This window comes from Flavobacterium sedimenticola, assembly GCF_030053345.1.
GTDB lineage: Bacteria > Bacteroidota > Bacteroidia > Flavobacteriales > Flavobacteriaceae > Flavobacterium > Flavobacterium sedimenticola.
The window spans coordinates 1-57,671 of record NZ_JASGBP010000007.1 but is presented as its reverse complement, the minus strand read 5'-3'; the positions used below and the strand labels follow the sequence as shown (position 1 = coordinate 57,671).

The following is a 57,671-nucleotide window of genomic DNA, read 5'->3' as shown; positions in this document are numbered from 1 at the left end:
AGAATTAATAACAAGTCAAAATCCATATTCAAATGAAGCGTTTAACAAACTATACCTTGAAGCCTTAAAAGAATTAGAAGAAAAAGGAACTTTAAAAACCAATCATTAAATGAAACTAACAAGCAATACAACTCTTATTTTTAGTAGTTTATCTGGCAGTGGTTTGGCTCTTCTAAAAAATCTGCTAACCGGTAAAAACATATCAAAAGCCATTACTTGATTTTCTTTACTTTAAGTTTAGTTTTCACTCAAAAAATTTATCTTAGCCAAGCATATGCTGACTATTGTTCCGCTAGGAAAATGAAAAGCAAAAAGAATGGGTAACAAGTGTAAAAGAGAACAGAAAAAATAAAACGATGAAAAATATACTATTTGACTTTATATCGAAATACGTTTCCCTTTCTGAAGAGGAGAAGAATGTACTACTTTCGTTAGACCTGTTCCACACTGTAAAGAAAGGAACAATTTTACTCGAAGAAGGTCAGAAATCAAATGACAGCTATTTTGTATTAAAGGGCTGTATCCGCACGTATTACATAATAGACGGAGATGAAAAAACCACTGCTTTTTACACTGAATTGGATGCCTATACGCCTCATTGTGTTATAAATAAAGCACCTTCTGAATATTTTATTAGTTGTGTTGAAGACGGTATTATTCTGATTGCTGATGAAAACATGTCAGCAGATGTAAACAGTAAATTTCCTAAGTTTGAAATAATGTGCCGAAAGTTGTCTGAAGAATTGTTAGCCAAAAAGCAAACAGACTTTGACGAGTTCAAGACTTCTTCACCTGAACAACGCTACCTGAATCTAATTCAGAAAAGACCTGACCTCGTTCAGCGTGTGCCACAACACCAATTAGCAAGTTATTTGGGTATCAAGCCTCAATCCCTAAGCCGACTAAGAGCAAGAATTATTGAAAAAAAGAACTAAAAAGTATTTCTTAACTTAAGTGAACAAATCTTTTTAGCTTGATAACTCACTTTTGCAATATCGTTTTATATCAAAAAGAAAAGAAATGCAAAAGAGAATTTTATGGATTGGACTTGCAATAGTGTTGGCAAACAGTTTGCAGGTAAATGCACAATATGATAATCAAGACCTTAGTAATAAGAGGTGGTTCGTAGGTAGTACTTTATTTTTATTGGGTAATTTTGATGAAGTAAACCCTCCAGGCTTTGTTCAACTGAATTTAGGGTATCGTATCACTGGAAAAGATGTTATTTCTCTTGAACTAATAACTTGGAAGCATGCATGGCCACTTGGCATTAACCCATTTTATAATGATGCATACGGAGAGCCCCAAGAGAAATTTCCAGGATATATTAGAGAATATGGAATTGGTTTAGCGTATCAAAGGTTTTTTTGGAAAGGTCTTTACGCAGCATCACATGTAATGCCCATGTGGCAAACTTATAAGAATGAAAACGGTGATATGGTGGGTAATGGTTTCATTATTTTCAATACTTATAGAATTGGCTATCACTTTAAACTCTTTAGGCATAAGTTTTTTATAGAACCATCTATTGGTATTGCTGGTCGTCCATACTACACTGAAATGCCTGATGGATTTAAAGAAAAAGATGATAAGTGGCCAAAATGGACACCTGAACCAGGGTTACATTTCGGATTTAATTTTTAGTTGATAATTCATGAATACACAAAATGAACTAAAAGACCTGAAAGTCAATTTGAAGCTCAAGCTTGCTACGCTGTGGACAAGTTTAATGTTTCTCTATATCTATGTAGATTATTTCCACTTATACATGCCAAGTAAAATAGAAGATATTCAGAGCGGAATCGTATATAAATTTGATATTACACAAGAATTTCTTTTGACTGCACTTGTCTCACTGACAATTCCGGCACTCATGATTTTCCTTTCTGTTACCCTGCCGGCAAAAATAAATCGCTTTACAAATATTATTATTGCCTCAGTGTATATTCCCTTTACATTATTCAACTTGGCTGGCGAGGTCTGGATGCAGATGTTGTTCGGTGCTGCTGTAGAAGTCACACTTCTCTGTCTGATTATACGTTATGCTTGGAAATGGCCACGTATTGAACCATAAAAACCCACAAATAGAAATCATGAGTAGACCATTTTCAATGTTTTGAAAAAATTAGGCTTAAACGACAAATTGTTTAACAAAATAATCAAAAGATTGCTCTAAACAAATTAATGGATAAATAACTATTCTATAAAAAAGTAAAAGGAAAATACATCTTATTAATCGAAAAACAATATCAATTAACTCTTAAGGTTTAAAATGAGTTAAGAATTTAAAAGATCTCAACAAATTCGTTTGAAATTATTCGTAATAATACCGAGTAATCTATCTATATTTCTATTCGAAAAATATCTGCAGTTAATAATTTTTAGTTGGTTATAAAAAGACAAAATCTATCTCTGTTAAGAAGATATACCATAATGAAAAGTCCAAATTAAAAAGGCAATTTCAAATTCAACTTAAATTTTCCTTCATTCATCACTTTTTTTCCTTTGGTAATTATTTTACCCATGAACCTGAAAGCTTTTCAGTTTAGTTTCGCTTCATATTTAATGTTTAATCCTAATAAAATTATTTATGAATCGAGAATTAGTTTTTTTAAGAACATTTGCAGTGGCTACCGTACTAGGGATTGTTTTTGTAACAAATGCTGCATTCAATAAAAATGGAAACCAAAAGTTTAGTGAGATTGATGTCGAAAGAATCAATATAGTCGAGAAAGATGGTACCGTTAAAATGATTATTACCAATGTTGATAAATTTCCAAACGGTAAAACCAAAATAAACGGTAGACCAACCAACGAAGAAAGAAAAAAACGTTCAGGAATGCTTTTCTTTAACGAAGATGGTATAGAGTGCGGTGGATTTATATATGATGGGCAAAAAAGCGCTAACGGACACAGCTCGGGATTATCGCTAACGTTTGACCAATATGATGGTGACCAGGTAATGCAGTTACTAACTCAAGATTATAAAGAAGGAGATTACAGAAGAGTAACAAGCGGTTTGATGTTTAGTGATCGTCCAACAAAAGAGTCCCAAATTAAAACCGGACTAATCATGAAGGAACTCGAGGAACTCGGCAAGAAAGACCCGAAAGCAGCAGATGAAAAATACAAAACATATGTTGAGCAAGGACTATTGGGTGGAGCCCCAAGAATGATGCTCGGAAAATCAGGCAGTGAAAGTAACGGAGTATTTCTTTTTGACAATAAAGGTATGCCTAAGGCAATGTTTTATGTAGACAAGGAAAATAACGCAAAACTTGATTTTTTTGACGATAAAGGGAATACAATTGCATCATTTCCAGAAAAAAAATAGTAGATTCTTAAGAAACTATTTGCCCATATTGATACTGCTTTAGTCATAATCAATAAATGAATAGCATTCAATTACTGTAAAATTGCAAAGAAAATATACAGAATGGGTATATACTTATTCAAAGAATTCCCAAGAACAATCCATTTTTGTGTCCTAATAATTGTTTATTTGAAACAAGAGAACAAAATGAAACAATCCGAAATATAAAACTTTACAACATGTTCTCCATTGAAATAACAAATTTAAATTTTTCGTATAACGTTAAATCACCTATCCTTAAAAATTTAAATCTTCAAGTTCCAAAAGGAAGTATTTATGGCTTTATAGGTCATAATGGTGCGGGTAAGTCAACTACTATGCGCCTAATAGCAGGATTATATCCTGATGATTTCAAAAAAGTAAAAGTTTTTGACAAATATATTTCTGATCAACTACCAAATATTTTCAATCGTATCGGTGCATTAATAGAAAGTCCAACATTATACCAGCACTTATCCGGTGAAGATAACCTTAAATATATTGCTACAATAAGAAAAGTTGATTTTGATAAGATAGATGATATCCTCAATACTGTTGATTTATTACAAGCAAAAAAAAAATTAGTAAAAAATTATTCTCTTGGAATGAAACAACGTTTGGCTATTGCTATGGCAATGATTCATGATCCCGAATTATTACTATTAGATGAACCGATAAATGGTCTCGACCCTACTGGAATTATCGAGATGAGAGAATTGTTGTTGAAGATTAACCAAGAAAAAGGAACAACAATATTCATTTCCAGTCACTTACTTGGTGAAATTGAAAAAACCTGCACACATGTGGGGATAATTGCTCGAGGTGAAATAAAATTTGAAGGAACAATAAAAGAGTTAGAAAATACTTTTTCAACATTTCTAATAGAAATCGAAACCAATTTAAATGTCGATACTAGCAATTGGATTCTAAACAATATACAATCTGCTCAGATTCTTTCAAAACAATTAGTGGCATTTTCAATTATTCAAAAAGAAGACATCCCGCAATTAATAAAAAAACTAACTGAGCAAAACATTCCCATATATAGTTTAAAAAATAAACGAGGATTAGAAGAATGGTTTCTTGAAATAACCAATAATTAATGTAATGATATCAAGTTTTTTTCAAAATATTACTGTATTTCTCAAAGGAGAATTTATCAAAAAGAAAAAGAGTGGATTTTATTGGATCGCTGCTATTCTTGGATTGTTATTTCCAGTATCAATTTTCATTTCCAATGTAATCGAACCTACTGTATTCAAGCCAAGTGTTGACTTCAACATTTATGAGATGTTTTTTACTGAAAGTGCTAGAGCTATAGCTTTCTTTTCGCTTACTATTTCAATTATACACAACTCAAGTAAGATTGCTCAACTAGACCACAAAAGTGGTGGCTGGCAATTAATGGAACTATTGCCTTTACAGAAAAGTTCGATTTACTTTGGTAAATTTTTAATATTGATTTCTTCATCTGCGCTTCTAATCATTACTTACATATTTTCTGGTCTATTATTTACGTATTCATACTTTTTGTTTAATGACCTCCCTGCAAATGCAATCACAGAAATACCGTGGAGCTTCATCGGCAAAGCATTTCTAAAAATTATATTGGCCTCATGGTTTTTAACTGCCATTCAATATACCCTCTCTGTACTTATCTCAAGTTACATTTGGTCACTATCAATTGGTTTTCTGGCATTTATCATTTCAAGTATACTTGAATACAACGGAAAATTTCACCCATCAAATCCGTTCCAGGTTTTGAGCCATACGGGACAAAATATACAAGGTGGTGATTTGGATAATTATATAATATATACCGAATACTTTAGTCTGTTTGCTGGTACAGTCATACTAATTTTTGGTTTTTTGTGGTATAAAAATAAAGGCTTTATAAGAGCCTTTTGGAAAAGTAACTATTATAGAATCAGAAGTATAATTGGTATGCTTCTGATTCTATTATTGTCCATTAGTTATTTAGCACCCAAAAAACAATTTGAACACAACCGCACCATTATAATGGGGGACATTACAAGTGACTTACCAATCAGTATGGCTTATTTAATTCATCCTACCATCAAAGATACAGTAGCAAAAATTGAAGTTTCTAATGGCCAATTCAAACATATTTTTAAAGATTCTTTACCGTTATCAAATTATATTTTAATTTTTCAAAATTATGGATCTGCTAAAGTCGTAATGGGAACTAACGATAGTATTGTAGCGTCGGTAAAATTTCAAAATGGCCGTTTTGACTACAAAATTAAAGGAAATAGAATTGCGGAAAACAATTTCAAAAGTAAAATTGACGAATGGCCTTATGTTAAGTATCAAATAAAAGAAGGATTTGATTTACATCAATACCAAAACTTGCAAAATGATTTACTTAACATTGCCCAAAATGATTTAAAAAATATAAAAGAATATAGAAGTAAAGACAACTTGACATATCGTGATGATTTAAAAGAGATTATAGAAAAAGAAATAATATTAGATAACTTACTTTATAAAGAAATGTTATCAAAGAAAGTTGGTGCCTTGTATCCGGAAAAAAGAATAAATTGGAACATCGGATGGGAAGAATTAGAAAACAGATTAAGTCTTAACGATTTACAAATGTTGGACAAAGAAAAGTATCTCGAATATTTAGAACTTAGAATTCTGAAGAATGATACCAGTGAATTGGCAGGAGATATTAAGCTTCTTCAGGCATTTCAGAAATTACCAAAAGGTGAGTTTAAAGATAAAATAATGTATAGTAAATTATCAACTCTTTTAGAAAATAGTAATACAAATTCAGAAAGGGATGAACTGTATAAATACAGTAAAAACATAACTTCACAGAAATTTAGAAATAATTTAAAGTTTTTACATCAAAACTTACAGAAATTAGGAAGAGGAAAATTAGCTTTTAATTTTAGTGCTAGTGATTTACAAAATAAAAATGTTAGATTATCTGACTTAAAAGGAAAATGGATAATTATTAATTTTTATCAATCTTGGTCAGAATTAAGCTCAAATGAAAACTCGTATTTTGAAAACATAGCCTTTAAATATCAAAAAAATAAAATAGCTTTTGTTTCTTTGAGTACAGACCAAAACAAATCCAAATGGGTTACAGAGGCTAAAAATAAGTCAAAAAAAGTGTTGCAATGGTATGCAAATAATAGCAAACAAGTAAACTTTAATTACCAGATAACAAGTATACCGCGATTTGTAATGATTGATCCCGAAGGAAAAATTTATCAATCAAAAATGGCTCGCCCATCAGAAGCTTCTTTTGAAATGATCTTACGAAAAGCTTTAGATTTAAGAGATTTGGAATAACACTTAATCTTAAACTGATAATCAAATTTCTTTCACCATAAACAAAATCGTTTAAAACCTGTAACCATTGCTATCAAAATATTGAAAAAAATAAAGCATAAATTTGGGATAAAATATCAAATGAAACGTATCAATTTCGAAATGAAAAAATTTATTGATAAAATATATGTTCACCGATATTTTATTTTATTCATTATGCTGTATTCATATGTGCAGTCTATTTACAGTAGAATATCAGTAATTGACGAAATTAACCTATACACTTTCACGCCCGAAGCTTTTTTTTTCACACCAATTTCTACAGGTATCCTATTCTTGATTATAATGTCATTTATAAAATTATGGCAAAAATCAGAAATGCTATATTCAAAAGAAATACTGAAAATTTTTGTTGCATCAATGGTTATGTATCCGCTCACGATGCAACTTTTAGGCTTAATCATTGCCTATTCATTTGATAATATCGAACAAAACTTTAATCAAAACGTTTTTTTGAAAACAACATTTAGGTTTTTTTTAGACGGATTTGTTTATGGTAGTTTCATCCTTACATATTACTACTTCAACAAAAACAAAAACTATCAAAAGCAATTGTCTAATTCTCTACAGGCACTCTCTGAGAGTAAAATACATCAGTTAAAAACCCAACTCAATCCTCACTTTCTATTTAATAATCTTAATGTTTTAGACCAATTAATTGAAGAAGATAAAAATAAAGCCTCTGATTTTTTAAATGAATTTGCAGATATTTACAGATATGTTCTACATGTATCTGACAAGAAATTAGTGTCTTTGAGTGATGAGCTGTCTTTTGCAAGGCAATATTTCAAATTAATAGAACACAAATACGGCCTAGCGTATCAGCTTCAAATTAAAGGAACTGCTAATGGCTTTATTGTTCCTTTAACACTACAACTGCTCATTGAGAATGCAATTCAGCATAACTTAGGTACTTTAAAGAATCCGGTTTGTATAGTATTAGAGGTCAATGAAACCATTAGCGTAAAAAATAACTTTATTTCCAAAACAAGCACGAAACAAACATCTGGCCGTAGTCTTCAAAATATTAAAGAGCAATATCATTTACTTACCAACAATCCCATAGAAATTAATAAAAATGATACCCATTTTTCAGTAATCATTCCCATAATTCAATCGCATGATAAAAATACTAATTATTGAAGATGAAATACCGGCGCAAAAAAAATTGAAGAGATTTATTGCAGAACTTAAAGATGAGACAGAATTGGCGGCTGTAATAAATAACGTGAATGCTGCCATACATTTCCTGAAGGAGAGAACGGTAGATTTAATTATCTCTGACATTGAATTACTGGATGGTAATGCCTTTGAAATCTTTAAAAAGGTTGATGTAAAATGTCCTATTATTTTCACAACGGCTTATGATCATTTTTGGATGGATGCTTTTGAAAGTAATGGAATATCTTATCTGTTAAAACCTTTTTCCAAGGAACGTTTTACGGGAGCTTGGGAAAAATTTATGCTTTTGAGGAACTCGTCATTTAATAAAAATGAACAACTCTCCAATCTTTCGCAACTCATTGAAGAAAATTTCTCTAAAAAGACGTTTAAAAAAAGATTTACAGTATATCAAAAGCAAAGCCTTTATTTTATTGAAGTTGAAGATATTTTGATGTTTGAAGCTAATGAAGGAGTTGTCTTTGCATTAGATACTTCCGGCAAAAAACATTTAATCAACGAATTAACCCTTAAGGAAGTTGAAACTAAATTAAATCCTGATGACTTCTTCAGAATCAATCGTGGTGAACTAGTAAACAGAGCATTCATAGAGAAGGTTGAACGTTATTCAAAAAATACGTTGGCAGTCAAAATACGCGGACATAAAAAACTACTTTTAACCAGCCAAGGTAAAACAGCTCTTTTTAGAGAATGGGTAACCCAATAATTCATCTCCGGATTGTAATCAATTGTATTAAAATTATCTTAAAGAAGTGGTTTCCTGCCGATATGTTGGAAAATAAAATGTATTTTTAAAGTACCGTAAAACGTAACTCACGGTTATTAAAAAACATAAAAAAAGGGAACATGGAACAAGTCCGATCTTACTTCGAAAAGAACGTTAAAATAACCGAAAAAGATTGGCAAATTTTCTCTTCAAAACTCTCAAAACATACATTCCCAAAAAAACATATAATCTTAAATGCCGGACAAACGGAAAAATACCTTTCCTTTATCGAAAGTGGGGTTATCCGCTTTTTCATTCCTAGCAAATTACAAGATTTAACCTTTACTTTTGCTTTTGAAAACAACTTTGTGAGTGCTTATGACTCGTTTTTAACAAAGCAACCCGCAACATACAGCATAGAAACTTTAACTGAAACCACTATTTGGCGCTTATCGTTTGATGATTTGCAAATAGTTTATAATGAAACTCAAATTGGGAACACTATCGGACGAAAAGCAGCAGAAGAATTATTTTTAAAAAAATCCAAGCGAGAACTATCGTTCCTGACTCAAACGGCTGAGGAACGATACCTGAATTTATTTACCGAACAACCAAATTTGTTAAAACGCATCCCTCTTAAATATATTGCTTCCTATATCGGTATCACACCACAAGCATTAAGCAGAATAAGGAAAAGAATTTATTAACTTGGGTTCATTGTCTGAAGTTTTACTGCCCGCTAAATTTGCCTCAAAAAATCGAATATAAAATGAAAACAGACAAAAAAATTCTACTAACACTTATTTTTAGTTTTTTTAAAAGCACTTTATTTTTCGGACAAGAAGCAAAACAAATTGTAAAAATAGATAATCTCGAAAATAAAAAAGGCATCCTTTACATTGGTTGGTATAACCAGTCTTCTTCATTTAGAATAAACGATAAAGCCATTTACAAACAAAAAGTTTCGGTTAATAATCAAAAAGAATTGAGTGTAATTTTTAATGACATCCCCAAAGGTAAATATGCTGTAGCCGTTTTTTTAGATGAAAACAATAACTATAAACTCGATAAAAATTTTCTTGGTATACCCAAAGAAAAATATGGATTCTCAAACAATGTTTTACCATCGTTAAGACCGGCAACCTTTGATGAGTCTGCTTTTGAATTGAATGGAAAAGAAACAACAATTATTAACATTACATTAAAATAAAACACATGAAACCTTTATTTGTTTTATTAGCTGTGACTCTTGCCTCCCTTTTTATAGTAAAGTTTTTCACTCAAGAATATAATTTCCACCTGGCCGCAAAAATAGGCATGTCGGCAATGCTCTTTTTTACAGCGATGGGTCATTTTATCTACTCCAAAGGAATGGCAATGATGATACCTCCCGTAATACCCGGTAAAACTGAAATTGTATATGCAACCGGAGTGTTAGAAATAATATTGGGCATATTTCTCTTGATTCCCAAGTTTAGCGTTACAACCGGTTGGATAATTATCCTCTTCTTTATACTCATACTCCCCGCAAATGTGTACGCAGCTATGAGCCACATTAACTATCAAAGGGCTACTTTTGATGGCCAAGGAATAAACTATTTGTGGTTTAGGATTCCGCTGCAAATCTTGTTTATAGTATGGGTTTATATTTCAGCAATTAAAGTAAGCTATGAAACTATCTAATAACGTAATTCTAATAACTGGTGGAACATCGGGTATTGGTCTTGAAATGGTTCGAACGTTTTATTCACTAAACAATAAATTAATTGTTGCATCAAAAAGTGAATCAAAATTGGATGAGTTAAAAAAACAATTCCCTACAATAGAGATTATAACCTGTGACTTAGGAGATAATAACTCTGTTAAAAACTTAATAAACGAATGCCTCCTCAATTACAAGAAAATCAATATTATTATAAATAACGCCGGTATTCAATACAATTACTCTTGGATGACGGAAAAGTATGGTTATGATAAAATTGAAAATGAAATAAGAGTAAACTTAACCAGTCCGATGCAAATCATTTACGGGTTACTGCCGCTATTATTGGAAAAACAAAACGCTGCTATAATCAATATCTCTTCCGGTCTGGCATTTGCTCCTAAAAAATCAGCTCCTATTTATTGTGCCACAAAAGCAGCAATACACAATGCAACGAAATCAATTCGTTATCAGTTAGAACATACTACAATTAAGGTCTTTGAAATCATACCACCATTAGTTGATACACCTATGACAGAAGGCCGAGGAACAGATAAGATAAGCTCAAAAAAATTGGTGGAAGAGTTTTTAAAAAATTTTGAAAAAGGAAAACTAGAGAGCAATATAGGCAAAACGAAACTATTAAGATTTATTAATAGAATAGCACCTAAAATAGCTCAAAGTATATTGAAGAATGGTTGATTTTAAATATCTCTAGATTAATATTGAATAGGTTTTAAGCCTTTAATTAGACAGTTTACATTTACGATCAGGCTTATCTATGTCGTGTTTAAAAGGAATCTTAATCCAAAAGATTCCAAAATTTGATACCTCCGAGTAAATCAATCGAGACAAGTTGATTTTCTGTAGCATTTACTTTTATTTTATTTACGGTACCTTTATGTCCAATGAGATTATCAATTAAAGTACCGGTTTCCTTATCCCAAACTCTAATTGACTTATCAATACTGGCAGTATAAATTCTATTTTTAGCAAATTTGGCTGATGTCAAAGCCATTTGATAATGTGTGTCTTCAAAAAAACCATTCTTGACCAAAAAACCACTAGTTCTGGCTGCATCTTCACCTCCAATAGATTCTACTGGCCTAATCCAACTTGGGTGTTGCAACGAAAACAATGACTTCCCTTTGGCAACATCAAAAAAATCACAACTATTAAAATTTAAATTTAAATAGTTATTGAATAGATCAACATCCGCTATTCTTGAAGCGCTAATATTTATTTCTTTGATTAATTCACGTTTTAAAAAATTCCACAAAATAATTTTTTTACTCGTTATTAGTGTAATAACATTATTCTTAATAGAATAGATACTTCCTTTTGGCATAACCTCCGGCAACTTTATAGGATTGTAATTATCATCTACATCCCAAATAAATCTATTTCCTCGTTGATCATTGGCAAACAAAAACTTAGAATCATTTGAATAATCAATTCGCAGTGCCCAAGTCTGGATCAAGGAAAGTTTTTTGATGACCTTTCCATTTTGTTTATTAATAATTACAATTCCATTTTCAAGCGTACTAGCAGCTATATGCTTTCTTTTGAAATTATAAGTAATTGCATATATTTCGTCGTTAATTTTTGCCACCTTTTTACTCTTTGGACTCCCTTTAACTATTTGTTCAATTGTTCCATCATACTTTGAAACTAGAACGGTGTCTTTACTCCCTGTATAATAAACATCAGTATAGGAAACAGAATTAATACCGGTCATTTTTGATAAATACAAACCATCATTATCTTGTGCATTTACATTAATGAAAATCAACAAGAAAAATAAAAATAAATTATGGCAAATACTATTATTTTTCATCACTTTTTATTTGAATTAATTTTCCTTTCTCTATTATTTCTAAATTTGATGCCTCCTTTGTCACATTCAAGTGAATACTATTATCACCCCTGTCCCACATCTTAAAGGCTGCTCCCCCTTGTGGTTCTGCAATTAATAAAACTTGCTGATTTGTTTTTGAATCTAACGTTAAAAAAACATTGCCAAAACCATCATCAGTTACATACCCACCTCGCTCTTGACCTTCATGATCATATAACATCAAACCGGAGATAGAACCTCCTTTTCCTCTTGCCGCTATTCTATGTCCATTAGCAAAGTTGGGCTCGGGTATATGAGCGCCTAAAATAGCTCTTTCAATTCCCAAGGAATCAACTATAACGATGCCTCTAACTTTCAGAACTTTATCATTATAATTGATAACCGTTTCATCCTTTTTGGCGGTAAATGCGAAAAGATAAAAAGCAAAAAAAATCAGGTTTAAAAAAGATACAATACTTATAATTCTTGTTTTCATAAAAATTTATTTTTTACAAAAAAAAAAACAAAAATAACCATAAGCAATAGATATAATCAGGTAAAATAATATACCTGAACTCAGGTAGTGTGCGTTTTTAAAATGACAAAATTATAAAAGAACTCGATTTTGAAGTTAGACTTACTCAATTCTTGTTTATAAAACAAATAAAATTAGATTGGAAAAAGCTACTTTACTCTTCTTGTAATCTTCAATAGGCGATTTCCTCCTTTCTGAAATTCATAATCAACCTTATGAATATTGATTTCAAAATCTGATTCAAAATAGGCAATGATTTCCTTTAAGACCTCTGATTCATGACCATTTAAGTTAAGTAATGGAAATATTCTTATTTCTTTGCAAATACGTAACATTTCAGATATTGATTTTAGGTGAAAATCTAATCCAAGTCCTGCATATAAAATCAAAAAATGGGAACTCAATCCCAAATCAAATGACAAATCCTTAAATTCAGTTACCATAGGCAACTCATGACAAACATACCTTCCTTGAACTTTTCCGAGTTCAAAATCTTCAATGAATGCATTCATTGCCTCCATTCTTATGTGCTCTAAATCAGGAATACTTTTAATAGTAGTCCACAAGAACTTATCTCGATTGTTATGGATTTGCTCAAGTATCGTATCCTTAGTTTCTGCTATTCTTTGCTGTATTTCATCTTTAACAAACTGATAAATAGGGTCTAAAGAAGTAACGCTTTTTCCCAGTTTTGTCATTTCGTAATTAAAACTCGCAGGGCCATCACCAAAACTAATAATCTTATGATTTAAATCGTCATTACTTAGGTCAAACATTATTTTGTATTCTCCCATATTACGCCCCCAAGGGACTACGCTTTTTAATTCAAAGGCCATTTTGGTAATTCTTGTGGTTACTAAAGTATAGTTTCCTTTTGCTGTAAACAAATAGCAAAAGGTGAATGGAAAATATAAAATTATAAATCACTGTCTTTCGCTGAATAATTTGCCTAAATTTATTTGTTACCCTTAACTCTAATAAAAATATTAGATACCAATGCTATAAGTGTTGGAATAATAATTACAGAAGGTATTAATGTTGATAGTTTAAAAATTCCGGATTGATTAATATTCGCATTAGACATTTTTTGTAAAGTGTTTGTTATTTCAATTTGTGAAACATCTGATGCTTTTAACTCAACCTCTTTCAAGTTCAGCACAGCGGTAAACCACTCCGGATTTATATAGTTATGATAGAGATATAAAAATGGATCATAAATTAAAAAAGAAACTGCACCAACAAATATTGCTACAAAAATCCTCTGAAAAACAGTTATCTGATATAAGTTCAGCGCTTCCCTTATTGCCCAAAATATCATAATTATAGGTAATAGGATTATAGCAACATCAAAATATTGTCCTACTCTCAAATAAGTTGAATCTAATTTAGTTAACCACATGGTAATGGTATAAACACAAAAACAAAGTCCCATAATTACACCTTGTTTAATCGTTATTCTTAGTATTGATGTCATTATCTTTTATTAGTTTTTAATAGTTATTTTTAAAGTCAAAACAATCTGTAACCTCTATCAATAGTTTTCTATTTTCCATTACGAGCTATTTTATGTTGTAAATAATTGCTTAAAATATATTTTAAGCTAAATTCTATTCACCACAGCTATGGCAATACCATCATGTTCCTTAGTTCCTACCGTTTGTAAAATGGTAGCGGTTACATTTTTGTTTTCACTCAACATTTTGTTAAGCCTCTGCACTCCCTTTACTTTTTCATCATTACTATTAGAATCAAGAACTTTTCCCTCTCTAATAACATTATCAAAAACAATAAGTGTTCCTGGCCTAGAAAGTTGGAGAGCATAAATAAAGTATTCTGCGTAAGGTGGTTTATCCGCGTCTACAAAAATCATATCGTAGGGCTCATCATTTTCAGCAATTATATTGGGTAAAATATCCAATGCACTTCCAATTCTTAGTTCTACTTTGTCAGAAAGACCTGCTTTTTCAATATTCTTTTGAGCTACATCACCATGATTTCTATCAACCTCAATAGTTACCATTTTTCCATTTTCAGGTAAAGCTCTGGCAATCCAAATGGTACTATACCCCCCTAAAGTGCCTAATTCTAATACTTTTTTTGCGTTACAAGCTATCATCAATACTTGCAAAAATTTACCTTGATTGGCAGAAACACTCTGTTGAGGCAATCCTGCAATGTCAAGTGATTCAATTGTCTCTTTTAAAACCATATCCTCACTCCCCAATAAATCGGCTATGTAATTATCAACTCTTTGAAATAATTCTGAATTCATTTTTTATTTACTAATTTATTTTCTCATTTGATTACAGCTAACTTTTAATAACCATTAAGATGTTATTTTATAACAAACTTCTTGAAATTTGATTTAATACAACTGTTGAATAAAAATATTCTAATTCAATTCTCCACTAATGAAAGGCTCAATTTTAGCTTTTTCAGATGGAGGTAACGAATCAAAAAAAACAGTAAGTTTTTGAACGATATAGCTCATTCTGACTACACGTAAAATAGGCTGCCCATTCAACGCTGTAGCCCTAACCATAATACCAAGTAATTGCCCGTTTTCATTAAAAACGCCACCACCACTCATTCCCGAAACAGCTTTAATATTGGCTAAAAATTCTACTTGAGGATTGTAAGGAATATCACCCTCAGGATCCATGTCTTGATTCAGTAATTGAATAATATTCTCAGCTTCTGAATCAGAATAAATTTTACCGGATGAAACAGCACCATTTGGATAGGTTACACGGTCGTTAGGATAACCAATAGCAATAACTACATCACCAATATTTGGAACTGACCACGTTTGATCTGCCAGCGTTCTATTGTTAGGGTCGAACATTTGTAATGGGGAATCGGTCTGTACAAAATCCGGGTAAATTCCAAACATCCCATCATCTATAATTCTTTGGTTATCCATAATACCCAAATAAAAATCATCCTTAGGTAATACCGTAAAATTTGTAGCATCCGAAGGAATGCTGGGATGATAAAGCGCAAAACTGGCAACCCGTTCATTCGTTAAACTTATAGCACCGTTTGTTGGCGGCATAATGGAACCTCCAAAAACGCCATTGTTTATTGAAAATAAATCAAAAAACTCTTCATTAAATGAAGGCCAGGTGCTTACTCCGTAAACATGATTGGCCGAGACGAACAAACCCAGATTATAATTGTTTCTTTTACTCCAAACAACTTTACTCCCCGATCCATTTGTACCTACACTACCTCTGATTTTATTTATCAAACTCACAAAATTAGTATTGGGGTCTTCTAAAGCATCTTCTATTGCAATTAAATCAGTTTCAGTTATTCCTGTTGAAGGCAGTCTAGAACTGTCTTTTGAACAACCGAATAAAATAAAAAATGAACAAATTGTTACTACAAATATTTTTTGCATGTCTTTCATAATTTTATAACTATTTATATTGAACAGAATCATTGTTTAATGAATCGTAAGTCGATTGACTTATCTTGACTTATCGCTTTGAGATAGTAAACCCCTTTACTGTATGTCGATGTATTTATTCTTACATCTTGAGCAGATGTAATAATTCCTTTTTCAATGGTTTGACCTAATGTATTATAGATTATAAAATGATTGGGCAAATCAATATCCTGGGGAATTTTTACAATTAATTCATTATAGGTTGGATTTGGATAAATCTCTATACTTGACAAGGACGATTCAGTACTACTCAAATTTTGATTAATTCCAAAAAATACCGATTCCATATTAAAAAACTCCCCACCACTGGCTATTATTTGTGATTGTGGCGATGTTGTAATACTATAACTACCATCTCCATTGATGCAACAAATACCATCACCCGAGACATCATAAATGGTAAACTCATAACATTCGTTATTTTGAACCGAAACATATTGACTGTTAATGGTACCTCCTAAATAATTACCACCGTTGGCAACAACTACATTCTGGCTATTCTTGAGGGTCCAATAGGTGTCTGCCGGATAAAAATCTACGTCAATTGTGATGATGATTGATTGTGTATTGAATGAACTATATTCGAAGCTTTTAGATCTTGAATTATTCAGAGCATTATCGTCACTAACTCCATTTATAGTGTATAAAGTAACGTTTAATACGTTACTACCCGGCAAAGCCGATAACACCGGCAGAACAAGTAGAGTACTTTCTCCAACTGCTAAACTTCCCGACCAATTGTAAATAAAACTCTCATTATTAAGACCGTAATGTATTTGGGCTGAGGTAATCAAATTATTCCCGACATTTGAAAAATTGATTCGAGGAGAAAAAGGAGTGTTACAAGTGACATCAAAATCAATGATTTCCAGAGATCCGTCATTTAAATATAGCTGACCGGGCTGACAACCCTGTGATGACAACAAGCTTACTCTTCTACTTGCATTTTGTAATACGGTTACCATCCTGTCTTTCTGATTTTGTGTAAACACATTGGTACAGTCATCACTGGTATAATCCATATAATTTTCAATCATGTCTAACCCCGGTGGAATAGGACATGTATCTATCCCAACAGGACAACCGTAATTGGGACTACCAGCTCTGGGCGTATCGGAACAATAGTCATCAACAGTACAATTGCCATCACCCCAAATATGTCTTAACCCAAAAAAATGCCCCATTTCATGAGTTGCAGTTCTTCCCTTATTTCTTACCGTATTATAATCCCCATCAGGATAAATATTGACAGAACCGAAAAACTTATACCCAATGACTATGCCATCTGTATCGTCTTCACCTATGCCCTGAGTTAGACCGTTTAAACCTGAATTGGAGGGAAATTGTGCATAGCCGGCTATCTCTGCCACCTCGCTTCCATTGTACATGAGTGCTATTCTGTTAACAATCCAAATATTCAAATAATCATTAGGATTCCATTGGGTTTGAGGCTTGATGTTCCAATTAAGTTGACTTTTTTGCCATGAACTTTCACTTCCTAAATTATGTCTGGTAATTCCTGTAGTTGGTAACCCATTAGGATCACGACTGGCCAAACAAAATTCAATTTCAATATCAGCTCCAACAGGATTGGTATTAAAACCCGGAGTTCCCGGAGCACGCCTAAAATCCTGATTTAATACCGCTATTTGAGACAATACTTGCGCATCTGCAATATTCTCATTTACACCTATGGGATCTCCATTGTGAATAATGTGTACCACAACCGGTATAACTGCAACATTTGTATTGCTGGAAATAGCATCATATTTATTTTTAAGTGCTCTGGTTCTGAATGCTTCAATTTTAGGTGCCAACCAATTTTCAAATTCAACCGTTGTTGCTCTGTTTGGAAACCTTTTCTTTAATAGCGCTTCGTTTTCACTTGTCGCACAAGGCATAATAGGCAACGAATTTTGGGTTGTTTCTTCATATGCTTTTTGCTGCTCCTTATTCTGACTGACTGCTTTGGCAGTCATCACTAAAAAAAAGATTAAACAAAAAATATTTCTTTTTTCAGGAACAGCTTTCATAATAACATAAAATTAAAATTACTGACTCCAATGATTTGTAGAAACAATTGGAAGTATTCTTTCGATAATTAAAACCATAAAGAAAAGAACTACAGCTTGTAACTAAAATTAAAGGACACTAAAGCCGTATTGGAGTGCATAAGTCTTAAATTATCCTTTTTTATTTTATTCAAGTCCCCTTGAAAATCAATCAATATCGCAAAATCAGTTTTTGGATTTAACTTAAAAACGGCACCTCCTTGTACATCCATTCCGAAATTTATCCCTAAATCTTCCTCATCAATGAAATTTCCGATTTCTAAACTTTGCAAATAGCTTCCATATACGTGAACACCGTAAATGAAAGACACATTTTGATTCAAATCTTTAACATATATTATCCCCACTGGTAAAGCAAATGATATATTTTTTACACCGGATTGTTGACCATCTTTAATAAAATTGGCTCTAAAACTTGAAATCCTAAGGCCATAATCCAATGAGATTTTTTTTGCTATGCTATTTGACAGCATCAAATCAAATTGCACCAGGTTACCCTCAATAGGTTCAAAATTGTCTAATTTCAAAGTCGAAAAGCCTATTTTTTGTCTGAAAGAAAATTGCATCTCTCTACTCTGCTGACTGTTATTTCCATTTGTATTTTCTTGACCATTACTGAGGCTTATAAATGAAATAAAAAAAATAAAAATGAATCTTTTCATAATTGTCATTAGATTAATATTGTTGAATTATTTAATAAAGATTACGTGTTAATTGAAAATGATACAATAACATTTTGAGCTAAAAATTGTAAAAACAACAGGGAATACTTGGGCTTTTACAAACACAAACCTAAAGTCAAAAGAAGTCAAAAAAAATACCTTTAAAAAGGTAAAACGCATTACCTGAAATCAGGTAAAATGAGCTTAAACTAAAAATTTGAACATAAAAACACAAGGAAGCTACAGCCTATGGATTATTCAAAACCACTATCATTGACTTGCTTCAATTGAGCATCAAGATACTCTACTGAATTTGAAATCCACTTCCTGCAATTACTTTCCAATGATTGTCAAAAAATTGCCATACTCTTAAATATCTGAACTTTCCATCAATAACTTGATCTGCATATTTTGCTTTCAAATGGACAGTAACGGCTACTGTAGAAATATTTCCTGTTATCTGTATAATTTGTTCGCTCGGCAAAATTTCACTAACGGTCATAATTCCGGAACGATAATTTTGAATATCCATTTCTTTGGTAATAGTATGACCGGTTGGAATATTAAAAATCAAATTTTCATGAAGCAATTCATCCAGAACCTTAATATCACCGGTCTTTATTGCTTCTAAAAGTTTATTTTCACATTCCACTATTTGCTCATATTGTTTCATATTACTTGTATTTTTATCAGTTGTTTATCGTTTATAATAATTAAAACTTAGATTTAAAATCAAGACACTTACCAGTAAAACTTTGACTACATAAGTATGCTATTGATATACCAGAAGTCCGGAAAGAAAAACACCCCAATTGCATATAATTTTAAGACTTACTTAATCAAAAAAGGGTCCACAATAAAAACCTTATGAGTTCCTTTCGGATACTAAATAAAAAAAGAAAAACACCACTTCTTATTAAGGTGCTTTTCTATTTTAAACTTGAAAACTGATTCTTTCTTATAGTAAAACTGATTTTGGAAAGCTGTCTAGCAGACTTAATAGATTAATAGATAGATTTCGAGTTATAAGGCTAAATAAAGACCAACTCATTCTTTTCCATCAGCTGTTTATACTTACCTTATCAATTTTTAACAAACTTTGCAGATACAATTTTATCATTTTCTCCTATCACCTTAATTAAATAAACACCTTGAGCAAGGTTGGAAACATCAAGAGTATTATTGGAGATGATTTTTAGATTAATTGCTTTACCATGCATATCATAACAAATAATTTCCTTTACAAGTTCCGAAGTATCAAATTGCAAAAAACCATTAGTTGGATTAGGAAAAAAGTTAATCTGTGGTTCACTGGCAAATTCATCCCTACTCAGTTGCGTTTCTGTGTAAATCTCTGTGCTATACAAATACCCACCATTGTTATAACCTGACGCGCAAATTAATTTCCACTCATTGTCAATATTCAAACTAGCACTATTTCCCGTAACCCATGCAGTAGGTTTCGATGGTAATTGTGTCCAAACATCTGTATCAACATTATAAAAATAACATTCATCGGAATTGGTATCAAAAGTATTGTCGGTGCTTCCACCTGTCATTATAATACCACCATTCCACGAATGGGCATCAAAAAAAGTCCTTGTTTGCCCCGGAAATGGTGTACCGGTTGTCCACGTAATGTTGGCACGATTATTTTGGTCTATGGTACCTATTCTTACCGTATTAAAATAATTGGGTGAAAAAAGTGCATTGGTGCCACACATGTATACCAATTTATTGCCATGAATAGTTAGCGCCCCCCAAGCAATACTTTGAAGTGGAGATGTCATAGGGGTTGCATCCCTCCATTTATTAGTAATTGCGTTAAAAACTCTAACCCTGCTATTGTATCCTGCTGTTACATAAATCAAACTATCTTGATAGGAAACAGCATCAGTATCTACAATATTAACCGGAAAATCGGCTTTATCTGCCCATGTATTTTGATTAATGCTGTATCGCCTAACCTTTTTAATAGCAGTTCCCGGCGTACTGGTTAGTCCGCCTATAATATAGATGCTGTCTTTTACTATAGCTGTCGATGCGCCTAGTATTCCCGTCGGAGCAGGTGCCATATCTTCCCAAACATTATTTGAAATATCATACCGCTGGTTTCTGGGAGTAATGTTACCCTCTGAGTCTCTACCGGATATTAAAAATAAATAACCACTATTAGTTGAGGTACTTTTATGAGCAGCTACATTACTGGCTCTAAAAGCTTGTGGAATGTCCTCACCCACAGTCCAGGTCTGAGCCATTCCACTGGCATTAACCATTACAGTTGTGACAATAATTTGAAATACTTTTTTTAAATTTTTCATGTGTACTTACTTTAATTTTTAATTGAATTTCTAAGAGATTAACGGCCTTTAGCTATTTTTTTACATCAATTCATTAGACTAAAACAATTCACCCAATTAAATCAATTGATTCAGAGTTTTTTTTTCATGTAATGAGAAAAAAATTTATTTGAGTAAACACTTACAGCAAACAAGCCATTTATAAACTTTTGATACTAAAATTAAATCTTATGTATTTCCTAAGGCAAAGTATAGCTTGGATCTGTTTTTTTGCTCAAAGCATAATTTACAAACTCATTCATAAGCTATAACTCATACACAAAAACAACGCACATGTATGATGATTGAAAAAATGTTAAGCATATTTCAAGAAAATCAAATATGGTACAAGGACTATACTTATTATTCTAAAAACATAAAAAAACATTACACAAAATTACTGGCAACAATTTCTTTTAAAAATACCTATAAATAGGTAATATAACTTACCTGTTATCAGGTATAATGACTAAATAAAGTATTGAATATTAATTCATTTCTACACAATAGCCGTTTTGATTTGTCTTTTGGATTGAATTATGCTTTAATCCATAAATAAACTCGAAAAACGACAATTATTTTCTCAAACATCCTTTCAAGCTGATTTGAATTAAAACAAATGAAATCATGGGCGGATTAAATTAAAGGTCGCATTCACCATTTTAGTATTAATACCTGCTATCAGGTAAAAGCATTTACACCTAATCAGGTATAGTTTTCTGAGTTTTACAATTCTAATTTTGGATATTGTTTATGTGTTATCTGTAAAGGCACAATAAACAAAATGCTATTAAAAACTAAAAAAAAAAAATTATGAAAAAGTTGTTACTTTGTATTATCCTGACAATGGGTTATTGTTCAGAGTTTAAAGCCCAAAACTGGACTTTTCACAAAAGTCTTCCTACTGACGTGATCCCAAAAGACATTGATTCCAACAATGCCGGCACCATGTTTATGCTAACCCAAGATCAACGAATATTTTACAAACCACTATCTAGTGGCACATGGACAGAAATTCCTACCTACAATTCGGGAGTGATGAATGCTAATTGTATTTCGGTGCACAAGAGCCAAAACTTTCTCGTTTATGGTGACTCTTATGCTGGCGGACTTGTTTACACCAGCAATCTTGGTTGGAATTGGAATCGTGAATGGTTTATCACAGGGGATAATACAGGGTTACATGAAGACATTATGGCCCTTAGTAATGAAAGAAATAATAATTTTTTTGGAGGTGGTTTTTTCATTGAAGGTTCTACTGTTTACCCCATAATAACTCGATATGGAACAGATGCCAGTGAAATGTATTTCTTAGACCCAACTAATGACGAAAATAGTACCCCGGAAGGGCTCTACTATACAAGCAATCTTAAACTTTTAATAGGTACTGAAGGTAACGGTATTTGGATCACCCAAAATAATGGCGATAGCTTTCAACAAACCAATTATTTTGAAAATAAGATAACCGATTTTGCCGAAACCAACACAGGCAGGGTTTATGCTCTGGGAAAAGAAACATTGACCAATACCTCGCTGTTGTTGTATTCTGATGATTACATCAATTGGACACCAACTGCACTTCCCAATACAACCGAAGATTTTACTACTATTTATTACGAAAATGCAACGAACAGTTTATGGGCGGGCAGCAAGTCGGGAATCTATAAATTATCTCTTGCAAATAGTGATAATGTTTGGGCGAGTAATAGTTTAAACAACCAAAACCCTATAATGGTAGAAATTATTGGCGATAACAATGGAGGATTGTATAGTTTTTCAACAGACAAAGGGGCGCAAAAAATGAATAGCACAGCCAGTGCCTGGAACAACATCAACAATGGCTTACACGGCTTGGTTGCATATCATGCCATAGGTCAAAACAACTCCATGGTAGCAGCAAATCGTTCCTCTAACAATGTTTCTGTAGCCAATACGTTTACTTCACCTTGGACAAAAACTTCTCTTCGTGCTGATCAACAAGCAGTAAATGGATTATATACTTTACCTAATGGAAAAATATTTGCCTCTTTAGGAAAAAGTTTAAAAAAATCAATCGATAATGGTCAAACTTACTCCGATATTACACCCTCAAATTTCAATAATGGTGTAATTGATGTATTCAGAACAGGAGAAGCTGGAAGCCTGTTTGCCGTGGGAAGAAACAATCGAATGAGAGTGTATTGGTCTCAAAACGAAGGCCAAAATTGGTCTGTGCTAAACACTTTTACATCAAATGACCCTGGTGCCTATGTCAGAGATGTGTCCCAAGATGCAAATGGTGTAATTTTTGTGATTGTAGAATCAACAGACTCCTTTTTTGGACAATTTAAAGTATATTACAGTACCGATCAAGGTGTAACATGGAGTTCAAGAACCATGGTCAACAGCAACCTAAATGGATTTAACAACTTATTATCCAAAAACGATCGCACTTTTGTTGTCATTGGCGGCAAATATTTTAAATTCAACTTCGCTACTGCAACCAATACGTTTGTACAAGTTTTACCCCCTAGCGGCTTTCAATTCATATCAGTCTTGAGTGTTGACAACAATTACAATTATTATTGCATTTTAAATAGCAACGTCTACAAGTCAACCAATGAAGGGCAAAGTTGGACGAATATGGGTACCCCCGGTGTAACACGTCATCCTTATGTGCAAGATAACGACAACAGTAGCAAAGTTGTACTTTTCGATAATCAAAATAATGCTTACATCAAAATTAATAATGCCTTAGATCCAACAGAATCGGGTTATTATAAATTGAACCAAACACTTGATATTAACGATGCTGATTTGGATAATCTTATCTCAATTTACCCTAATCCTGCACAAAACCTAATAAACATTAATACCAACAATATTATCAAAGAAATTGCAATATATGATTTGTTGGGTAAAAGGGTTTCCGCTACCCCGATTACAGAAAATACAATAGATGTTTCTCAACTCTCAAAAGGGATATACATTGTTGAAGTTACGGGTGATAACGATGCTGTTTTTTCAACTAAATTTATAAAAGAATAATACATAGGGTTAATTCAAAAGGGTAGTCTAATTCCAATTAGAAAAACCGTTAAAAAGGATAGCAAAGTTTGCTATCCTTTTTTCATATAATCTAAAAAAAACAAAGTAGTGATACGAGTTTAAAAGAAATTGGCCCAACTTGAAGTAATAAAAAATACCTGATTTCAGGTAGTAGTAATTACACGTTATCAGGTATAGATTTCAACATATTATGGTCATAATTTTGGGTGATTAAATTTGATTTTTTCTCTCTATAATTATTAGAGAATATTGAATAAAAAGTTGCTAAATAAAAATTTTTAAAAAAAACAATGCTATGAAAATTAAAAATTACTTATTGAGTTTGGCACTGTTCGCCAATTGCTTCGTAGCACTCAATGCGCAAACGTGGTCCTTTTACAAAGAATTACCGGTAAACGTTACTCCGGTAGACATTGACGTTAATAACGCCGGAACATTCTTCATGCTGTCCGCAGACAATCGTTTTTTCTACAAACCGTTAAATGGCAATTGGCAGGAAATGAGCAATGGCGATGGTACAGCACCTATTAGCCCGCAAAACATTTCTTGTCAAAAAAATTCAAATACTATCTTTGTGGGAGACTCATTCGGAGGCGGTATTTATTACACTTCAGACTTCGGACAAACTTGGAATCAGACTTTTCTGGAAACCAATCCTGTGTCAGGATTTCATGAGCCTGTTTACGAACTAACCGATGTAACTTCTGCTAACAACTTTTTTGGAGGCAGCTTCGGTAGTTTTCTACAACCTTACATTATACGTTACACCAATGGAGGTCAAAGCGGTCAAATATTTGAATTTGACCCTACTGATAATCCTCAAAATATTCCCGCTGAATTATTACTTACTCAGGATAATGCATTATTGATTGGAACAGATAATGGAGGTATTTGGATTACTCAAAACAACGGACAAACCTTTCAACAAACTAATTTCAACCAACATCAAGTTTATCGTTTTGCAGAAGATAGTGCCACCGGTAGGGTTTATGCTTTGGGACAAAACCTTTCTCAAAATCAGCTTTTCTTAATCTACTCCGATGATTACATTAATTGGACCCCTATGCCGTTACCAAACAACAACGAAAAATATACTTGCTTGTTTTTTGATGACGCTACTCAATCGCTTTGGTTAGGTAGTGAAAGTGGTATTCATAAAATGTTTGTAAATGGTGGTGGGCAAATTTGGTCAAGTACATTATTCAACAATCCGCAACAATTTTCTGTTGAAATTATAGCGGATAGCAATAATACCATTTACAATTTTAACAAACAGTACATCGCCCAAAAGTTAACAAATGGAAACAGTTGGACACCACAAATTCAAGGTTTAAGAGGAACAATTACCACTTTCCTGTTTGACAACAACAACCGCATTTACAGCTCGAGCTATTTTAACAGTACCATTTCATTTGCAACCGGTCAGTCATCCCCTTGGGAGAATCAGGTAATAGGTAATCTTACCCCGATGAATCGAATATTCAAAACAAATGACAATACTATTTATGCCACAAAAGCCAATCAAATTTTAAAATCGGTTGACTCAGGATTAACCTATACTTTACTCAATAATCCGGGTGCCTTTCCTCTTCTGGGACTTGTAAATTATTTTGTTTCAGATGATGGAACCATTTTTGCCATTCACAACTTTTCAACAGACGTTTTATATGTTTCTGAAGACGATGGTAATACATGGAATATGATGCATGATTTTGACCCACAGTCTAATTTACGGAGAGTCCAAAATATTTCCAAAGATTCTAGCGGAAGAATCTGCGTAACTTTACAAGACACGGCCATTGGTACTGAAGAATTTATTTATTCCATTGACAATGGTGCAACGTGGCAAAACTTTACTGCTCCGGAATCACTCGCATTTATGCCAAGTGGTTATTTTTATGCCAAAGGCGATGACACTTACTTTGTGTTAGACGGTCAGCAACTTTTTAGAGTCATAAACAATCCTTTACCGGAATTAGCACCAGTAAATTTACCATTTGCACCTTACTTTACTAGTGATGTAGGTATTGGCAACTTTAAGGTAAATCATCTGGACCATATGTTTTTTTACAGTGGCTTTGAACTTTACAAGTCTGAAGATAAAGGAATTACCTGGATTAATTTAGGCAGACCTCAAGAACTAAATCCTACCAACCCTTATATTGAAGATTACAACTTTGATTCAGTGGGTGATGCTTATGTTATTGTCGACAGCAGAGCAATAAATAATAATGTTAGAGGTATTTACAAAGTAACCCAAAACCTATTGGTCAATAATCCTAATGCTACTAGTATTAGCATTTATCCAAACCCGGTTAAAAACACTTTGAATTTCAATATACAAGGAACTGTGAAAGACATAACCATATTTGATGTTACAGGAAAAAAAATAATGGAAAAGCAAAACTGGAATTCAAATGCTATTGAAATAGGTAACCTAACAAATGGAGTTTATTTTGTAAATATAGTTACCTCAGAAGAAACAAACAGCACAATAAAATTTATTAAAGAATAGTCATGTTAAAAAGAATTTTTTTCTTGTTCTTAACGATAGGCTCTCTATCAGTTAACGCACAGATTGAATCAATAGGCTCTAAAGAATATGGAAGGCTTTTTGATTTTACCTACCACCCTACAGCTGAAAATGTTGTTTTTGCAACAACAGCTTACAATCACATTCTAAAATCGGATAACAATGGAGAGAGTTGGAATCTTTTTTACACCTTTCCTGAAAAGTTAACTCAAATTACGAAACTTAAAATTCTCGGAAATGATAGATTAAGTTTTGTTGTCCATGGCGGGTCAGTTGATCTTAATAATAATAGTATATATGTACTTGACATAAATAGTGGAACATTAATCATGCAATACAATGCGCCAATTCCTGTGGGTAGTACTACTATCAACATTACATCGTATGACATTTATCAATCTAATCCTAACATATTAATTGTTCAAGAGTGGTATGAAATAGGACTTGGGGTAGAGGCAAGAGTATACTATTCAAATAATGCAGGCAATTCTTGGAGTGAAATATATTACAATGTGACAAACAACGGTATTTTTCCGTCGTCAGTAGCAATTAGTCCGTCAAATCCCTCAAAATTATTTATGTGTAGAGTTGGAGGATTTGATCCTAATGATTGGGGAGGCTTATTGATATCCGATGACGCAGGGCAAACCTGGACTGAAAAAATGTCCGGTATTGAATTTGACGCTCTAGAATTCCATCCAATAAATTCAAGCGAAATATTACTCGGGAGCCGTTACGATACCCTAGAAAAAAATCTTTACAGATCACTGGATAATGGAGACACATGGACAGTTGCAATTCCTAATTACTCATCATATTTTGAAGATGGTATTTTAAACATTACTTATAACAAACAAAATCCTAATAAATGTATATTCTATACCCCAAAAGATATTGTAGTAACCGACGATAATTTTACAACGTTCACCCAGTATAATCATCCTAACGGAGAAACTGATGCAAACAGTTACTACTTCGGATATTCAACCACTTTCAATCCCTTCAATTCGGATGAAATTTTTATTTCTAATAATAATTACCCTTTTTTTTCATCAAATTTTGGAGGCACTTTACAAAAAATAGAAACGACTTTCTCAAGCAATAATGGAAAAACGGAAGTGGTAGAAAATAACTTAGAATCGCATTTGTATTACGGTATCCAAAATGGATTTATTCATGTTAACAATCTATCAAACATTGTAACACCAATTTCTGTAGTTCCAATCACAAATTATGTAAATTTTAGTAGTTCTCATTTTTTTGATAAAAATAGAATTGGCAGAACCTACAGTTTCAATTTTGGTTTTTCAGGTGCAAGTATGGTCTTTAGTAACGATCATGGTGAAAATATCGGATTCACTGCTATTTCAAATCAATTTCTTCATACCGTCGATTCTTCTCCTAATAATACAAATATTGTTTGGGCTTCTTTTTCTAATGATTTTGAGCATAGCGAATTGATTAATTTTAATGTAGCGGATTTAGATAATATTCAACAAACACCGATAAACCTGCCAGAATCAGGCATCGTTCTTGCCATAGCGCATGATCAATTTAATGAAGGCACCAAAATTATTGCCCTAAATAGTAAAATCTATTTTACGAATGATAACGGATTAACCTGGGAAGAACGAAGTGCTGGTCTTGATGATTTACTGAACTCCAACGGTTTTATTTTTTCTATTTTTAAAGATCCATCTGATAACAATAAGATTTTATTAGGAACATCAAACGGAGTGTATCAAAGTAACAATTACGGTATTAATTGGAGTCAAATACTAACTGGACTTGTGACTCACAAAGTTATTTGTTCACCATCAAACCCTAATGTTATAATTGCAATATCCAATGATTCTGCAATATCCGAACTTACAATCAAATACACTGAAGATGGAGGTGCGAGTTGGAGCACGATTACAAGTGGACAATTAGAATATATTTATGCCTCAGAATCCACCTGTCAATTTACACCAACATCCGCTATAGTTTACATTAACACAACTGATCTAGGACTAGTGAAATATGAAATTGAACTAAACAGTTTGTCCAATCCTAATTTTGATCAAAATAACGACTTTATAGTCTCTCCAAATCCGGCAAGGGAATTTATTACCGTAGTCTCTAATTCTGATAGCTTAGTTTCAACGCTCAGCATTTATGATATGTCCGGAAAAAAAATAAAAGACATTTCCAACCAACAGCACATAGACATAAGCTCTTTAGAAAATGGCATCTATTTGATTAAAATAGTTTCTACAGAAAACGTAATTGAATATCATAAAATCGTTAAAGAATAATGAAAATCTGCATCCTTTTTTTAATTGTAAGTTGTACAACCTACTGTCAACCGGTATTAACATCTAATAATTACTTTCAAATTGGTGATAATATTTTAGTAGCACATAAATTGGATATAGAACTACTCGATTATACGCCTGGCCCATCAGGTCAAAATATCGTTTGGGATTTCTCCGGTGTAAATTTTGAGCATCCGGCTGTTACTACAAATAGCTTGAGCTTTATTGAGCCAACAGGAACACCATTTTATCCGGGTTTTATGGATGCCGATTATTCTGAATCCAACCTGTGCTGTTTACTCTTAACTGAAGATGACACCAGTCCTTCAAACAATCAGTACAACTATTTTAAAAAAGATAATGACGGTGTTGTTTACCTGGGTCAATGGGCCGATAACCCGGTCACTGAACTCTGGAATGACCAATACATTAACCCAATCAATGAAATTAGTTTTCCATTAACCTACGGACAAACGACATCCGACACATTTGAACGGACTTACACCGATTATTCAGGTGGTATGTCAATTCAAGTGAATGGCAATGTAACTATTAATGCTGATGGCTATGGAACATTAATAACCCCAGATAATGTGATAATCAATAATGTAATAAGACTACATCGCACCGAAAATGGCAATGTTACACAAGCAGAGGGCAGTTACGCCTATCAAAAACAATCATTCATTTGGTATGCTGAAGACAGAAGAGGCTTTATCATAAAATTGGACATGTCGATTAATGATCCGTCTCAAATAGACACGGCCGACTTCAATAAATCAAGTTCTTTGGGTGTTGTCGAAAACCACCAAAATCTTGTAAGCGTTTACCCTATTCCAACAAATGATTTTTTGAATATTCAGAGTAATTATGATGTTAAAGAAGTTGAGTTATACAATGCTTCCGGAAGTTTAATCTATCGAATGAATCCTGTTAACAACAAGCTGGATACATCTAATTTGACAAAAGGAATATACTTAGTAAAAACCAAACTGGAGAATGGCAAAGTTATTATAACCAAAATCACGAAAAATTAATAAATCACCAAAACACTAGTCAAAAATCAATACCCAATCTAATCTATGAACTATACAAAAAATTTGGATTTATCTCACGACAAGATCAATAGTGTACTTTGGTTAAAAATTGGAGTTCCTCACGAGCTGCATTACTCCTATAAAACGATTTGTGATTTTTATGAAGAATTACCTAAAATAAAAAAAACAATCATCAATGAAAATATAAAGTTTCTGGTCATAAAGTCTCCCAATCCCACAGTTTGGAATATGGGTGGTGATTTGGAGTTTTTTATTGATTGCATCAAACAAAATAATTATCCCGCTTTAAAAGACTATGCTTACAAGTGTGTTGAAGGCGTTCACATGATTAACAAAGCGTTTGAAACATCTTGTTCCGTGATATGCTTATTGGAAGGGAACGCTTATGGAGGTGGTTTTGAATGCGCCTTATCTGCCGACTATATTATAGCTGAGGAACAGGTTAAATGCAGTTTTCCGGAAACTATATTTGATACATTTCCGGGTATGGGCGCATACAGTTTTCTAACAAGAAAAGTGGGATACGAAAAAGCCCATCAATTAATTCAATCCAATCAAAAATGGGAAGCAAAAGACTTAGAAGAAATGAATCTAATATGGAAATGTGTAGAAAAAGATTGTGCAATTACCACACTTCTAAAAGGATTCAAGGAGGACTTGTTTAAACCCAAAAACGAATTCGAAAAAGCGTGTAAAGTCCCTCCTAAAGAAGAGCTCTTAACCATAGTTGATATTTGGTTGAATGGCATCATGAATTTGGATGAAAAAACAATAGCTATAATGGAAAAGATTGTGGCCAACCAAAAAAAACTGGTGCTAAAACAAAAAACAGCTAACTAAAATTCTTAAATAAAAATAATTATGAAAAAAATGCCATTTTTAAAGTTAACGCTTTTCGCATTAACCCTTCTACTCTTTGCATGTAGTAGTGATAACGACAGTAACTCAAATACTGGATTAGGCCCGGGAAAATGGAAATTAGGTTCCTATACTTTTACCAGAGGAGTGAGCAATCAATCCGGGACTCCTGCCAATGATGGCCAATTATTCGTAATTGTATGCTCCACGTCTGGTGCGGGTAACTTAGGTGAATATTCAGGAAGCGCTATTACTTGTGAATTCTTTGACAGAGGTGCAGGTGAATATACCATTGTAGATAACAACACTTTTGGTGAATTAGTAAATCCCACCGAAAAATACATTTATATCGACTGTTCAATAGGAACAGCTACTACTACCGGTAGTGCGTTGTATGGTTGTCAATCAACAACAAAAAAAGCCATCATTACAATTGAAAATAATCAATACAAAGTCACAGTTCCCGAAGAGATTCAAATGACTAAAATTCTTGATGTCAACGGTGGTATTGACGGAGCGGCAACAACGTATTCCTTTGGATGCAATAAAATTTATTAACCCAACAAGAGTGGTACCAGCGGGGGTAATATTAGTTAGGTGATATTATTAAATGTTTAGTTGATAATCGCTGTGCCACTCTTTTGAAAAATGAAAAAATTATAATAACCTTAATACAAATAAAAATGAAAAAAAACATCGTAACTTTTGTGTTGCTCGTAGCAACAATGAAAATTTGGGCTATTGATCGTATAGTTCAAGAAAATGGTCCTACAGGAACCTTTAGCAGCATCTCAGCTGCCATAACCGCTTCAGTTGATGGAGACCGCATCATCATTCACCCAAAAATTGGAGGCAATCCCTATATTGAGGACCTTACAATCAATAAAGCCTTAGAGTTTTTATCTGCCGAAGATGGCAACCGCTACAAAATACAAGGTAATGTTACCATAGCTGCTGCGGTAAACCGAAAAGTGACCATTATTGGGGCACATTTAGTGGCTGGTAATATCATAGCAAACGGTACCGGATGGCCAACCACATTAAATGTAATGGGCTGTTTACTTAATGGCGGAGATATCAATGCCAGTAACCAATTCAAGGCCGCTATTGTTTCTAACATCTTAGAAAACGGTAGTATTCTTTTATCACATGGCAACGTAATTGGAAATGAATTGAAAACTGAGACCAAGAGTATTTTTATTTCAAATTCCACCTCAGTGTCAAACGATACTATGTCAATTATTGGAAATAAAACGCCAAGAATTACTTGCACATCTGATATTTTTTTGAACATAATAAATAATTTTATTGCAAGAGTCAACTCAACTACAACGAATTTCTTTTCTATACATTACACTTTTAGTAGTTCACTCTACAAATTAAAAATTATTAATAATACAATTATAACACCTAGATCCAACTCTACTTCAACTGTTTTTAGTGATAATACTTATCTCTGGTTAGAATCTTTTGCAACAATAAAAAATAATATATTCCAATTTTCAACTCCTAATGGATCTGTAAATAGAGCTAATACTTTTAATGTTGTAGGTTTTAGTAGTTCATACAATTACTATTTCACAAGCAATATTCGTATAGCTAACACAAGTACCGAAGTAAACCTTACAGATGCGCCGGTTACCCCCACAACAGGACAACTCATCACATCTACTTTGGCTCAAAACGGTGCCGATCCAAGCTTTGAATTTTATGACCTAGACCTAACTGTAGGTGATGCCGGCTGTTACGGTGGTTCTTATAGTTTAAATAATTATTTCCCTATTACCGGAAGTTCTCGAGTGTATAATATCGACATGCCTTTTGGAATCACCACTACAGGAGCACCTTTAGAGATTAAAGCGGATGGTTTCGACCGTTAATGCATATTTAAAATAGAAATATGAAGAATTTAAAACTATTGGCTATACTCTTGCTCGCTTGTTGGCACGGCTATTCCCAAAAAATTATTCAAGCCGAATTTTTTTGGAATACCGATCCCGGCGAAGGACAAGGAATAGCGCTCGTAGCTGCCGATGGCAACTTTAACAGCGCATTGGAAACAGTCATCAATAGTAATGCTGCTTTACCGCCAACTGGAAGTAACGTTTTAGGAGTTCGCATAAAAGGTGAAAACGGGAACTGGTCACCCGTATTCCGCAAAGTTATTCGAGTGGTAAATGGCATTAGCAGTAATAATTTAGTAAAGATTACACAGGCCGAGTATTTTTGGGACAATGATCCGGGTGAAGGACAAGGAATATCCCTTTTGGCTTTTGATGGAAACTTCAATCAAGCTATAGAAACGGTTTTTAACAGTACTGCCAATTTACCTGCTGTTGGCAATCATGTTTTGGGATTGCGCGTCAAAGCCAATGATGGCAACTGGGGCCCGGTATATCGAAAATTTTTTCGTCTCTCCCAAAATAACAACACGAATTTGTCTCTAAAAATTACGCAAGCCGAATACTTTTGGGACAATGATCCGGGTGTAGGACAAGGAACGGCACTATTAGCGTTTGATGGAAACTTTAACCAAGCAATGGAAACTGTTTTTACCAATAATGCTAATTTACCCTCCGTTGGAAATCACGTCTTGGGATTACGCGTCAAAGCCAATGATGGCAATTGGAGCCCAGTGTATCGAAAAGTTTTTCGCCTCTCCCAAAATAATAACACAAATCTGTCTCTAAAAATTACGCAAGCTGAATACTTTTGGGACAATGATCCGGGCATAGGACAAGGAACAGCCCTATTAGCCTTTGATGGAAATTTCAATCAAGCTATAGAAACGATTTTTACTAGCAGTGCTTCTTTACCTGCCATTGGCAATCATGTCCTAGGATTAAGAGTAAAAGCAGACGATGGAAATTGGGGAACCGTATTCAGAAAAGTATTTCGTCTATCAGAAAACAACAACACAAACAATCTTGTGAAATTGACTCAAGCCGAATACTTTTGGAATACTGACCCGGGCCAAGGTAATGGTTTGGCGATGGTAGCTTTTGATGGTAATTTCAGTGATGCAATGGAAACCATCTTAAGCACCAACGCTTCATTACCATCATCAGGTGTAAACTTATTAAATGTAAGAGCGAAGGCAAGTGACGGCAATTGGGGGCCGGTATATTCAAAAGTAGTTGGAGTAAACATAACGTATGATACCAGTGTAATTCTGATTTCACCGGCTAATGGAACCATAAATCAGCCAACAACAGGGAACTTTGTCTGGAACGGAATCACAGGAGTAGCAAATTATGAATACCAATGCGCTACCGATAGTAACTTTAATAACATCGTATTATCCGGTATAGTGAATAATACAACCGTACCCTTTTCTGGACTTTCTGTAAATACTACATATTATTGGAGAGTTCGAGTAAACATGTCAGGCAATGTTAGTTTATGGTCAGCTGTATGGAACTTTACAACCGACAGCAATTTAACTAACAATGAGGTGGCTCTAAATTCTACTTTCCTCTACCCCGTTCCTACCAAAGAATTTCTCATACTGAAAAGTAGTTTTGATACTGCGTTCCATTATGAAATATTGGCAATTGATGGTAAATCAATTCAGACAGGAACAATATTTTCAGATGACCAAATAAATGTATCCCGATTACCATCTGGCGCTTATCTAATGAAATTAGACAATAATTCAACAGTAACTACGCTGCGGTTTATTAAAGAATAAAAAGCCTAAATATCATGAAATATTATAAAAAAATTAAACTCCTGCTTTTGGTAGCCACATCTTTTTTCATCAGCTGTAGTCCAATGGCAGAAGCGAACAGAAAAGCTAATAAAAATGAAAAAATAGCGCTTTATCCCGAAACGAAATTTGATGAAGCACTGGCTAAAAATCAACTGGCGAAAGGAAAAAGCACTATTAAAGGGGTATTATTTGCCAAAACATCAATAGCAATAGCCAGCGGCAGAGACTACGGTGCAAATTTAAAAATTGATTTATTTCCCGTCACCCCTTATTTTATGGATTGGTATCAATTGAGAGATAAAAAAGAAAATAAAAAAACAGCCGTTTATATGTCCGATCAGGCGTATGCAATGCGGTTAGAAACTAAAACGGATGAGTTTGGCAGGTTTACCTTTAGCGAGATGAAACCGGGCAAATATTTTTTACAAGCTTTTATGTCAACAACTAAAGCCTATAACCAACAAGTTCCTGTTGGAACAGGAAGTAATGGTTATGGCACAACGACCTACTATCAAACACAGCGATATCTGAAAACCAAAAACCATCGTATCGAAAAATTCGTGGAGATTACCAAAGAGGGGGAAGTAATTGAAATATCGCTGAGAAATTAAATTTTATGATTATAAATTTCCTATGAAACCAAAAATCTTACATTTCGTTGTAATACTACTTTGCTACCACATCGTAATATACAGTCAGGAGAATAAAACACCTAATACCCTCCTACTGGAAGCATCATTGCATGGTAATGTACAAGAAATAAAAAAAGCGATACAACTGGGTGCCGATGTTAATTCTAAAAACAATAACGGGGATACACCTTTAAATATGGTAGCTAAGCTTAGTTACTATAAGTTGGTTAAATATTTTATAGAGCTTGGAGCTGATGTAAATACAAGTAACAATGATAAATTATCGCCTCTACATTGGGGAGTAGAGTACAATAACGTTAAAATTGTGAAAATACTGCTCGAAAATGGTGCCAATGTTGATGCTCGGGACAGTATCAATGAGACACCTTTACATTATGCGGGTTGGACCGGAAATTATGAATCTGCTAAGTTACTGTTAAAATATGGAGCTAACCCCTATGCAAATAACAATACAGGGGTTACTCCATTAGATTTGACAATCAGACAAGAACATAAAAAAGTAGAAAAACTATTTCAAAAAGCAAGATTTAGAAAATTGAAGGGATGATTAATACTCTTTAAAATTATATGCAATCAGAGGGTTTAAATGGAAGTTTATAATTGTTAGAGTTGGGTTTTATAGTTGGTAATCCTTTTTAAATCCCTCTCGATTGCCTATGAAAAATACTATGAAAAAATACTATGAAAAAAACAAATCTAAACTCAAAAAAAATTATTCTATTAATTTATGTATTGACTGTAAACATTTATGTTCGTGGACAAAATAATCTTCAAGGTTATAAGCATCTAAAAGGATATGAATTATCGTCTAATCAGGGTATTCTATCAAAATTCAAAAAAAGCCAAAAAAAAGGAGAATATAGTAATGATATAAATTACAGAAACGGTCAAAATGCAATAGGTAATGCTACCCAAACTACAAACCAATACCAGTACTTGGAATTTCCAACCAAAGGAATGAATATTCCAATGGCTAAATTCACGGACAACAATGGAAATACTTACATCACAGGGGCAAGTTCGAATACCCTTAGTCCCGAAGGTAACATAACAACAATTAAGATTGACAATAGTGGAAATATTGTTTGGGAATCAAGAATACCCGCAAATACCTTTACGGTTGAATCAGGAACAGTCTTAACAATGGATTCCAATAATAATGTGATTATTTCAGGTGTAAAATGGAATGGTAACGATATGGATATATATACCGTTAAATTAAATTCACTAGACGGTACTGTTATATGGGAGTCGAGCTTTGACTCAACTCTTAATACATTAGACATACCAACCGCTATCACTACCGACTCAAATAGCAACATTATAATTGCAGGTATGGTTTACACAAACAATTCACTGCAATATGTTGTCATCAAATACAGCTCTAGCGGGGAACTCATATGGAGTGTGATTGATGAAAATACTGTTGAAAATTCATGGAATGAACCCTCAGCATTAGCCATTGATTCAAATAACAACATAATAGTAACCGGATTTGGCTTGAATAGCAATCAATTTCAAAGCTATTATACTATTAAATATGATAGTAATGGTCTAGAACTTTGGAAGAATTCACATACTGCTGAAGTAGATCCAGAGCCTGATAATCCTGATAATCCATTGTTAATGACAAATTCTGTAGCAAGTGATATTGCCATTAAAAACAATGAGATATACATAACTGGAACATTTGATGTTAACAATAATGACGAATTTGGCACTATAAAATATGATAGTGATGGAAATATGTTGTGGATTAGAAACTACTCCTTTGCAATAGCAAACAACACACCATATGAAATTTCTAAAGCGTATAAAATCTTAGTTGGCAATGATAATATTTATGTTGGGGGTATACATAGAGGCTCATTTCAAGATGATGGGACTGTTTTAATCTCATACGATGTCAACGGCAACATAAATTGGATTCAAACTTCTAATGAAAGTCTTGATATTTCAAAATTTGATTTACTCCTGGATACTACAAATCACCCTGTTATTGCTGGTATTGGGTATTATAATGGCTTTCAGGATTCTAAATTGATAGTGAAAAGGTTTAGTACTGATGGTACACTTTTAAATGAAGCTGGTTATGTTTTTGAATTTTCACCTTTTTCAAATATTGGTGATTTCTTTGATATTGGCATTGATGGCAATAACAGTATTTATACTACCATGGGGATGATATACACTACATTAGGCAATGTTTATGAAACATTTAAATTGACCTACGAAAATAATAATATTTCGCAATGGAATACTAAGTTTAGTAATATCGGCGCCTCTAACATTACAATCTCAAATATTGCAAAAGGAGCTGCAAACAATACTTATGCCTGCGGTAATTATTTTAAATTTGAAAATGGTTCACTCGTTCAAAAACACTTTTTCGCAAAATATAATGAGAATGGAGATACGGTCTGGAATCAAATTTACCCACATAACCCGGCAAGTCAAATTAATCTTGAAATAATAATAAACTCATCCGGAGAAATATTATTATTGGAAACACCGGTGGTTACTTACGTAGTAAATGAAGAAATTGGCCCCCTAAAATTAAGTAAGTACACCCCCGATGGGAACCTTTTATGGAGCATAGAAAAAGAATATAATCTTCCAAACATCAACAATGTTATTCTTGACAATGAAAATGATATTTATGTTTCTGGTACCGCAAAAGAAAATGAGTCTGACACTGTAAACTCAATATTCATAACCAAATTCTCAGACCAAGGTGAAGAGATTTGGAACTACTATCGAAATCCACAAGATGGTGAAAATATAAATGGCATTAACACTATAAAAATTGGTACTGATAATTCTGTAATCGTGTCAGGGTTGGCAGGGAATTACAATCAAACAAATTTTACTTCAAATTTCAACCTTTTGACCTTAAAACTATCACCTCAAGGATCTTTGATATGGAATTCAAGTTTACTCATACCAAATCAAAATTCACAGGCAATAGATATGGTAATTGATGAACAACAAATTTATATTACCGGAAACACAAGAAATAGAATTACAGGGAAGGAAAATGTGTTTTTGGTTAAATATAATGGCAATGGTGTTGAACAATGGACCACTATCTACGATGAACCGGGACAATTAAATACAGTTTATGCACTTCACAAATTATCAGATGGAAAACTAATCTCAATAGGGCAGAGTTACTCCGTTGAACAAAAAATTAAGGTCTTGAGATTTAACCAAGAGGGAGTAATTGAGTGGGAAGCTAATGGCGGCACAAAAGACTATTACGCCGACTCATATATAGACAACTCCAATCAAATTTATATTCTTTCCGATTGCGAGGAACTTTCCAGTGTTCCTTATCGCTTTTTAAATTGGATTGGTCCTTTCAAATCTGCCAGATTATGGAAACTCGATGAATGGGGAAATACCATTGATACAGAAAATTATCTAGGAAACGAATACTCATTATTTTCACCAAAAAGTTTAACCCCTCTTGACAATGGTAATTTACTCATTTCTGGAAAAATTTTTGATGAACAAAACTTTTTTGGAGGTCTAACATTTTTTTACACAACTCATAACCCACTGCAAGTTGTAGAACATGAAAATAATGTACAGTCGAGTTGGTTAGGTCAAAATTATCCAAATCCTACAGAGAATAATATTACAACCATCCCGTTCTATTTAAAACAAGCTAACAGAGTTCAAATTATGCTGTACAACAATTTAGGAAACTATATTTCAACATTAACAGATGATTTTTATCCCGAAGGTAATAACTCAATTGTAATTGATACTAAGGGGCTCTCTACTGGCATATACTTTTATCAAATGAAGACCGAAAACTATATCAATTCAAAAAAACTAATCATAAAATAATCTAAATTAAGACAATCAACTGTTCTTAATCTATTTAATGCAGCTTTAAGTGGCAATATTAACTACAAAAAAAGCAATTTATTATGACAAGTAAACAAACTTCTTCCTACTAGTGTAAATTGACTTAAATATTGCCACACCTGCATTTCACAGGGTAAGGAACCTTCAATTTGGTTAAAATCTTTTTTAAGTGTTTATTTAAAAAGTGTCAATTGAAAATTTTCCTAAAGAATAATATAACTGAATTGTAAAAGAATTACTAATGCTATCCTATGTCCTATAAAAAAACAATACAGTATTTCACTTCAAATCCAAAATACATTTTTTTAGCAGATGGTTTCGGAGCCTTGATTTCTGCATTTTTATTGAGTAGCATTTTATTCAAACTAGAAAAAATATTTGGCATTCCCGGACAAATGCTATTCATTTTGACTATACCTCCTATTGGATTTGCAATTTATGATTTGGGCTGCTTTCTTTTCTTCAAGAAGAATTACAGCTTAAAATTGAACATAATAGCCTCTGGGAACCTAGCCTATTGTTTACTGTCACTTACGTTAGCATTTTACTATTTTAACCCTATTACCTTTTGGGGTTGGATTTATCTGCTGTTTGAAATTTTAATAGTATCAATAGTCGCAATAATTGAACTTCAGATTTCCAAAAAAATTAACCGCAACGGCTAAAAACACATTATGTAACACTATTAATTGGTAATTATAAGAGCGTAAAAAGTGGCTTTGGTAGATATTTTGTTCAAAGGGAATAAAAAAATTAGTTCAAACTAAAATCAAAAATTATCAAGATTATTTATCAATTTCGTTATATAAAAGTTTCCATAAACTGCTCTCAAACTTTCCACGAAAGATTCCGAAATGGCCAATGTCTTTCGTGTTGAAGTCTTTGGGGCTTAAATGCAGTTTTGTAATGACTGCGTTCTTATATCTTTCAGTAAAAAAATCAACCGCTGCTTTGGGTGCATAAAAGTCATTCTCTATGCTAATGGCAACCACTTTTGTTGTGATATCATTGAAAAATAAATCTTGTTCCGAAACTTCATCAAAAAGATAGTTTGGTTTGCGTCCCCAACTACTCCATTGCTTTGCTACAAACTTTGGCAAATTTTCCATTCCGCTTATCCTTTTCGAAGGCATATAACCAAACAAATTGATAAGTGCCGGAAAAAGGACATGCCAATTGGTCCACATTAGTACTCGATCAAATCCTTTCCATAACTTCCAATAGCCACTTTGAGCGGCTATCAAAATTACTTTTTGAACTTCAGCAGAGGACTTAGCCAAACCGATAATTTGTCCGCCTATGCTATGCCCTAACAACGTAATTTTTGCGTCCGGATATTTTTTTTTTGTGTATCGTATAACAGCTTCTAAATCGTTTTTACCCCAATCGGAGGCACTACTTTTTATTTGCTGTATCGGAACTTTAAGTGAAAAACCAATTCCCGAATAATCAAAAGTGATTACTGTTATTCCGAGACCTGATACAAAATCAGCAAATCTTCTGTAAAAATTTTGTTTGACTCCGGTTGCCGAAGAAATAATTAAAACCGAATCCTTTTTAGTACCATAAATTTGAGCCGTTATCAGATTATTGCTCAAAGTTTTAATCTCAATTTGTTTCATCACTATTTATTCGTATTTATCTTCAGTCAACGTCATGTAATACAACGGGGAACTAACTGCTATGCTATTAAATCTTACGAGGAAAAGTAGTGCTAGATTAAACCGTTTTTAAGAGCAAAGTTGACCAATTCAGCGACGTTTTTAACCTGGAATTTATTTAAGAGATTTCTACGATGTGTTTGAGTAGTCAAAAAGCTCAAAAATAAAATATCGGAAATCTCTTGTGTTGATTTACCTTCAATCAAAAGCTTCAAAATTTCCTTTTCCCTCTTGGTTAGCCTGGGAATGGTCTTCAAATCAGAAAATGTGGTTTTATTCATCAAACTTTCAACTTCTTTACTGAATACTATACTACCTTTCAAAGCGTTATTTATACAATAAACAAATTCATTAACTCCGGCACTTTTGAGTAAATAACCACTAGCGCCATTTTTAAGCATCTGCAAAATAATACTGCGTTCAGACTGGCTACTCATTCCTAATATTATAATCCAGGGATATTTCTTTTTTACTTTCAAACAAATATCTATTCCGTTATCATCTTTAAAAAATACATCCAATAACAAAATATCGATTGTATCCAACCCATCAAAGGAAAACAATTCGTCACTCGAATTAAACCCTCCCACTATAACTAACTCATCCGAATTAGACAATAATATTTTCAACCCTTCCACAATTAATGGATGGTCATCCAATATCGCTATTTTGTGTTTTTTCTTCATAAATTCAAATCTTTAATTCAATATCATAAAAGGTTCCTAAACTGCTACTCTCCAAACTCAAACTCCCATCCATGCTCTCGACTCTGTTTTTCACATTCCTCAATCCTAAACTGGTGTAGGAGTTCACCGGTCTTACCTCCATACCAATGCCGTTGTCTTCAACAGAAATAAAAAATAATTTATCATTTTGACTACAAGAAATTAATATCTCTGTACATTGAGCATGCTTAATGGCATTGTTTAATAATTCTTGAATGATTCGATATATGTTAATTTGACTTGATATGGGTATCGATGTCTCATTTCCGAAAAATTGAAGTTCGATTTTAACTTTATCACTTTGCAATAGGTGACATAAATCATTCAAAGCGTTCTCTAAACCTAACTTTAATAATACTTCAGGCACCAAATTATAAGATACGTTTCGTAACTCTGTTATGGAGGAAGATAACAAAGTATCAACATCTTTTAATTGATTCAATCCTTTATTTTCATTTAAAATAGAGGATAATTTAATCTTTAACGCAGATAGTTTACTGCCTATACCATCGTGGAGTTCTCTGGCTATTCGCTTTCTCTCAAATTCTTCGCCATCAATTAATGCTTGCATAACCTCTACTTCTTTCAAACTTTTTAACGCTTCCAATCGCTCTGCATTAATCAACTCTTTTTCAAGAGCTAACTTTTTCTGATTTTTATAATTAAACCATATACTAATTAAAATAATCAACAAGGTTAATGAAGTTAAAGCAAAAGTCAAAAATTGTAACCTAGCTCTTTGTGCACTGAGGTTTGCTTGAGTCTTTTGCTGTTCCAAGCGTTTTATCTCAAGCTCTCTCTCAAAATTTCTGAACTTTGCCTCATTCTCTGACATTTCTTTTTTCTTGTCGGATCGATACAAACTATCTGTAAATTTTATAAACTCATTTTTGTAGAAAGTTGCTTTTTTAAATTCATTGGTTTCTTCATAAAGATTACCCAAACTGTACAGATAATTTTTTCTATTTAGAGCAAATTCATCTTTGTTATTTAACAGCTTATTCAATATAGCTTCTGCCTTATCATACTTCTTGAGACTTGTTAGAGAAGATTGCAATAAATATAAAATATTCCTCTCAGTATAAACATCATGATGTCGCTTACAATTTTCTATTCCTTTTTCAAACTGTTCAATCGCCTTGTTGTGATTCCCTTTTTTTTGATAATAAAATCCAATGGCATAATAATAATTAGGAAATAAATTGGAGTCAGGATACATTTTTAACAAACTATAAACTTTATCGAGTTGCTCTTTTGCTAATTTTAATTTTTCCTTTTCCAACAATATTTCACTGTAGACTATTCCGGTTTCAATAGTGTTTTCTTTTAACGTGGGAGAATGGTTCGGCTTGCATCTGGAAAAATAATATATTGATTTTTTTAAATAATTTTCAGCTTTTTCAAAATCAGGATAATTGTAAAAAATAATCCCCAACATCTTATAACTCAACCCTAACAATTCATAATCTCCACTTTTCAATGCTAACGGAACTGCCTCCTTTGTCAACAATCGCATCGACTCATTTTCTTTGTCAAACAACTGCTGCATAATGCAGCGATTTAAAATAATATTAGTACGGAGTTTATAAATCTCTTTATGATTGTACTTCTTTAATTTCTGATTACAATTAATCAATGCTCTGTCATAAGCAATGTAATCCCCTTTTATATGTATCTCTGATATTTTAAAGAATGAAGCATAATCACGTAAAAATTCACTGGATTTAACTAATTCAAGAGCCTCATTAAGGTGGGTTGAATACTTTTCGTAATTTTTATTTCTTCTGAAACAGTTTGCAATTTGAAGATGCAAAATACAATTCAAACTATCATTCTTGGAATATTTAATTTTTAAGGTCAAACTGTCAATGTAGGATTGATCGTCGTGCAGAGAGTTGATGATCTGAGAATACCCCTCGAAAGAAATAACGATGAATAAAAAAAAAGAGATTAGTACTCTCATACAATTACAAAATAAATCAAATGTAATAATTGAGCGTATAACCTAAATAAAATCACATTCAATATACCTGAAATCAGGTACATAAAATCGGATTTTAAAGAAAATCAGTCACTAAATTAGCAGTTCAATATTAAAGGTGGTCCCATTTTTTCCGCTATCCACATTCATAGTACCGTTCAATAATTTGACTCTACTTTCAAGATTTTTAAGTCCTAATCCTTTACCTTCAACCAATTCATCCCAAGAAAAACCGATACCATTATCCTCAACCGAAATAAAAAAAAGAGAATTAGTTTGGCTACAGGAAACTAAAATTTCGGAACAATTTGAATGTTTTAAGGCATTATTAACTAATTCTTGTACAATTCTGTAAATATTCAATTGCTTAGAAGCAGCCATATCCTGTTCAATTCCAAAGCTTTGGTATTCAATTCTAACATCATCAGAATATAACAAATGACATAAATCCCCTAACGCATTATCTAAGCCTAGTCGCAATAATGATTCAGGAACCAGGTTATAGGATATTTGTCTGACCTCAGTAATAGAGGAACTCAATAATGTATTAATATTTAAAAGTTTCTGTTGATCAGTTTCTAAATACCCTAATCGATCTAATGCTATTTTTAATGCCGACAATTTACTCCCTATACCATCATGCAATTCTCTAGCCATTCTTTTCCGTTCCAATTCTTCACCATCAATCATTGCCCTCATTACATCAATCTCTTTTTGTCTCTCTAGGGCATGTATTTTTTGCCTATTCATCAAATCTCTTTCTTGAGCGAGTTTATGCTTATTCCTAAAGTGTAATGAAATAAAAATTAATAGGACAAGAAGGATAATTGAAATGGAAATAAAAACCACATACTTCAAGCGACTGTTTTGAGCCATTAACAACGATTTTTCATTCTGTGCGTTTAATTGTCGTATTCTGTTCTCATTCTCAGATTTATTAAATTTTGCTTCAAGCTCAGAGATTTTAATCCTCGTATTAGATTGATTCAAACTATCGGCAAGTAAAATGTATTTTTTATTGTAATAATTGGCTTTTTCAAAATCCTCTAACTTTTCATATGTCCAACCGAGTTCTTTAAAAAGTTTTTTCTTGTCCTCTGTAAAAAGGTCTCCATCTTTTAACAATGCTAACATTACGTCTTTAGCTTGACTATATTTACCTGAAGCATTAAAGACTCTTACTTTACTAAAAACCAGTCTATTCAAAGACAAAGTATCTCTATGAAGAATGCTTTGCTTTATACCTTTTTCATAATTAATCAGCGCACTGTCATAGGCTCTGATTTTGAAATAATACAGCCCTTTGGGATAATAGTAAATTGGAAATAAATTGTTTCTAGGATGATTTATCAAAATCTTATAGGCATCATCTAATAACTTTCCGGCTCTGGAGAATTCATTTAAGTGAATATAATTTTCAGCCGCCATAATATAGCACTCCACTTTACTTTCTTCTAACGAGTAAGAAGATTTACTAGCCTTATCTAAAAATAAAATAGATTGTTTAAAATAATTCGCAGCCCTCTCTCGATCAGAATTATTCATAAAAATAATCCCGAGATTTTCATACATTACAGCCAGTTGCTCATAGTCTTTACCTTTTCTGGCTAAGGGTATGCCTTCTTTTACCAAAATTCTTATCGCCTCTTTATCATTTTGCCTGATTTGATTAATAATCGATAGATTAATAGCAATGCTGGCTCTCAAAACATAACTCTCCGTATTATCATATTTAACTAAATCTTCATTGGCCTTGGTAATCTTCTCTAAAAAAGTATCAACATCTCGTTGAATCAAATAAAGAAAAGAACTATGGTAATTTGAACAATCTTTCAGAAATGGATATTTTTTAGCGTTTTGATTTCCAATCCTTAAAAAATAATAGAATTTTTTAATGTCCTTATTTCTTCTGTAAAGTTCTGCCAATTTAAAACTATTGGATGCTTTTATACTATCCGACTTAGCAGTCTTAATCAAAACCAATAGGCTGTCGATAAACTTATCGTCATCATATAAAGTATTAAATCGTTGCCCTATAGCAAACTGAACGAAGAATACAATTGTAATTGTTAATATTTTTTTCATGAAGTTAAATCAAATAGAAACTACCTGGTAACTGATGTAATTTCAATTATAAGGTAAAGTTATTACAAAAGTAAACCATTATAAACCGAATCAAAAAATTCTACAACTATAACCAAGTAGTTGTCACCATTAATTGTATTTAAAAAATGAATCTCATTGATGTTGAAATTTTTGAGGCTATCACGCAAAATAATATCAATTTGCAAGTATCAAAAATTGAAAAGATTTAACCTATTAATACCTGAATTAAGGTAATACAGGATACTTGATTTAAGGTATTTTAAATAAACACTTACTGCAATATTTTTATGATTAAATAGCAATACTATCAAAATATAATTCGATTTTTTGAAGTAATGATTGTTATTAAAAGGATAAATTTATTCACATCAAAATTTAAAAAAAATGAAAAATATCATTGTGTTCTCTATTATGTTTTTTTATTAGAATAATATTTTTGCTCAAAACCCTACTATTGAAGTCGCAAACGGATTTAATGGTCATTTGTATGATTTAGATATTAACAACAACATATTATACGCAACTAAAATTAGCGGAACACATAATATCAGTTTTGTAAATTTAAATACTCCTAATCAACCCCAAGTTTTTATCGAAAATGTTTATACTCCCCATGGCATAACCATATATGATAATACTTTATATGTAGCAGAAACCATACCGGCTAAAATCTCTAGAATCAATTTATCGCTTCAAACACCAACTTTAGAATTATTACCGATATCATTTTCCGAAGAAAATGACTATCCTTGGGCCTTAAAGGTATATGACAATGAATTATATTATTCTCAAACCGTCATGAATATTAAAAAGATTGGCTTGAATAATTTACAGGATAATCCAATACCATTAGTTTCATATACAGGTGCACCCCATGACTTTGTGGTAGAAGATAATTTTATTTATACCGTAGAAACTTCAATAGTCCCAGAGGTATATCCGGATAGGATTATAAGACTAAATCTGAACGATCCGTTTCCTCCGGAACCACAACAAATTGTGGCAATTCCACAGCCAAAGTCTATTGTCAAATTTCAAAACTATCTTTTTGTAGGTGATAATGCGCAAAAGATTTACAGAATAAATCTAAATTTAACTAATCCAATGGCCGAACTATTTTATCAGGCAGACCAAAATAATTATATTGGAAAAATAAAACTTTACAACAACGAAATTTATTTCCCGTATATGTACGAGGGTTCGGGAGGTACTGTCCTTTCTAAAATCTTAAAGTTTTCTCAAACTACACTCTCTAATGAAAAATCTAATTTGAACGAATACATTACCATTTCTCCTAACCCCGCTCAAAACATTCTGACCATAAAACTAGAGGATACAATAAAGGAAGTTACTATTTACGATTTGATGGGAAAGACAATGGCAGTTAATCGGGTTTCAAATGATGCTATTGATGTTTCAAACCTTCCCAAAGGCATGTATTTACTAAGATTGAATAATGAAAATGGTAAAAACCTATCGACTAAATTCATCAAAGATTAAAATGTAAAAGCTTACATTTTTTCAATTCCCGCAAAACCAAAATTAAAATATTGGCAAATAAGAACAATGAAGTCCATCCCGGAGTGAATTGTTTTGGATAGCCATATGATTAGCAAGTTTATCCCATCCAGATAAAACTTTGGTTGTGGTTGATATTTGATAAACAGATTATCTGACTTTAAACGTAAAAACATTTTTTTTTATGCTTACCTGCTTTCAAGTATAATTATTTACATGAAAGCAGGTATTTTATGTTAAACACTATAAAATTAGTTTTGTTGTGGTTAAGTAGTTCGAAAAGCAAATTAATAATCTGTGGAGGCTTAAATTAATTTTTTTCAGAAAATAGCGGTCTCGGTCATTAGATTTTTTTTAAGGTTAGGTTAATGTTTAACCGAGCCGCTATTTTAATTTTTTTCATTACAAATCATATGTTTAGTAACGATGTAAAGAAATGGTACGATAAAGGGAAATTCATTCACTGTGATGAAAACAAAATCTTTTTTCATCAAGATGGAGAGGGCGATGATGTTTTAATTATTCACGGTTATCCGTTTAGCAGCTATCAATGGAAAGACTTTATCGATGAACTGTCTAAATACTATAAAGTTACTATTTTAGATTTACCCGGTTTTGGATTTTCTGACAAACCAAAGAAGTTTGACTACTGCATAGAAGAATTTAGTCTAATAATAAATTCTGTTCTTGCAGAGTTAAATATTAAAAAAACGCATTTACTCTGCCACGACTTTGGTGTTAACATCGGTCAAGAACTTCTATCACTTAACAACCAGCGAAAAAATGTGTTTAAAATTGATTCCGTTATTTTTACAAACGGACCCTTGTTTTATCAGCCACACAATTCTCCCGGCATTCTAAAACTAGGATATTATGCACCGCATTTTATTAATAGATTCGTTTCTTTTTTTACAAACAAAAGAAAAATATTATCACTACAAAAATTGCGTTATGGCCCTTTTACAAAACCTAGTGATAGGTTTCTTGAAGAACAGTGGGAAACACTGAAATTTAGGGATGGTTTATCAATCATACATAAACTCGATAAATTATCGTATCACAAAAGAAAAAATAACGACGAGTGGATTAAAGCTATGAATAATAATACCATTCCTCTTTGTTACATATGTGGTCCCTTTGATCGCTATTCGGGCAGAAAAATGGCTGATGAATATCTGTTTTACATCAAAAATCCAAAGGTGTTTTTATTGGACAAATATGTCGGACACTACCCTCATCTTGAGAACAAGGAATCCTTAATTGAAAATATTTTACAATTTTTAAGCGTACAAAATAACATCAATGAAAAAGCAATACTTCAATACCAATAATACCATAACTGCAATTAGGGTTTTTCTTGGCCTTGATATGGTAATGCATGGATTAGCAAGATTATATTACGATTCAATCATTGACTTCGGTTTATTTCTAGACAGCAAGGGAATTCCATTCGGACTTTTTTTTGCATGGTCAATAACTCTATTTGATGTTGCCGGTGGCTTCTTCTTTGCTTTGGGATACCAATTAAAATGCATCGGATTTATATTTATTTTTATTTTACTGTCGGGGATTTTAATGGCACACATCCAAAACGGATGGTTTGTTGTTGGTCATTCCAACGGTGGTATTGAGTACAGTATTTTATTGATTCTTTGTTTTACGCTTTGCATAATCCATACAAAATGGAATAAGGAAACTATTGAACAATAATTACTCCAAATCCAATAGCAATAATGTCAAATTCTTTACTCAGAAGGAAAAAAAAGTACGAATACAAAAATGGAACCTATGTTAGTTTTGTAGGCAGTACTATCGACTACCCCGACCCGTTGTTTTTTAAATATTATTCAATGATTAAATCATGGATACATAAAAAAGAATACGATGTGACTACTATAACACATGAAGAAAAAGAACTGGCACAAAAAAATCCCGGTTTCCATGAAAAACTTCTCTCAGAGATTCAAGAAAAGATTAAAAACAGTGAACAACTTGTCATAATCTTAAAAAGTCCAATAGCGGATACTGAGGATTCATGGTGTAATCATGAAATTCATTACGCTGTTGACCGGCATAACTTACCCATTATAGTAGCTTATTTAGATACCGATTACATTCTCGATCCAATGCACTTTTACGAGTATTGGCCTTTATCATTAAAATGCCGTATACTATCAAATAAAGCATCTTGTATCCACATTCCCTTCAGAAAAGAACCTTTTAAAGATGCTGTAGCACAATTCTCTAAACAAAATAAACCAAAAGGCAATTCCATGGGAGTCTACTCTGAAAAAGCTTATGAAATCTTCGGTATTAAAACCTCTTAACTCATAAATATTTTTTTTTAAAAATTTAGTAGGGTGATAGATACATATAGTTGTCTAAATATTTAGTTTAACTAAATAAATAACTATGAAAACAAAAATTTTATTTTTAACCTTGATGGTTTATTGTATCGGAAATGCTCAAAATTTCCAAAAAGGCTATGGCGTAATCAATGTAAGTGAAATTGCCGATCAGCAAGAGCTATACAGTCTTAACATCGCAAACAACAATATTTTTACTGCTGGGGTTTACAAAGCCGCCAGTTTATTTTCACTGCCCGGCTTTTATGGAACATTGTCAAGATTAAAACTTGACGGAGATTTAATTTGGTATAAAGCATACGCTCCCCAAAACTCCGACTCACTAGTGAACATCTTTATTTCTTCTGTAACCAATGTAGATAATTCCATCTATTGCTTAAGCTATTATCTGGGTGAAGGGGAAACTTCCGGTTACTTGCTCATGAAGCTGGATGAATCTGGAAATGTAATCTTCACAAAAAAAATTAAAGATGTTTTTCCCGATATGGCTTCTTCAAAATTGGTATATCACAATCATTTTATTTATTGTTTAACCAATAGTAGAATATTAAAGTTTAGTACAGAGGGAGAATTAATAAAAAGTGTTTCTTTGAATGCAACTATATTGGATCTGTTTATTACTTCAACCAATAAATTAGCTTTAACTGGGAACACTTTTATTGGCCCAAATTATTATATCCCTCTGATATTGTTAGATGAAGACTTAAATTTAGACAAAGGATATTTGTATTATTCTCTAGAAAGTGAGTTTTCACAATTACCCTATGGAAAAACTATTGCTGAGGGGGCAAATAATAAACTCATTTTAGGAGGCCCCGGCTCCTATATGGCTTTTGCTGAGGACGGACAACCTATTTGGGCCAGGTCTTATCTACCTCTTGTAAATAATACACCACAGTACAACAGCATGGATAGCCTTTTGGAATTTGCCGATATTGAGTCATTTAACAACGGTAATGGCCTCTTAGGTGTTGTGAAATCGTTTTACGCCATAAGTCCTCCCGGAGTATTTGAGCCTCAAGAGGATGATTATGAATATTGGCACAATTATACCTCAATAGTAGACATCAATCTTAATGATGGAACCGCTAACAGCATAAAAACAATAAAACATGGTTTCGATACATATAGAGATAATATCGTTGGGAATGAAATAAAATTAGTGGAAAACAATTATTACTTTGCCGGAAAATACATTGATTTTGATTTTACCAAAAAAGTAAACTATGTACATAAAGGAACCTTAGATGATATTGGGTGTGGAGAAGTGGAAAAACAATTTCCCTCGTTTAGCTTTTTGGAAAACATAGGCGTAGCTATATTCCCAGAAGATGGTGTTTTTGAAACATTTGAAATCATAACAGATGTAGAAATGCAGTCCTATGACATCAATCCAAATTTCAACAGTATCTTCTGTGCTAATACACTAAGTACTCCTGAAAATAATACGATTGAAATCAACATTTATCCAAATCCGTCTAAGCATTCAATTACAATTGATGGCCTTGATATAACATATAAAGTTACAGTTTATGATACTATGGGCAAACTAATTAAAACATATCCTATTGCCATCAATAACACTTATGACATTTCGAATCTACAAATGGGTCTTTATATTGTAAAAATCGAGACCGAAGACAATAATGTATATTTTTCAAAGCTGATCAAAAACTAAAATTTAAGCCTTGAGATTTTTTAATGATACTATCAATGCTATCTGGAGTACCAATTATTCAGAAAAGTTATTCATCGTAAATAGTAGTGGTTTACAACAGACTAAATTATTAAAAATACATTAAATCAGGTATTTCAGCTATCAATTTACATTGATAGCTTTGCCTGTTTAAAACCATAAGAGTTTAGAAAATTACAGCGCTGTAATGCAAAATTATTGATATCAATCCAGACCATAAACAAACCACCTTTAACAAAATACCCAATTACACAATGTAGCTTTAATCTGCTAATTGTAGAAACCAACTACAACTTAAACAAAAATAATTATCTAAATAAATACAATGAAAAAAACCTTACTTCCTATTATTGCATTGATTACGTTAAGTTGTAGTGCACAAAATATCTTTCATGATGACTTTTCAAATTACACTTCAAATATTCAATTAAGCGGACAAGGCGTTTGGACAAATAATTCTTCATTACCTGGTGGTTTGGGAAATTGTGTCGGAGCATTGTGCCAGAATGCCAAAGTGGTGGACCAGAACATAAGTGCTACTGCCTATGGTTCGTCAACAAAAGCATTTAGTTTAACACCCAATACTGATGGTTGTGGCAGAGCGTTTACCTCTTTTACCTCAAATGGGAATTTATACATAGGAATGGTAATCAATATTACCAATGCGCAATCATCACCAATAGACTTTTTTAGAGTTTTGAGTGGTAATAATTTCAATACTACCTTCAGAGTGTTAGTGCAACCCACAAGCGGTTCAACCTACAGTATAGGAATAAGAAAAGGGGACACCTCAAACCCTACAGTGTATACCAATGAATCATACAACTATGGCACGGATTATTTATTAATTTTCAAGTACACCCAAGCATCAGGTACAAATGATGATACTATAAGCTTATATGCCAATGCCAACTTTGCTGCTGGTGAATCGGGAAACATTGTTTCGGCTACAAATTTTGCAGGTAATGATCAATCCGGAAACATTGATAGAATGTCCTTCAGACAAAACGCAGGGCCTTCAGGAATGCCTACCGGTAAAGTAAGCTTAGTTAGCGTGTCAACAACATGGGAATCGCTAGCATTTAGCTTATCGAATAATGATTTTAATAAAAATACATTTACCGTGGTGGGCAATCAGCTTACTAACGGAATACTAAATATAAAGTCGGATGGTATTGTAGAAAATGTAACACTTACGATTTATGACCTTCAAGGAAGAAAAATGGTATCAAAATTTATTTCGCTACAAGATACTGTAAATGACATTGCTGTAACTCCCCTAAGAAATACAGGAGTTTACGTGGTCGAACTGACTTCCGAAAACAATCAACGTTTTACACAAAAAATACTTGTGAAATAACATAGAAAAATTGAAACCGTACATCTTTATTCGTAATTAAAATTGATCTAAAGCATAAATACAGTCGAAGTCTAATAAATTTAATCATAAAAAATCAAAAATCGCCCCCAATGGGATTCGGTTTAAACTTTTAAAAATTTATTTCATACGCCGAAACAAGATCAACGCTTCTCTTGATACTTTACAAACGCCTGATTATAGGCATCTTAACACCATATATTATGTCCTAACTCCACATTCTTAAAAATCAATTTTTACAAAAAAATACTATGAAAAAAATTACAGCTTTAACAATTTCATTGCTTCTGTTAAGCATTGGTTTAATGGCGCAAGTTAGTTTTGAAGGCTCGAAAGAGTACGGGCGAATTTTTGATCTTACCTATCATCCTACAATACCAAACAAAGTATTTGCAGTCACATTAGGCAATCACATTGTATCCTCTGTTGACAACGGTTTAACTTGGGAGGTCTATTATTCCCATACCCCTAACAATCAAAGCATTAAAAATTTGAAAATCCTAGATGCCAATACTATGAGTTTTAGTCTGGATAATGCTTACTTTAACAACCTCCAAATCTTAAGTTTACAAACCAATCAAATTCTTAAAACCTTTATACCTCCGATCCCACAAGATGCCAATCGTACCTGGATAACAGACTATGCCATATATCCTCAAAATCATGATATTGCTATTGTTTCTCAGGGATACTCAATTGGTTTTTCCAGCTTCTACAGGGTATATTATACCACAAATGGAGGTGTAAGCTGGAACACCATTTACTCGAGTGTCGATAACAATTCCATATCTGTCAATAGTGTTGCCATCAGCACCAATAATCCCCAAAGAGTTTACATTGCTCGCGGTATAGGTCCGGAAGAAAACTATGGCGGACTACTTGTATCTGATAATGCCGGTCAAACATGGACTGAAAAATTAGTCGGTATTACCGTCGATCCGATAGCTATTAACCCACAAAATCCAAACGACCTGCTAATAGGCACCGATGCTTCTGCTGATTCGGAAAACGTATACCGATCCAATGATGGTGGATTAACCTGGGAGTCCATTGCAATCAACTGGGAGGATTATGTGACCAATAATATTGTACACATTGCTTTTAACCCATCCAATGTTAATGCAATTGTGGTATGTGAAGAAAACCAGGTAATTATTACCAATGACAACTTTCAAACGCATACTAATAACGTATTTCCGGAAGACCCTAGCGGATACTACTATGGCCTCACTGTTACTTTCAATCCCAACAATTCCAATGAAATTTTAATTAGCGGCAATTATCACCCGCTTCGATCGGTTAATGGAGGAACAACTTTTGCGAAAGTTGAGAACCCTTTTTTTGTTGGTAATACAGTTAGTTTAACCAAACAAGATTACATTAAAAAACACCTTTACTACGGTGTCCAATTCGGTTATGTTCACCACGATTTAGAGACCCAACAATTATACCCCTATAACATACTCCCTCTTAATTTTGTTACAAGTCAAAACTCTCAAATGGTAAATGACCCCAACTTTATAGGACGAGTTTACAACTTCAGCAGTAGTTTTTTTGGAAACAGTTTATCAATCAGTAACAATCATGGTGCCAACAACATGAATGTACCTTTTAATCATCAATACTTAATTACTGTAACATCACAATCAGCCACACCTCATAAAATTTGGACTTCTTTTTTAGAAGGAGATTTGGATGGTAACGAGGGTAGCATTGTGTATGAAATTGACTTTTCAAATCCCGACAATATCACTACTGAAACAATAGCATTACCTGCCTTTGATGTTGTCAGTGCTATATACACCAATCCAAGTAATTACAATATAAAATTAATAGCTTTGGGTTCAAGAATATTCAGAACCATCGACAATGGTACAACTTGGCAAAATAGTAGTAATGGTCTTGAAAGTTATTTGAGCCAAAATGATTTTATCTTTAAAATTGTAGACAACCCTTTAAATGCCAATCAAATTACCATAACGACTTCTCAAGGAATCTTTACCAGTTATGATAATGGAAACAATTGGGAACTTATATCCGGTGCAATTGCTCAAAATGTTATGCACTCTAACCTAAATGATGGTGTTTTGGTAGCAACATCATTCACTACAGATTACAGTGTTTTTTCGCTATTTTACACAACAAACATGGGAGGAACATGGGAAACTATCAATCCTTCAATATTCTTTAACTCCTATATTCTGAGTGCCGATTATAATTTTATAAACCAAGAAATCGAGATCTTCGTAGCTACAACAGATTTAGGAATTCTAAAATACGATATTAGCATAGAAAATCTTGATAATCCGAATTTTGTAGAATCAAATACAATAGAACTCTTTCCTAACCCAACAAAAAATCAACTAACCATTAATTCAAAGCAAAATATTAATCATATTGAATTATATGATGTATTAGGTAAAAAACTACAGAAAAATGAAATTTCAAACAATTTCATTGATGTTTCTAATTGGACAAAGGGCATTTACATCATAAAAGTATTTTTTCAAAATGGGAAGTATGCCCATGCTAAATTCATAAAAGAATAATAGTATGTTTCTTCATCGAATAAAAATTAACCGATGATTGCGTCTTTCATCTGTTAAAATAAAACCGTCTCAGCTGAATCTACTTACTTGAAATAGTAGTATCAGCTTAAGGGATTAATATATTTGTAAAACCCATCAAAAGAACACAACAAAATAGTATTCTAACAATCAATTTTTCAACTGTTTTATTGTGATTCTTCTTTCAAAAAATACCTATAATCAGGTATGTTTTTAACGACTCTATTAGATTAGCTTTGAAGCATAATCTATATACTGTATCATGAAAATCAATTACTCCCATACGTATTTAATTATTTTCTTATTGCTATTGACAGAGATGACAGTGGCACAAACAACCTACTTTGTAGATGCCTCAAAGCCCGATAATTCCGGTTCGGGCACTTCTTGGAATACGGCCAAAAGAGACTTGCAAGCCGCCATAAACACTGCAGTATCGGGAGATCAAATATGGATTAAAGCAGGAAGTTACCTACCCACACAAGACCCTTTTGGAAACTCGGCACCGGGTAACAACCGTGATAAGACGTTCCTTCTTAAAAATGGGGTAAAATTGTATGGTGGCTTTGCTGGCAATGAAACATTGCTAAGCCAAAGAAATTGGAACACTAATGTTACCATACTCAGTGGTGATCTTGGAACACCCAATGTTCTGACTGACAATGCGTATCATGTGGTCTTAAGCGTGAACCTCAACAACAACACTTTAGTAGATGGTGTAACCATCACAAAGGGTTACGCTACCGCGCCGGGTAATTCAACAATTACAGTGGGTACTCGTGTCATTGAGCGCTATCATGGTGGTGGTGTTTACAACACTAATTCCGGAACTATTTTCAATAACTGTATTATTTCTTTTAATAGTGCCGATTGCACGGATACCAATAATGATGCTGTAGGAGCCGGAGTGAATAATTTTAGTTGTACTTCCACTTTCACAAATTGCACCGTAGACAGCAACTCATTTCTTATTGGCGGGGCAAGTTTTAGCACTTTTGGTGCGGGTATGGCAATAATAGGAGGAAACTGCACAATCACAAAATGTGTATTTTCAAACAACTCAGCCTCATCAGGTTTTCCAAATGGATCTCAAGGGGGAGCTTTATATTTGACAAGTACATCAATAATTGAAAATTCAGTATTTTATAATAATTCCTCCGATAATGGTGCTGCTTTCTTTTTTGGTGGTGGTAGCAATAACCTAACTACAATTACAAACTGTACCATAACAAATAATACCTCATCATATGCAGGAACATCTTACCAAGGCTTTTCTAAAGCCACATTCAGAAATTCTATTTTTTGGAATAATCCACCTACATCAAGTAATATTCCCGGTCGTAATGAAATTTACAGTCAAGAGACCAATACTTCAAATCAGCCAACATTCGCAAACTGTATAATTAGAGATGCTCTTGGCTCTCCATTAGCAATAACCAATACCTCTGTTACCAATTGTATTACATCAAATCCGCTTTTCAATAATAGTTCCGACGGAAATGGGAGTGACAATCTCTGGGGAACGGTAGATGATGGACTAATGCTACAAAGTACAAGTCCGGCAAGAAACTATGGCATCTTTGGTAGTGGTATCCCAACAACTGATATAACCGGAAACACCAGAGACAGTCAACCGGATTTGGGCGCCTATGAATTCCAAAACCCCTGTGCCTTACCAACTGTTTACAATGTTAGCGGTGGAGGAGCATATTGCACAGGTGGTAGTGGAGCTCCTATTATACTCTCTAATTCTGAAATAGGTGTCACTTACCAACTTAAAAATAATAGTAATAATGTCGGAACGCCTGTTCCCGGAACCGGAAGTACGCTAAATTTTGGCAATCAAACGTTGGTTGGCAATTATTCAGTGGTTGCAACTAGAACCTCTGGAGGATGCTCATCAACCATGAATGGCACTGCAACCATTACCGTAAATCCAAATGTAACGCCAACTTTTACAGCGGTGAATCCTATTTGTGCAGGGGCTACATTAAACGCCTTACCAACTACTTCCAATAACGGCATCACCGGTACTTGGGCGCCAACACTAAACAATACCGACACCACTACATATACCTTTACGCCTAATGCCGGGCAATGTGCTACTACAACAACGTTAACCATTACGGTTAATCCAAATGTAACGCCAACTTTTACTGCGGTAAATCCAATTTGCGCTGGTGCTACTTTAAACGCCTTACCAACTACTTCCAATAACGGTGTAACCGGTACTTGGACGCCGGCAATCAACAATACCGATACAACAACCTATACCTTTACGCCTACTGCCGGTCAGTGTGCTGCTACAACAACATTAACCATTACGGTTAATCCAAATGTAACGCCAACTTTTACTGCGGTAAATCCAATTTGCGCTGGTGCTACTTTAAACGCCTTACCAACTACTTCCAATAACGGTGTAACCGGTACTTGG

The 57,671-nt window shown here is 33.1% G+C and carries 47 protein-coding genes (1 of these 47 running past the window's edge); 33 read left to right on the top strand and 14 right to left on the bottom strand.

What is annotated here, in order from left to right; genetic code table 11:
- From QHT84_RS10900 to QHT84_RS10840, 13 genes are all read left to right on the top strand, one after another.
- A protein-coding gene (locus QHT84_RS10900; RefSeq protein ID WP_283239599.1) for a DJ-1/PfpI family protein crosses the window boundary here: on the top strand, window positions 1–109 show its end. The gene continues 704 nt to the left of window position 1, outside the view; only the last 109 of its 813 coding nucleotides appear in the window; its start codon lies off the left edge, out of view; it ends in the stop codon at window positions 107–109.
- Between the two features lie 247 nt (window positions 110–356).
- Window positions 357–935, top strand: coding sequence for a Crp/Fnr family transcriptional regulator (locus tag QHT84_RS10895; RefSeq protein WP_283239598.1), 579 nt, complete (start codon window positions 357–359; stop codon window positions 933–935).
- 85 nt (window positions 936–1,020) lie between these two features.
- Entirely contained in the window at window positions 1,021–1,644 is a 624-nt protein-coding gene (locus QHT84_RS10890; protein ID WP_283239597.1) for a hypothetical protein, read from the top strand.
- 10 nt (window positions 1,645–1,654) lie between these two features.
- Window positions 1,655–2,074, top strand: a complete 420-nt coding sequence (locus tag QHT84_RS10885; RefSeq protein ID WP_283239596.1) for a DUF6326 family protein — start codon at window positions 1,655–1,657, stop codon at window positions 2,072–2,074.
- Window positions 2,075–2,590: 516 nt separating this feature from the next.
- Window positions 2,591–3,334, top strand: a complete 744-nt coding sequence (locus QHT84_RS10880; RefSeq protein ID WP_283239595.1) for a hypothetical protein — start codon at window positions 2,591–2,593, stop codon at window positions 3,332–3,334.
- A 218-nt stretch (window positions 3,335–3,552) separates the two neighbouring features.
- On the top strand, window positions 3,553–4,455 hold the full coding sequence (locus QHT84_RS10875) for an ABC transporter ATP-binding protein (protein ID WP_283239594.1): 903 nt from the start codon (window positions 3,553–3,555) through the stop codon (window positions 4,453–4,455).
- Window positions 4,456–4,459: 4 nt separating this feature from the next.
- Complete coding sequence (locus tag QHT84_RS10870) at window positions 4,460–6,679, top strand: redoxin domain-containing protein (RefSeq protein ID WP_283239593.1); 2,220 nt, start codon at window positions 4,460–4,462, stop codon at window positions 6,677–6,679.
- A 141-nt stretch (window positions 6,680–6,820) separates the two neighbouring features.
- Window positions 6,821–7,861: a sensor histidine kinase gene (locus QHT84_RS10865; RefSeq protein ID WP_283239592.1), complete on the top strand. Its 1,041-nt coding sequence runs from the start codon at window positions 6,821–6,823 to the stop codon at window positions 7,859–7,861.
- On the top strand, window positions 7,839–8,606 hold the full coding sequence (locus QHT84_RS10860; protein ID WP_283239591.1) for a LytR/AlgR family response regulator transcription factor: 768 nt from the start codon (window positions 7,839–7,841) through the stop codon (window positions 8,604–8,606). Before QHT84_RS10865 ends, QHT84_RS10860 begins: the two co-directional genes overlap by 23 nt.
- Window positions 8,607–8,746: 140 nt before the next feature.
- Entirely contained in the window at window positions 8,747–9,313 is a 567-nt protein-coding gene (locus QHT84_RS10855) for a Crp/Fnr family transcriptional regulator (RefSeq protein ID WP_283239590.1), read from the top strand.
- Window positions 9,314–9,375: 62 nt separating this feature from the next.
- On the top strand, window positions 9,376–9,816 hold the full coding sequence (locus QHT84_RS10850) for a DUF2141 domain-containing protein (RefSeq protein ID WP_283239589.1): 441 nt from the start codon (window positions 9,376–9,378) through the stop codon (window positions 9,814–9,816).
- Between the two features lie 5 nt (window positions 9,817–9,821).
- Window positions 9,822–10,289 carry a DoxX family protein gene (locus QHT84_RS10845; protein WP_283239588.1) on the top strand — a complete coding sequence of 156 codons (468 nt, stop codon included), beginning with the start codon at window positions 9,822–9,824 and terminating at the stop codon, window positions 10,287–10,289.
- The gene (locus tag QHT84_RS10840; RefSeq protein WP_283239587.1) at window positions 10,276–11,010 is read left to right on the top strand and encodes an SDR family oxidoreductase; all 735 of its coding nucleotides are present in this window, start codon (window positions 10,276–10,278) and stop codon (window positions 11,008–11,010) included. The genes QHT84_RS10845 and QHT84_RS10840 overlap by 14 nt, the downstream gene beginning before the upstream one ends.
- Before the next feature lie 100 nt (window positions 11,011–11,110).
- Here the strand turns inward: QHT84_RS10840 and QHT84_RS10835 are convergent, their stop codons facing one another.
- The 10 genes from QHT84_RS10835 to QHT84_RS10790 form a co-directional block, all read right to left on the bottom strand.
- Window positions 11,111–12,145 (bottom strand): WD40 repeat domain-containing protein, encoded by a 1,035-nt coding sequence (locus tag QHT84_RS10835; RefSeq protein ID WP_283239586.1) that lies wholly within the window; start codon window positions 12,143–12,145, stop codon window positions 11,111–11,113.
- Window positions 12,135–12,641 carry a hypothetical protein gene (locus QHT84_RS10830; RefSeq protein ID WP_283239585.1) on the bottom strand — a complete coding sequence of 169 codons (507 nt, stop codon included), beginning with the start codon at window positions 12,639–12,641 and terminating at the stop codon, window positions 12,135–12,137. The genes QHT84_RS10835 and QHT84_RS10830 overlap by 11 nt, the downstream gene beginning before the upstream one ends.
- Before the next feature lie 188 nt (window positions 12,642–12,829).
- Complete coding sequence (locus QHT84_RS10825) at window positions 12,830–13,567, bottom strand: hypothetical protein (protein WP_283239584.1); 738 nt, start codon at window positions 13,565–13,567, stop codon at window positions 12,830–12,832.
- Between the two features lie 68 nt (window positions 13,568–13,635).
- The gene (locus QHT84_RS10820; RefSeq protein WP_283239583.1) at window positions 13,636–14,154 is read right to left on the bottom strand and encodes a DUF4199 domain-containing protein; all 519 of its coding nucleotides are present in this window, start codon (window positions 14,152–14,154) and stop codon (window positions 13,636–13,638) included.
- 126 nt (window positions 14,155–14,280) lie between these two features.
- Window positions 14,281–14,952: an O-methyltransferase gene (locus QHT84_RS10815; protein WP_283239582.1), complete on the bottom strand. Its 672-nt coding sequence runs from the start codon at window positions 14,950–14,952 to the stop codon at window positions 14,281–14,283.
- 120 nt (window positions 14,953–15,072) lie between these two features.
- Window positions 15,073–16,092: a serine protease family protein gene (locus QHT84_RS10810; protein ID WP_283239581.1), complete on the bottom strand. Its 1,020-nt coding sequence runs from the start codon at window positions 16,090–16,092 to the stop codon at window positions 15,073–15,075.
- Window positions 16,093–16,121: 29 nt separating this feature from the next.
- Window positions 16,122–18,164: a M43 family zinc metalloprotease gene (locus QHT84_RS10805; RefSeq protein ID WP_283239580.1), complete on the bottom strand. Its 2,043-nt coding sequence runs from the start codon at window positions 18,162–18,164 to the stop codon at window positions 16,122–16,124.
- Window positions 18,165–18,253: 89 nt separating this feature from the next.
- Entirely contained in the window at window positions 18,254–18,865 is a 612-nt protein-coding gene (locus QHT84_RS10800; RefSeq protein ID WP_283239579.1) for a hypothetical protein, read from the bottom strand.
- A 304-nt stretch (window positions 18,866–19,169) separates the two neighbouring features.
- Window positions 19,170–19,538, bottom strand: coding sequence for a nuclear transport factor 2 family protein (locus QHT84_RS10795; RefSeq protein WP_283239578.1), 369 nt, complete (start codon window positions 19,536–19,538; stop codon window positions 19,170–19,172).
- Between the two features lie 409 nt (window positions 19,539–19,947).
- Complete coding sequence (locus QHT84_RS10790; protein ID WP_283239577.1) at window positions 19,948–21,186, bottom strand: T9SS type A sorting domain-containing protein; 1,239 nt, start codon at window positions 21,184–21,186, stop codon at window positions 19,948–19,950.
- Between the two features lie 831 nt (window positions 21,187–22,017).
- On the opposite strand from QHT84_RS10790, the gene QHT84_RS10785 reads away from it, so the two are divergent.
- The 12 genes from QHT84_RS10785 (at window position 22,018) to QHT84_RS10730 (ending at window position 39,904) form a co-directional block, all read left to right on the top strand.
- On the top strand, window positions 22,018–24,231 hold the full coding sequence (locus QHT84_RS10785; RefSeq protein WP_283239576.1) for a T9SS type A sorting domain-containing protein: 2,214 nt from the start codon (window positions 22,018–22,020) through the stop codon (window positions 24,229–24,231).
- Window positions 24,232–24,547: 316 nt separating this feature from the next.
- Window positions 24,548–26,767, top strand: coding sequence for a T9SS type A sorting domain-containing protein (locus tag QHT84_RS10780; RefSeq protein ID WP_283239575.1), 2,220 nt, complete (start codon window positions 24,548–24,550; stop codon window positions 26,765–26,767).
- A gap of 2 nt (window positions 26,768–26,769) precedes the next feature.
- A complete protein-coding gene (locus QHT84_RS10775) occupies window positions 26,770–29,082 on the top strand; it encodes a VPS10 domain-containing protein (protein ID WP_283239574.1) in 2,313 nt (770 codons plus the stop codon).
- Window positions 29,082–30,119, top strand: a complete 1,038-nt coding sequence (locus QHT84_RS10770) for a T9SS type A sorting domain-containing protein (RefSeq protein WP_283239573.1) — start codon at window positions 29,082–29,084, stop codon at window positions 30,117–30,119. Before QHT84_RS10775 ends, QHT84_RS10770 begins: the two co-directional genes overlap by 1 nt.
- 45 nt (window positions 30,120–30,164) lie before the next feature.
- The gene (locus QHT84_RS10765; RefSeq protein ID WP_283239572.1) at window positions 30,165–30,980 is read left to right on the top strand and encodes a crotonase/enoyl-CoA hydratase family protein; all 816 of its coding nucleotides are present in this window, start codon (window positions 30,165–30,167) and stop codon (window positions 30,978–30,980) included.
- 21 nt (window positions 30,981–31,001) lie between these two features.
- The gene (locus QHT84_RS10760) at window positions 31,002–31,556 is read left to right on the top strand and encodes a hypothetical protein (protein WP_283239571.1); all 555 of its coding nucleotides are present in this window, start codon (window positions 31,002–31,004) and stop codon (window positions 31,554–31,556) included.
- 125 nt (window positions 31,557–31,681) lie between these two features.
- Window positions 31,682–32,878 (top strand): hypothetical protein, encoded by a 1,197-nt coding sequence (locus tag QHT84_RS10755; protein WP_283239570.1) that lies wholly within the window; start codon window positions 31,682–31,684, stop codon window positions 32,876–32,878.
- A 20-nt stretch (window positions 32,879–32,898) separates the two neighbouring features.
- Window positions 32,899–34,689, top strand: coding sequence for a T9SS type A sorting domain-containing protein (locus QHT84_RS10750; RefSeq protein WP_283239569.1), 1,791 nt, complete (start codon window positions 32,899–32,901; stop codon window positions 34,687–34,689).
- A 14-nt stretch (window positions 34,690–34,703) separates the two neighbouring features.
- On the top strand, window positions 34,704–35,321 hold the full coding sequence (locus QHT84_RS10745) for a hypothetical protein (protein WP_283239568.1): 618 nt from the start codon (window positions 34,704–34,706) through the stop codon (window positions 35,319–35,321).
- 22 nt (window positions 35,322–35,343) lie between these two features.
- A complete protein-coding gene (locus tag QHT84_RS10740; protein ID WP_283239567.1) occupies window positions 35,344–35,910 on the top strand; it encodes an ankyrin repeat domain-containing protein in 567 nt (188 codons plus the stop codon).
- A gap of 134 nt (window positions 35,911–36,044) precedes the next feature.
- Window positions 36,045–39,218: a T9SS type A sorting domain-containing protein gene (locus tag QHT84_RS10735; protein ID WP_283239566.1), complete on the top strand. Its 3,174-nt coding sequence runs from the start codon at window positions 36,045–36,047 to the stop codon at window positions 39,216–39,218.
- Between the two features lie 272 nt (window positions 39,219–39,490).
- Window positions 39,491–39,904, top strand: a complete 414-nt coding sequence (locus QHT84_RS10730; protein WP_283239565.1) for a hypothetical protein — start codon at window positions 39,491–39,493, stop codon at window positions 39,902–39,904.
- Window positions 39,905–40,024: 120 nt separating this feature from the next.
- On the opposite strand, the gene QHT84_RS10725 is transcribed toward QHT84_RS10730, so the two are convergent.
- The 4 genes from QHT84_RS10725 to QHT84_RS10710 form a co-directional block, all read right to left on the bottom strand.
- On the bottom strand, window positions 40,025–40,861 hold the full coding sequence (locus QHT84_RS10725; RefSeq protein WP_283239564.1) for an alpha/beta hydrolase family protein: 837 nt from the start codon (window positions 40,859–40,861) through the stop codon (window positions 40,025–40,027).
- Window positions 40,862–40,953: 92 nt separating this feature from the next.
- Window positions 40,954–41,586 carry a response regulator transcription factor gene (locus tag QHT84_RS10720; protein ID WP_283239563.1) on the bottom strand — a complete coding sequence of 211 codons (633 nt, stop codon included), beginning with the start codon at window positions 41,584–41,586 and terminating at the stop codon, window positions 40,954–40,956.
- Window positions 41,587–41,590: 4 nt separating this feature from the next.
- Window positions 41,591–43,588, bottom strand: a complete 1,998-nt coding sequence (locus QHT84_RS10715; RefSeq protein WP_283239562.1) for a tetratricopeptide repeat-containing sensor histidine kinase — start codon at window positions 43,586–43,588, stop codon at window positions 41,591–41,593.
- A gap of 111 nt (window positions 43,589–43,699) precedes the next feature.
- Entirely contained in the window at window positions 43,700–45,691 is a 1,992-nt protein-coding gene (locus QHT84_RS10710; protein WP_283239561.1) for a tetratricopeptide repeat-containing sensor histidine kinase, read from the bottom strand.
- A gap of 504 nt (window positions 45,692–46,195) precedes the next feature.
- Between QHT84_RS10710 and QHT84_RS10705 the strand changes: the two genes are divergently transcribed.
- The 8 genes from QHT84_RS10705 to QHT84_RS10670 all read left to right on the top strand — a co-directional run.
- Complete coding sequence (locus QHT84_RS10705; protein WP_283239560.1) at window positions 46,196–47,212, top strand: T9SS type A sorting domain-containing protein; 1,017 nt, start codon at window positions 46,196–46,198, stop codon at window positions 47,210–47,212.
- Window positions 47,213–47,643: 431 nt separating this feature from the next.
- Window positions 47,644–48,561 (top strand): alpha/beta fold hydrolase, encoded by a 918-nt coding sequence (locus QHT84_RS10700; RefSeq protein ID WP_283239559.1) that lies wholly within the window; start codon window positions 47,644–47,646, stop codon window positions 48,559–48,561.
- Complete coding sequence (locus QHT84_RS10695; RefSeq protein ID WP_283239558.1) at window positions 48,533–48,940, top strand: DoxX family protein; 408 nt, start codon at window positions 48,533–48,535, stop codon at window positions 48,938–48,940. Before QHT84_RS10700 ends, QHT84_RS10695 begins: the two co-directional genes overlap by 29 nt.
- Window positions 48,941–48,963: 23 nt before the next feature.
- Window positions 48,964–49,557 (top strand): TIR domain-containing protein, encoded by a 594-nt coding sequence (locus QHT84_RS10690; RefSeq protein WP_407649242.1) that lies wholly within the window; start codon window positions 48,964–48,966, stop codon window positions 49,555–49,557.
- Between the two features lie 85 nt (window positions 49,558–49,642).
- On the top strand, window positions 49,643–51,274 hold the full coding sequence (locus QHT84_RS10685) for a T9SS type A sorting domain-containing protein (RefSeq protein ID WP_283239556.1): 1,632 nt from the start codon (window positions 49,643–49,645) through the stop codon (window positions 51,272–51,274).
- 343 nt (window positions 51,275–51,617) lie between these two features.
- Window positions 51,618–52,652: a T9SS type A sorting domain-containing protein gene (locus QHT84_RS10680; protein WP_283239555.1), complete on the top strand. Its 1,035-nt coding sequence runs from the start codon at window positions 51,618–51,620 to the stop codon at window positions 52,650–52,652.
- A 269-nt stretch (window positions 52,653–52,921) separates the two neighbouring features.
- Window positions 52,922–55,219 carry a T9SS type A sorting domain-containing protein gene (locus QHT84_RS10675; RefSeq protein WP_283239554.1) on the top strand — a complete coding sequence of 766 codons (2,298 nt, stop codon included), beginning with the start codon at window positions 52,922–52,924 and terminating at the stop codon, window positions 55,217–55,219.
- A gap of 280 nt (window positions 55,220–55,499) precedes the next feature.
- Window positions 55,500–57,671 (top strand): choice-of-anchor Q domain-containing protein (locus QHT84_RS10670; RefSeq protein WP_283239553.1); only part of this gene is annotated, 2,172 nt, incomplete at its 3' end.

Bases quoted from the DNA above. Each gene is read 5' to 3' on its own strand.
- QHT84_RS10725 (WP_283239564.1), bottom strand. From the start codon at position 40,861: ATGAAACAAATTGAGATTAAAACTTTGAGCAATAATCTGATAACGGCT.
- QHT84_RS10800 (WP_283239579.1), bottom strand. From the start codon at position 18,865: ATGAAAAGATTCATTTTTATTTTTTTTATTTCATTTATAAGCCTCAGT.
- QHT84_RS10715 (WP_283239562.1), bottom strand. From the start codon at position 43,588: ATGAGAGTACTAATCTCTTTTTTTTTATTCATCGTTATTTCTTTCGAG.
- QHT84_RS10760 (WP_283239571.1), top strand. From the start codon at position 31,002: ATGAAAAAAATGCCATTTTTAAAGTTAACGCTTTTCGCATTAACCCTT.
- QHT84_RS10745 (WP_283239568.1), top strand. From the start codon at position 34,704: ATGAAATATTATAAAAAAATTAAACTCCTGCTTTTGGTAGCCACATCT.
- QHT84_RS10865 (WP_283239592.1), top strand. From the start codon at position 6,821: ATGAAAAAATTTATTGATAAAATATATGTTCACCGATATTTTATTTTA.
- QHT84_RS10875 (WP_283239594.1), top strand. From the start codon at position 3,553: ATGTTCTCCATTGAAATAACAAATTTAAATTTTTCGTATAACGTTAAA.
- QHT84_RS10770 (WP_283239573.1), top strand. From the start codon at position 29,082: ATGAAAATCTGCATCCTTTTTTTAATTGTAAGTTGTACAACCTACTGT.
- QHT84_RS10755 (WP_283239570.1), top strand. From the start codon at position 31,682: ATGAAAAAAAACATCGTAACTTTTGTGTTGCTCGTAGCAACAATGAAA.
- QHT84_RS10735 (WP_283239566.1), top strand. From the start codon at position 36,045: ATGAAAAAAACAAATCTAAACTCAAAAAAAATTATTCTATTAATTTAT.
- QHT84_RS10780 (WP_283239575.1), top strand. From the start codon at position 24,548: ATGAAAATTAAAAATTACTTATTGAGTTTGGCACTGTTCGCCAATTGC.
- QHT84_RS10840 (WP_283239587.1), top strand. From the start codon at position 10,276: ATGAAACTATCTAATAACGTAATTCTAATAACTGGTGGAACATCGGGT.
- QHT84_RS10880 (WP_283239595.1), top strand. From the start codon at position 2,591: ATGAATCGAGAATTAGTTTTTTTAAGAACATTTGCAGTGGCTACCGTA.
- QHT84_RS10870 (WP_283239593.1), top strand. From the start codon at position 4,460: ATGATATCAAGTTTTTTTCAAAATATTACTGTATTTCTCAAAGGAGAA.
- QHT84_RS10675 (WP_283239554.1), top strand. From the start codon at position 52,922: ATGAAAAAAATTACAGCTTTAACAATTTCATTGCTTCTGTTAAGCATT.
- QHT84_RS10695 (WP_283239558.1), top strand. From the start codon at position 48,533: ATGAAAAAGCAATACTTCAATACCAATAATACCATAACTGCAATTAGG.
- QHT84_RS10680 (WP_283239555.1), top strand. From the start codon at position 51,618: ATGAAAAAAACCTTACTTCCTATTATTGCATTGATTACGTTAAGTTGT.
- QHT84_RS10835 (WP_283239586.1), bottom strand. From the start codon at position 12,145: ATGAAAAATAATAGTATTTGCCATAATTTATTTTTATTTTTCTTGTTG.
- QHT84_RS10730 (WP_283239565.1), top strand. From the start codon at position 39,491: ATGTCCTATAAAAAAACAATACAGTATTTCACTTCAAATCCAAAATAC.
- QHT84_RS10785 (WP_283239576.1), top strand. From the start codon at position 22,018: ATGAAAAAGTTGTTACTTTGTATTATCCTGACAATGGGTTATTGTTCA.
- QHT84_RS10795 (WP_283239578.1), bottom strand. From the start codon at position 19,538: ATGAAACAATATGAGCAAATAGTGGAATGTGAAAATAAACTTTTAGAA.
- QHT84_RS10845 (WP_283239588.1), top strand. From the start codon at position 9,822: ATGAAACCTTTATTTGTTTTATTAGCTGTGACTCTTGCCTCCCTTTTT.
- QHT84_RS10750 (WP_283239569.1), top strand. From the start codon at position 32,899: ATGAAGAATTTAAAACTATTGGCTATACTCTTGCTCGCTTGTTGGCAC.
- QHT84_RS10890 (WP_283239597.1), top strand. From the start codon at position 1,021: ATGCAAAAGAGAATTTTATGGATTGGACTTGCAATAGTGTTGGCAAAC.
- QHT84_RS10820 (WP_283239583.1), bottom strand. From the start codon at position 14,154: ATGACATCAATACTAAGAATAACGATTAAACAAGGTGTAATTATGGGA.
- QHT84_RS10895 (WP_283239598.1), top strand. From the start codon at position 357: ATGAAAAATATACTATTTGACTTTATATCGAAATACGTTTCCCTTTCT.
- QHT84_RS10810 (WP_283239581.1), bottom strand. From the start codon at position 16,092: ATGAAAGACATGCAAAAAATATTTGTAGTAACAATTTGTTCATTTTTT.
- QHT84_RS10885 (WP_283239596.1), top strand. From the start codon at position 1,655: ATGAATACACAAAATGAACTAAAAGACCTGAAAGTCAATTTGAAGCTC.
- QHT84_RS10710 (WP_283239561.1), bottom strand. From the start codon at position 45,691: ATGAAAAAAATATTAACAATTACAATTGTATTCTTCGTTCAGTTTGCT.
- QHT84_RS10700 (WP_283239559.1), top strand. From the start codon at position 47,644: ATGTTTAGTAACGATGTAAAGAAATGGTACGATAAAGGGAAATTCATT.
- QHT84_RS10830 (WP_283239585.1), bottom strand. From the start codon at position 12,641: ATGAAAACAAGAATTATAAGTATTGTATCTTTTTTAAACCTGATTTTT.
- QHT84_RS10860 (WP_283239591.1), top strand. From the start codon at position 7,839: ATGATAAAAATACTAATTATTGAAGATGAAATACCGGCGCAAAAAAAA.
- QHT84_RS10685 (WP_283239556.1), top strand. From the start codon at position 49,643: ATGAAAACAAAAATTTTATTTTTAACCTTGATGGTTTATTGTATCGGA.
- QHT84_RS10765 (WP_283239572.1), top strand. From the start codon at position 30,165: ATGAACTATACAAAAAATTTGGATTTATCTCACGACAAGATCAATAGT.
- QHT84_RS10775 (WP_283239574.1), top strand. From the start codon at position 26,770: ATGTTAAAAAGAATTTTTTTCTTGTTCTTAACGATAGGCTCTCTATCA.
- QHT84_RS10815 (WP_283239582.1), bottom strand. From the start codon at position 14,952: ATGAATTCAGAATTATTTCAAAGAGTTGATAATTACATAGCCGATTTA.
- QHT84_RS10855 (WP_283239590.1), top strand. From the start codon at position 8,747: ATGGAACAAGTCCGATCTTACTTCGAAAAGAACGTTAAAATAACCGAA.
- QHT84_RS10790 (WP_283239577.1), bottom strand. From the start codon at position 21,186: ATGAAAAATTTAAAAAAAGTATTTCAAATTATTGTCACAACTGTAATG.
- QHT84_RS10690 (WP_407649242.1), top strand. From the start codon at position 48,964: ATGTCAAATTCTTTACTCAGAAGGAAAAAAAAGTACGAATACAAAAAT.
- QHT84_RS10850 (WP_283239589.1), top strand. From the start codon at position 9,376: ATGAAAACAGACAAAAAAATTCTACTAACACTTATTTTTAGTTTTTTT.
- QHT84_RS10720 (WP_283239563.1), bottom strand. From the start codon at position 41,586: ATGAAGAAAAAACACAAAATAGCGATATTGGATGACCATCCATTAATT.
- QHT84_RS10740 (WP_283239567.1), top strand. From the start codon at position 35,344: ATGAAACCAAAAATCTTACATTTCGTTGTAATACTACTTTGCTACCAC.
- QHT84_RS10805 (WP_283239580.1), bottom strand. From the start codon at position 18,164: ATGAAAGCTGTTCCTGAAAAAAGAAATATTTTTTGTTTAATCTTTTTT.